At 62.3% G+C, this 57017-nt stretch carries 53 protein-coding genes (2 of these 53 cut by a window edge); 10 read left to right on the forward strand and 43 right to left on the reverse strand.

All coding sequences use genetic code 11. The features are described from left to right. The 8 genes from rbsD to ACQ4WQ_RS26710 all read right to left on the reverse strand — a co-directional run. Positions 1–44: the beginning of a D-ribose pyranase gene (rbsD, locus tag ACQ4WQ_RS26675; protein WP_035823039.1), read on the reverse strand. The gene continues 349 nt to the left of window position 1, outside the view; only the first 44 of its 393 coding nucleotides appear in the window; it begins with the start codon at positions 42–44; its stop codon lies off the left edge, out of view. A gap of 4 nt (positions 45–48) precedes the next feature. Continuing rightward, the gene (gene rbsK, locus ACQ4WQ_RS26680) at positions 49–957 is read right to left on the reverse strand and encodes a ribokinase (protein WP_326457586.1); all 909 of its coding nucleotides are present in this window, start codon (positions 955–957) and stop codon (positions 49–51) included. Next, positions 954–2012 carry a LacI family DNA-binding transcriptional regulator gene (locus tag ACQ4WQ_RS26685; protein ID WP_436501202.1) on the reverse strand — a complete coding sequence of 353 codons (1059 nt, stop codon included), beginning with the start codon at positions 2010–2012 and terminating at the stop codon, positions 954–956. The genes rbsK and ACQ4WQ_RS26685 overlap by 4 nt, the downstream gene beginning before the upstream one ends. 9 nt (positions 2013–2021) lie before the next feature. After that, positions 2022–2993: an ABC transporter permease gene (locus tag ACQ4WQ_RS26690; protein WP_436501204.1), complete on the reverse strand. Its 972-nt coding sequence runs from the start codon at positions 2991–2993 to the stop codon at positions 2022–2024. An 18-nt stretch (positions 2994–3011) separates the two neighbouring features. Next, positions 3012–4565 (reverse strand): sugar ABC transporter ATP-binding protein, encoded by a 1554-nt coding sequence (locus ACQ4WQ_RS26695; RefSeq protein WP_436501206.1) that lies wholly within the window; start codon positions 4563–4565, stop codon positions 3012–3014. An 86-nt stretch (positions 4566–4651) separates the two neighbouring features. After that, positions 4652–5611: a sugar ABC transporter substrate-binding protein gene (locus tag ACQ4WQ_RS26700; RefSeq protein ID WP_070219455.1), complete on the reverse strand. Its 960-nt coding sequence runs from the start codon at positions 5609–5611 to the stop codon at positions 4652–4654. A 208-nt stretch (positions 5612–5819) separates the two neighbouring features. Next, entirely contained in the window at positions 5820–6701 is an 882-nt protein-coding gene (locus ACQ4WQ_RS26705) for an EamA family transporter (RefSeq protein WP_436501208.1), read from the reverse strand. Positions 6702–6839: 138 nt separating this feature from the next. Further along, complete coding sequence (locus ACQ4WQ_RS26710; protein ID WP_436501293.1) at positions 6840–9095, reverse strand: YgiQ family radical SAM protein; 2256 nt, start codon at positions 9093–9095, stop codon at positions 6840–6842. A gap of 316 nt (positions 9096–9411) precedes the next feature. On the opposite strand from ACQ4WQ_RS26710, the gene ACQ4WQ_RS26715 reads away from it, so the two are divergent. Further along, on the forward strand, positions 9412–11520 hold the full coding sequence (locus ACQ4WQ_RS26715; RefSeq protein ID WP_436501210.1) for a hypothetical protein: 2109 nt from the start codon (positions 9412–9414) through the stop codon (positions 11518–11520). Positions 11521–11829: 309 nt separating this feature from the next. Here the strand turns inward: ACQ4WQ_RS26715 and ACQ4WQ_RS26720 are convergent, their stop codons facing one another. The 5 genes from ACQ4WQ_RS26720 to ACQ4WQ_RS26740 form a co-directional block, all read right to left on the reverse strand. After that, positions 11830–12108 (reverse strand): DUF4404 family protein, encoded by a 279-nt coding sequence (locus ACQ4WQ_RS26720; RefSeq protein WP_034753883.1) that lies wholly within the window; start codon positions 12106–12108, stop codon positions 11830–11832. An 11-nt stretch (positions 12109–12119) separates the two neighbouring features. Then, positions 12120–12332 carry a VF530 family protein gene (locus tag ACQ4WQ_RS26725; protein WP_034753881.1) on the reverse strand — a complete coding sequence of 71 codons (213 nt, stop codon included), beginning with the start codon at positions 12330–12332 and terminating at the stop codon, positions 12120–12122. A 109-nt stretch (positions 12333–12441) separates the two neighbouring features. After that, positions 12442–14592, reverse strand: a complete 2151-nt coding sequence (locus tag ACQ4WQ_RS26730; protein WP_436501212.1) for a M3 family metallopeptidase — start codon at positions 14590–14592, stop codon at positions 12442–12444. Between the two features lie 226 nt (positions 14593–14818). Continuing rightward, complete coding sequence (locus tag ACQ4WQ_RS26735; protein ID WP_436501214.1) at positions 14819–16975, reverse strand: M3 family metallopeptidase; 2157 nt, start codon at positions 16973–16975, stop codon at positions 14819–14821. A gap of 154 nt (positions 16976–17129) precedes the next feature. After that, on the reverse strand, positions 17130–17348 hold the full coding sequence (locus ACQ4WQ_RS26740; protein WP_034753936.1) for a SlyX family protein: 219 nt from the start codon (positions 17346–17348) through the stop codon (positions 17130–17132). Between the two features lie 158 nt (positions 17349–17506). Between ACQ4WQ_RS26740 and ACQ4WQ_RS26745 the strand changes: the two genes are divergently transcribed. Both ACQ4WQ_RS26745 and ACQ4WQ_RS26750 read left to right on the forward strand, forming a co-directional pair. Next, a complete protein-coding gene (locus tag ACQ4WQ_RS26745; protein ID WP_436501216.1) occupies positions 17507–17893 on the forward strand; it encodes a type II toxin-antitoxin system RelE/ParE family toxin in 387 nt (128 codons plus the stop codon). Then, complete coding sequence (locus ACQ4WQ_RS26750; protein WP_436501218.1) at positions 17890–18246, forward strand: addiction module antidote protein; 357 nt, start codon at positions 17890–17892, stop codon at positions 18244–18246. The genes ACQ4WQ_RS26745 and ACQ4WQ_RS26750 overlap by 4 nt, the downstream gene beginning before the upstream one ends. Before the next feature lie 11 nt (positions 18247–18257). On the opposite strand, the gene ACQ4WQ_RS26755 is transcribed toward ACQ4WQ_RS26750, so the two are convergent. Continuing rightward, entirely contained in the window at positions 18258–20318 is a 2061-nt protein-coding gene (locus tag ACQ4WQ_RS26755; protein WP_166448575.1) for a UvrD-helicase domain-containing protein, read from the reverse strand. Between the two features lie 209 nt (positions 20319–20527). Between ACQ4WQ_RS26755 and ACQ4WQ_RS26760 the strand changes: the two genes are divergently transcribed. Then, positions 20528–21013, forward strand: coding sequence for an SRPBCC family protein (locus ACQ4WQ_RS26760; RefSeq protein WP_305061105.1), 486 nt, complete (start codon positions 20528–20530; stop codon positions 21011–21013). Position 21014: 1 nt separating this feature from the next. Here ACQ4WQ_RS26760 and ACQ4WQ_RS26765 read toward each other — a convergent pair whose 3' ends face one another. After that, positions 21015–22136: an HD-GYP domain-containing protein gene (locus ACQ4WQ_RS26765; RefSeq protein WP_436501220.1), complete on the reverse strand. Its 1122-nt coding sequence runs from the start codon at positions 22134–22136 to the stop codon at positions 21015–21017. A 165-nt stretch (positions 22137–22301) separates the two neighbouring features. Then, complete coding sequence (locus ACQ4WQ_RS26770) at positions 22302–23750, reverse strand: dihydrolipoyl dehydrogenase (protein WP_436501222.1); 1449 nt, start codon at positions 23748–23750, stop codon at positions 22302–22304. Between the two features lie 130 nt (positions 23751–23880). On the opposite strand from ACQ4WQ_RS26770, the gene ACQ4WQ_RS26775 reads away from it, so the two are divergent. Further along, on the forward strand, positions 23881–24771 hold the full coding sequence (locus ACQ4WQ_RS26775; RefSeq protein WP_436501224.1) for an ArgP/LysG family DNA-binding transcriptional regulator: 891 nt from the start codon (positions 23881–23883) through the stop codon (positions 24769–24771). A gap of 1 nt (position 24772) precedes the next feature. Here ACQ4WQ_RS26775 and ACQ4WQ_RS26780 read toward each other — a convergent pair whose 3' ends face one another. Both ACQ4WQ_RS26780 and hemE read right to left on the reverse strand, forming a co-directional pair. Beyond that, entirely contained in the window at positions 24773–26824 is a 2052-nt protein-coding gene (locus ACQ4WQ_RS26780; protein ID WP_436501226.1) for a primosomal protein N', read from the reverse strand. A gap of 842 nt (positions 26825–27666) precedes the next feature. After that, a complete protein-coding gene (gene hemE, locus ACQ4WQ_RS26785) occupies positions 27667–28752 on the reverse strand; it encodes a uroporphyrinogen decarboxylase (RefSeq protein WP_071075009.1) in 1086 nt (361 codons plus the stop codon). Between the two features lie 200 nt (positions 28753–28952). On the opposite strand from hemE, the gene ACQ4WQ_RS26790 reads away from it, so the two are divergent. The 5 genes from ACQ4WQ_RS26790 to ACQ4WQ_RS26810 all read left to right on the forward strand — a co-directional run bounded on the left by ACQ4WQ_RS26790 (position 28953) and on the right by ACQ4WQ_RS26810 (position 38224). Next, positions 28953–30896, forward strand: coding sequence for a dipeptidyl-peptidase 5 (locus ACQ4WQ_RS26790; RefSeq protein ID WP_436501228.1), 1944 nt, complete (start codon positions 28953–28955; stop codon positions 30894–30896). Then, entirely contained in the window at positions 30893–35074 is a 4182-nt protein-coding gene (locus tag ACQ4WQ_RS26795; RefSeq protein WP_436501230.1) for a DEAD/DEAH box helicase, read from the forward strand. The genes ACQ4WQ_RS26790 and ACQ4WQ_RS26795 overlap by 4 nt, the downstream gene beginning before the upstream one ends. 69 nt (positions 35075–35143) lie before the next feature. Further along, the gene (locus ACQ4WQ_RS26800) at positions 35144–35632 is read left to right on the forward strand and encodes a hypothetical protein (RefSeq protein WP_436501232.1); all 489 of its coding nucleotides are present in this window, start codon (positions 35144–35146) and stop codon (positions 35630–35632) included. Between the two features lie 169 nt (positions 35633–35801). Next, on the forward strand, positions 35802–37652 hold the full coding sequence (locus tag ACQ4WQ_RS26805; RefSeq protein WP_436501295.1) for a DUF885 domain-containing protein: 1851 nt from the start codon (positions 35802–35804) through the stop codon (positions 37650–37652). 170 nt (positions 37653–37822) lie between these two features. Further along, entirely contained in the window at positions 37823–38224 is a 402-nt protein-coding gene (locus ACQ4WQ_RS26810; RefSeq protein ID WP_436501234.1) for a hypothetical protein, read from the forward strand. 83 nt (positions 38225–38307) lie between these two features. Here ACQ4WQ_RS26810 and tatC read toward each other — a convergent pair whose 3' ends face one another. The 25 genes from tatC to ACQ4WQ_RS26935 all read right to left on the reverse strand — a co-directional run. After that, on the reverse strand, positions 38308–39063 hold the full coding sequence (tatC, locus tag ACQ4WQ_RS26815) for a twin-arginine translocase subunit TatC (protein ID WP_035823092.1): 756 nt from the start codon (positions 39061–39063) through the stop codon (positions 38308–38310). Next, positions 39060–39593: a Sec-independent protein translocase protein TatB gene (gene tatB, locus ACQ4WQ_RS26820; protein ID WP_326459564.1), complete on the reverse strand. Its 534-nt coding sequence runs from the start codon at positions 39591–39593 to the stop codon at positions 39060–39062. The genes tatC and tatB overlap by 4 nt, the downstream gene beginning before the upstream one ends. Positions 39594–39641: 48 nt before the next feature. After that, positions 39642–39878, reverse strand: coding sequence for a Sec-independent protein translocase subunit TatA (gene tatA / locus ACQ4WQ_RS26825; RefSeq protein ID WP_071075001.1), 237 nt, complete (start codon positions 39876–39878; stop codon positions 39642–39644). A gap of 80 nt (positions 39879–39958) precedes the next feature. Beyond that, the gene (locus tag ACQ4WQ_RS26830; protein WP_070313395.1) at positions 39959–40330 is read right to left on the reverse strand and encodes a histidine triad nucleotide-binding protein; all 372 of its coding nucleotides are present in this window, start codon (positions 40328–40330) and stop codon (positions 39959–39961) included. Between the two features lie 15 nt (positions 40331–40345). Beyond that, complete coding sequence (locus ACQ4WQ_RS26835) at positions 40346–40717, reverse strand: phosphoribosyl-ATP diphosphatase (RefSeq protein WP_034753849.1); 372 nt, start codon at positions 40715–40717, stop codon at positions 40346–40348. Then, positions 40714–41151: a phosphoribosyl-AMP cyclohydrolase gene (gene hisI, locus ACQ4WQ_RS26840; protein WP_070219635.1), complete on the reverse strand. Its 438-nt coding sequence runs from the start codon at positions 41149–41151 to the stop codon at positions 40714–40716. Before hisI ends, ACQ4WQ_RS26835 begins: the two co-directional genes overlap by 4 nt. A 38-nt stretch (positions 41152–41189) precedes the next feature. Then, entirely contained in the window at positions 41190–41951 is a 762-nt protein-coding gene (hisF, locus tag ACQ4WQ_RS26845) for an imidazole glycerol phosphate synthase subunit HisF (protein WP_436501237.1), read from the reverse strand. A gap of 59 nt (positions 41952–42010) precedes the next feature. Continuing rightward, positions 42011–42784 carry a 1-(5-phosphoribosyl)-5-[(5-phosphoribosylamino)methylideneamino]imidazole-4-carboxamide isomerase gene (hisA, locus tag ACQ4WQ_RS26850; protein WP_070219639.1) on the reverse strand — a complete coding sequence of 258 codons (774 nt, stop codon included), beginning with the start codon at positions 42782–42784 and terminating at the stop codon, positions 42011–42013. 55 nt (positions 42785–42839) lie between these two features. Next, positions 42840–43478 (reverse strand): imidazole glycerol phosphate synthase subunit HisH, encoded by a 639-nt coding sequence (gene hisH, locus ACQ4WQ_RS26855; protein ID WP_121670709.1) that lies wholly within the window; start codon positions 43476–43478, stop codon positions 42840–42842. Positions 43479–43516: 38 nt separating this feature from the next. Then, positions 43517–44107 (reverse strand): imidazoleglycerol-phosphate dehydratase HisB, encoded by a 591-nt coding sequence (gene hisB, locus ACQ4WQ_RS26860; protein ID WP_010402123.1) that lies wholly within the window; start codon positions 44105–44107, stop codon positions 43517–43519. A 19-nt stretch (positions 44108–44126) separates the two neighbouring features. Further along, positions 44127–45221 (reverse strand): histidinol-phosphate transaminase, encoded by a 1095-nt coding sequence (gene hisC / locus ACQ4WQ_RS26865; protein WP_436501239.1) that lies wholly within the window; start codon positions 45219–45221, stop codon positions 44127–44129. Positions 45222–45254: 33 nt separating this feature from the next. Beyond that, positions 45255–46184, reverse strand: coding sequence for a DNA-methyltransferase (locus ACQ4WQ_RS26870; protein ID WP_436501241.1), 930 nt, complete (start codon positions 46182–46184; stop codon positions 45255–45257). Further along, complete coding sequence (hisD, locus tag ACQ4WQ_RS26875; protein WP_436501243.1) at positions 46181–47506, reverse strand: histidinol dehydrogenase; 1326 nt, start codon at positions 47504–47506, stop codon at positions 46181–46183. Before hisD ends, ACQ4WQ_RS26870 begins: the two co-directional genes overlap by 4 nt. Before the next feature lie 26 nt (positions 47507–47532). Beyond that, entirely contained in the window at positions 47533–48201 is a 669-nt protein-coding gene (gene hisG / locus ACQ4WQ_RS26880; RefSeq protein WP_070219646.1) for an ATP phosphoribosyltransferase, read from the reverse strand. 20 nt (positions 48202–48221) lie between these two features. Then, positions 48222–49472, reverse strand: coding sequence for a UDP-N-acetylglucosamine 1-carboxyvinyltransferase (murA, locus tag ACQ4WQ_RS26885; RefSeq protein ID WP_070257789.1), 1251 nt, complete (start codon positions 49470–49472; stop codon positions 48222–48224). A 4-nt stretch (positions 49473–49476) separates the two neighbouring features. Continuing rightward, a complete protein-coding gene (locus ACQ4WQ_RS26890; RefSeq protein ID WP_034753824.1) occupies positions 49477–49713 on the reverse strand; it encodes a BolA family protein in 237 nt (78 codons plus the stop codon). 70 nt (positions 49714–49783) lie between these two features. Further along, positions 49784–50545: an ABC transporter permease gene (locus ACQ4WQ_RS26895; RefSeq protein ID WP_071074993.1), complete on the reverse strand. Its 762-nt coding sequence runs from the start codon at positions 50543–50545 to the stop codon at positions 49784–49786. Beyond that, positions 50542–51459, reverse strand: a complete 918-nt coding sequence (locus ACQ4WQ_RS26900; RefSeq protein WP_326459558.1) for an ABC transporter ATP-binding protein — start codon at positions 51457–51459, stop codon at positions 50542–50544. The genes ACQ4WQ_RS26895 and ACQ4WQ_RS26900 overlap by 4 nt, the downstream gene beginning before the upstream one ends. Positions 51460–51670: 211 nt before the next feature. Beyond that, a complete protein-coding gene (locus ACQ4WQ_RS26905) occupies positions 51671–52018 on the reverse strand; it encodes an STAS domain-containing protein (RefSeq protein WP_034753819.1) in 348 nt (115 codons plus the stop codon). Positions 52019–52070: 52 nt separating this feature from the next. Beyond that, positions 52071–52706, reverse strand: coding sequence for an MlaC/ttg2D family ABC transporter substrate-binding protein (locus ACQ4WQ_RS26910; RefSeq protein WP_326459557.1), 636 nt, complete (start codon positions 52704–52706; stop codon positions 52071–52073). 72 nt (positions 52707–52778) lie between these two features. After that, entirely contained in the window at positions 52779–53660 is an 882-nt protein-coding gene (locus ACQ4WQ_RS26915) for an MlaA family lipoprotein (protein WP_436501246.1), read from the reverse strand. Then, positions 53657–54127 carry an outer membrane lipid asymmetry maintenance protein MlaD gene (mlaD, locus tag ACQ4WQ_RS26920; RefSeq protein WP_436501248.1) on the reverse strand — a complete coding sequence of 157 codons (471 nt, stop codon included), beginning with the start codon at positions 54125–54127 and terminating at the stop codon, positions 53657–53659. Before mlaD ends, ACQ4WQ_RS26915 begins: the two co-directional genes overlap by 4 nt. Before the next feature lie 79 nt (positions 54128–54206). Beyond that, complete coding sequence (gene mlaE, locus ACQ4WQ_RS26925) at positions 54207–54989, reverse strand: lipid asymmetry maintenance ABC transporter permease subunit MlaE (protein WP_034780952.1); 783 nt, start codon at positions 54987–54989, stop codon at positions 54207–54209. Next, positions 54986–55795, reverse strand: a complete 810-nt coding sequence (locus tag ACQ4WQ_RS26930; protein WP_070219703.1) for an ABC transporter ATP-binding protein — start codon at positions 55793–55795, stop codon at positions 54986–54988. Before ACQ4WQ_RS26930 ends, mlaE begins: the two co-directional genes overlap by 4 nt. A 259-nt stretch (positions 55796–56054) precedes the next feature. After that, a protein-coding gene (locus ACQ4WQ_RS26935; protein ID WP_326459555.1) for a glutamate synthase subunit beta crosses the window boundary here: on the reverse strand, positions 56055–57017 show its 3' portion. The gene runs 501 nt beyond the window's last position; 963 of the gene's 1464 nt are visible here — the last part of the coding sequence; the start codon falls outside the window, past its right edge; it ends in the stop codon at positions 56055–56057.

Raw genomic sequence — 57017 nt, forward strand, 5'->3', positions numbered from 1 at the left:
ATCAATTGCGACAGCGCAATATTAAGCAGCGGTGATTTTTTCATGGTCTCAGAACAGCTCATGCAAGTGGGGAATCGAGGTTTGCGCGCCGGGCTTGGTGACGCTCCAGGCAGCCGCGCGCTGGCCTTGTTGAATCGCTTCCGCTTCGTCCATGCCGGACGCCAGGCCCGCCACAAAACCGCCGATAAACGTGTCGCCGGCAGCCGTCGTGTCGACGGCTTGCACCACTTCGGCCGGGAACGTGAAGTCGCCGCCGTACAGGGCCGCGTGCACGCCCTTGGAACCCAGGGTGATGATGACGTTGTCGCTGCCCAGCTTTTGCAGCGCGGCGGCCAGCGCCTGGGCATCCGCGCCTTCCGGGCTGACGCCGGCCAGCATGGCCGCTTCGATTTCATTCGGAATCAGGTAATCGACCAGTTCCAGCACGCCTTCCGGCAGGCTGGCGGCCGGGGCCGGGTTCAGCACCACGGTCTTGCCCAGCGAGCGGGCCAGTTTAATCGCGTGCACGACGGTGGCCATCGGCGTTTCCAGCTGTAGCACGACGATGTCCGCCTGCTCGATCAGCTCTTTGGCCGCGTCGATATGCGCGGGGCTGAGCAGATCGTTGGCGCCGCCGGCAATCACGATGCTGTTCTGGCCGTTGTCGTCGACGAGGATGGAAGCAATGCCGGACGCCACGCCCGGCAAGGTGCTGATATGGCTGTCGATGATGCCGTCGCCCACGAGGGCCGCGCGCAGGGTCGCGCCGAAGGCGTCGTCGCCCACGCAGCCGACCATGGCCACTTGCTGGGCGCCCGCCACCTTGCCGCTCAGGCGCGCGCAGGCCACGGCCTGGTTGGCGCCCTTGCCGCCAGGAATAGTTCTAAACGCGCCGCCCGTCAGGGTTTCGCCGGGGAGGGGCATGCGCGGCACGCGCAAGACCAGGTCCATATTGATGCTGCCGATAACCACGATCATGATGTCATTCCCATCAGTTCAGTTGCAGGTGAAGAAGTAGGTACAGCAGAAGGTACGGTGGCGGCCACGCTGGAGCCGCGCACGTGCAGTTCAGGGGCGATGCTGCGCTGCTGGCGCGGCAAGGCGGGGTCGGCGATGCGCGCCAGCAGGCACGCCGCCGTGATGTGGCCCAGCTCGCGCGTGTTCTGCGCCACGCTGGTCAAGGCCGGATGCACGAAGCTGGCCAGGTCGATATCGTCGAAGCCGACGACGGCCAGTTCGCCGGGCACGGCAATGCCTAGCTCGGCGGCGGCGCGCAAGGCGCCAAAGGCCATCAAATCATTGCAGCAGAATAAGGCGTCGGGACGCTCGCCCTGGGGCAGCGCCAGCAAGTCCAGTGCGGCCGCATAGCCGCCCGCGCTCGTGAAATCGCCATGTACGCACAGGGCGTCGGCCAGGACCACGCCCGCCTCCGCCATGGCGCTGCGCGCGCCGGCGATGCGCTCGTTGGAAATGCTCACTTCGCGGGGACCGGCGATGCAGGCGAGGCGCCGGCGTCCCAGTCCCAGCAAGTGGCGCGCGGCCAAGGCGCCGCCGGCGCGGTTATCGACGGCCACGGCATCGATGGCCAGGTCGCTGGGCGCGCGGTCGAGCAGCACGGCCGGCACCTTCATCTTGCGCAGCAATTCGCCATCGCTGTCGGCCAGCGCGGACAAAATCAGGCCGTCGCAGCGCTTGGTCAAGAGCACGTTCAGGTAGTCGCGCTGCTTGACGGGGTCGTCATCGGAATTGCACAAAATCACGCTGTAGCCGGCCGCGTAGCAGCTGTCCTCGATGCCGCGCGCCACCTCCGAGAAATACGGATTCGTATTGTTCGGAATGATCAGGCCGATGGTGCCCGTGCTGCGGCTGCGCAAGGAGCGCGCCAGCGCGCTGGGCACGTAATGCAGTGCCGCCGCCGCCGCCAGCACGGCGCGGCGCGCCTCGTCGCTGACGGGGCGGGTATTGTTGAGGACGTGCGAGACGGTGGTAAACGATACCCCCGCCGCCTGCGCCACTTGCTTGATGGTTGCCATGGGCCGGTATTATGAACGCTCGCCGCGGCGGCGGTAGGTGTCGAGCACGACGGCCGCGACGATCACCAGGCCCGTGACGATGCGTTTCACGGGTTCCGACACGCCCACCTGCGCCAGGCCCGCTTCCAGCACGGAAATGATCAACACGCCGATGAAGGTGCTGATGACGGAACCGCGTCCGCCCATCAGGCTCGTGCCACCGATCACGACGGCGGCGATCACCTGCAATTCCATGCCCACGCCGCCGTTCGGATCGGCCGCTTCCAGGCGCGACACCTGGAACAGCGCGCCCACGCCGGCCAGAAAGCCCATCAAGGCAAACACCAGCACTTTCGACGGTTTTGTGTTGATGCCGGACAGCCGCACGGCTTCTTCATTCGTGCCGATGCCGATCCAGTGGCGTCCCAGCACCGTGCGCGTGAGCACCAGGTGGCCGATGACGACGATGGCGATCGAGGCGATGAAGGCGGGCGACAGGCCAAACGCGATGGGCGAGCTGATGCCGTCGACGGCGCTGCCGATGTATTCCGTGCGCGAATTGGTCACTTGATACGCGAGTCCCCGCGCCATTTCCAGCACGCCCAGGGACACGATGAACGAGGGGATGCGCCAGCCGACGGAAATGAGGCCCGTCGTGGCGCCGCACAGGGCGGCGACGAACATGCCCAGCAAAGCCGCGCTCCATACGGGCCAGCCCCAGTGCACGACGGCCAGCGACAGCACGGAAGCGGCCAGCGCCATCACGGAACCGACGGACAGATCGATGCCGCCGATGATCAGCACAAACGTCATGCCGACGGCCATCACGACCAGGGTCGGGATGTTATTCGACAGGGTACTCAAGGTCGCCAGGGTAAAGAAGTTTTCGCTGGCAAACGAGAACAGCACGCACATGGCGAGCAAAGCGCCGATCAGGCCCGCATAGTTTTTCAGGTCGGCCAGGCTGCGCTGCAGATACGAAGGAGAGGAGTTGGTGGTCATGGGAATCTTTCCGGCGGATCAGGCCGCAGCAGGAGTGGAAGTAGGAGTCAAATAGCCGGAGAAGGCGGCCGACAGCAGCGCATCCTGGCTCCAGGCGCCGCGTTCGAAGGTCTCGACGATGCTGCCGGCGCTCATGACGGCGATGCGGTCGCAGATCAGCATCAGTTCGCGCAAGTCGCTCGAGACGATGACGAGGCCCTTGCCCTGGCGCGCCTGTTCGGCCAGCACCTGATAAATATCAAACTTGGCGCCGATATCGATGCCGCGCGTGGGTTCGTCGAACAGCATCACGGGGCAGTCGCGGTACAGCCAGCGGGCGATCACCACCTTTTGCTGGTTGCCGCCAGACAGTTCCGCCACCGTTTGCGCGCTGTTGCGCGAGCGGATGCCCAGGCGCTGAATATAGTCGTCGGCCACCGTCGCTTCGGCCGCGTCGTTGAGCCAGCCGGCGCCGCTGACCGTATCGAGCGATGCCAGGGTGGTGTTGACGGCGATGGACTGGCGCAGCAACAGACCTTGTCCCTTGCGGTCTTCCGTGATCATGGCGATGCCGGCCTGCACGGCCGCCTGCGGCGAGTGCAGGGCGGCGGGCGTTGTGCTGTCGCCGAGGAACACGTCACCGGCGTCGGCGCGGTCGGCGCCGAAGATCAGCCGCAGCAATTCCGTGCGGCCCGAGCCGATGAGGCCGGCGATGCCGAGGATTTCGCCCGCGCGCAAGTCGAACGACGTCGGGTTGACCACCTTGCCGCGCGCCAGGCCCCGCACGCGCAGCAACGGCGCGCCTATCGTGCGGCCGCTCAGGTCGACGGCATCGTCGGCCGAGCGGCCCACCATCAGGCTGACCAGGTCGGCGGCGGAGTGGCCCGCGATGTCGTCATCGCACACGAGCTGGCCGTCGCGCAGCACGGCGATGCGGTCGGCCACGCGCTTGAGTTCTTCCAGGCGGTGGGAAATATAGATGATGCACACGCCGTCGGCCTTCAGGCGCTCGATTTGCAGGAACAGCAATTCCACTTCGCGGTGCGTCAGCATGGCCGTCGGCTCGTCGAGCACCAGCAGGCGGCAGGCGCCGATCAGGTTGCGCGCGATTTCGATCATTTGCTGGTGGCCGATGCCCAGTTCGCCCACGAGGGTCCACGGGTCGAGGCCGCCCAGGCCCACTTTCTCCATCTGCTCGCGCGCGTCGCGCTCGAGGCGGGCGCGGTCGATGAAGCCGAAACGCTGCGGCAGGTTTTTCAGGTACAGGTTTTCCGCGATCGACAGCGTGGGAATCAGATTGAGTTCCTGCATCACCATGCGGATGCCCAGCGCCTCGGCGGCGCCGCGCGAAGCGGGCTGGTAGGGTTTGCCGTCGAGCAGCATCGTGCCCGTGGTGGCTTGCTCCAGGCCGCAGATGATCTTCGACAGGGTGCTCTTGCCCGCGCCGTTCTCGCCCGTCAGCGCCAGCACCTGGCCGGGGGCGAAACGCAGGCCCACGCCGCCCAGCACGGGGCCGACATAGGACTTGCCGATGTTGTCCAGGGTCAATAGAGGGGTGGCGGCTGATGGCGCCGGGGGAATGTCGGTAGGCATGATAAAACTCCGCGGAAAAAGGCGGCGGGGCCGGCGCCGCAGCCTCAGGCAGAGACGCGGACGCTGGCCCCGGCGGGATCAGACGATCAGGACTTGGCGCCCTTGGCGACCAGTTCGACCTTGGTTTCGATGACGCCACCGAGATCGGCCTGTTTCTTCTTCTGCGCCAGCGCTTTGAGCACGGTGTCGATGCCGAACACGGCTTGCTGCGAACCGAACTGGTCGGCGGTAGCCAGCACGCGGCCATCAGCCAGCATCGGCTTGATGGCGTTGATGTTGTCGTAGCCGACGACGAGCACTTTGCCCGTCTTGCCGGCCGCCTTGATGGCGGACACGGCGCCGATGGCCATGTTGTCGTTACCGCACAGCAAAGCCTTGATATTCGGGTTGGCGTTCAGCATGGCGGCCGCCACCGTGTTGGCAGGGGCGATTTCCCACTGGCCCGACTGTACGCTGACCACTTTCGCACCGGCCGCGTTCATGGCGTCCTGGAAGCCCAGGGTGCGCTGCTGCGCATTGTAGGTGGTCGACACGCCTTCGATGATGCCGACGGGGTCGCCCTTCTTGATCTGCTTGGCCAGGAAGTCGCCGACGACCTTGGCGCCCTTGCGGTTGTCCGGGCCGACGAACGGCACGGTGATGCCCTTCTCTTTCAGCGCGCCCTCGTCGAGCTTGTTGTCGATATTGACGACGATGATGCCCGCGTCGATGGCTTTTTTCAGCACCGGCACCAGCGCCTTCGAGTCGGCCGGGGCGATCACCAGCGCGTTGACGCGCGAGACGATCATTTGCTCGACCAGCTTGATCTGGCTCGACGTATCCGTTTCATCCTTGATGCCGTTCGACAGCAGGTCGTACTTGGCGGCATTGGCCTTCTGATGCGCCTTGGCGCCATTTTCCATGGTCAGGAAAAATTCATTGGCGAGCGACTTCATCACCAGCGCCACCTTCGGCTTGGCTGGCGTCTGCGCCATCGCCGGCACGGCGGGCAAGGCACATACCAGGACAGCGGCGGCAATCATTTTCAGGCGAATACGGGATGTCATGAGCGTCTCCAGAGTTGTTGGTCAAGCACGTGTACGGCATGCTTTTAAGGAAATTCGTTGCGCGCAAACGTTTGCGCGAAGCGAATAGTGCCTCAATGCCCCATATCAGTGCAAGCAAAACTGTATGTGCGGTGCAGCAAAAGGGATACGTACAGAGGGAGGCAGGCAGGCCGATATGATCAGCCTGCCGAGGGGAAATGCGCGGAAGTCAGGCGTTTGTTGCGGGACGGGCACTGGCCCACTGCACGGCCAGCACGCTGGCCAGCACCAGCAACAAGCCCAGCATCGACCAGCCCGTCATGGCCTGGCCCAGCAAGGCCCAGCCCAGCACGACGGCCATCAGGGGACTGAGCAGTCCCAGCGACGAGACAGCCACGGGCGACAGCCTGGCGATGCCGCGGAACCACAAGGCGTACGCGAGCAAGGCGCCGGCCAGGCACAGGTAGGCGTAGGCCAGCACTTGCTGCAGGGACAGCGACGGCAGGGGCGCGTCGGCCAGCCAGGCGACGGGCGCCAGCATCAGGCCGCCGAGCAGCAATTGCCAGCCCGTCAGCGCCAGCACGGGCAAGTCCGGCTTCCAGCGCCGCGTCAGATAGGTGCCGGCCGCCATGCAGGCCGTGCCGCCCAGCGCGGCGGCGATGCCGACGGGTTCCCACACCGTGCGCGGCGACAACAATAAAACGCCCATGCCGGCCACGCCCAGCACGCTGGCGCCCAGGGCCAGGCGGGCCGGACGGCGCCCTTCCACGCCCCAGGCCAGGCCCATCACCAAGAGCGGCTGGATGGCGCCCACCACGGCCGCCAGGCCGCCGGGCAAGCGGTAGGCGGCCACGAACAGCAGCGCCTGGAACACGCCGATATTGAGCGCGGAGAGGACCAGCACGCGGCCCCAGTCGCGCCGCGCGGGCAGGCGCCGCATGATCAGCAGCAACAGCAGGCCGGCCGGCAGCACGCGGATCAGCGCCGCCGTGAACGGGCGGTCCGGCGGCAGCAGTTCGGACGTGACGATATACGTGGAACCCCAGATCAGGGGCGCCAGCGCCGTGAGCACGATATCGCCCCAGGCGGGGCGGGAAAAAGAAATGGACATACACTATCTCGACGTTAAGATAATTCAGTGTGGACACATACTATCTTGATGTCAAGATAAATACGCCAACATGGGCGATGCTGCCGGGCATAAAAAAACCCGGCGCGCAGGCCGGGTTCTTGTTGCAACGGTGAAAGCTTAGCGGCGCCCGCTGCGGGCAGGCGTGCCGCCCTTGGCAGGCGGCTTGCTGCCACGGCCCACGGGTGCGGCGGCCGGCTTGGCCTTCGTCTTGATAGTCGACAAGATCGATGGTCGCACTTTCGACTCGACGGCCGTGGCCTTCGGCGCCGCGGCCGTGCCGCCCAGGGCGATGCGGTTCTTGCCCGGCGTGACCTTGAACTTGTCCGGCGTGCCGGCGCCATGCGTCTGACGGCTGCGTTCGCCAGCGGCCAGGCCGCCCGACTCGGACGAGGTCCAGGCCGGTATCAAGTGCTTGTCGCCATTGCCGATCAAGTCGCCACGGCCCATGTTGACCAGCGCTTCGCGCAGGATCGGCCAGTTGGCCGGGTCCTGGTAGCGCAGGAAGGCTTTATGGGTGCGACGGATCTTGCCGCTGCGGGCCGTTTCCACCACTTCCGAATCCGCCGTGACCTTGCGCAAAGGATTCTTGCGCGTGTGATACATGGTCGTGGCCATGGCCATCGGCGTGGGCATGAAGGTCTGCACCTGGTCCAACTTGAAATTGTTCTTCTTCAGCCACAGGGCCAGGTTCAGCATGTCCAGGTCCGTCGTGCCCGGATGGGCGGCGATGAAATACGGGATCAGGTATTGCTTCTTGCCTGCTTCCAGCGAGAAACGGTCGAACATTTCCTTGAATTCGTCGTAGGCGCCGATGCCGGGCTTCATCATCTTCGACAAGGTGCCCTCTTCCGTGTGCTCGGGCGCGATCTTCAGCAAGCCGCCCACGTGGTGCGTCACCAGCTCTTTGACGTACTCGGGCGAACGCACGGCCAGGTCGTAGCGCAAGCCCGAGCTGATCAGCACTTTCTTGATGCCGGGAATGGCGCGCGCCTTGCGGTACAGCGAGATGAGCTTGCTGTGGTCCGTGCCCAGGTTCACGCAGATGGACGGGTACACGCACGACAGGCGGCGGCACGACACTTCGATCTCTTTTTCCTTGCAAGCCAGGCGGTACATATTCGCCGTGGGGCCACCCATATCGGAAATGGTACCCGTAAATCCCTTGGTTTTATCGCGGATATGCTCGATTTCGCGCAAAATCGACGGTTCCGAACGGCTCTGGATGATGCGGCCTTCATGCTCCGTGATCGAGCAGAAGGTGCAGCCGCCGAAGCAGCCGCGCATGATGTTGACGGAGAAGCGAATCATTTCCCACGCGGGGATGTGCGCCTTGCCATAGCTCGGGTGCGGGGCGCGCGCGTAGTTCATGTCGTACACGCCATCCATCTCGTCCATGGCCAGCGGCAGCGGCGGCGGGTTGAGCCACACGTCGCGCTCGCCGTGTGCCTGCACCATGGCGCGCGCATTGCCTGGATTCGATTCCAGGTGGAACACGCGCGAAGCGTGCGCATACATGACGGGGTCGTCCTTGACGACGTCGTAGGCGGGCAGGCGCACCACCGTCTTGTCGTGCTTTTCCTTGGCCATGGCCAGGCGCTCTTCGCGGCTCATGATGCGGATGGGCTTGATGACTTCGGCCGATTTCGATGCATTTTCCGTGGCGCAGGCGGTCTTGTCTTCCTGCACCATCTCGTACGGGCTGTAGTGCGGGTCGATCTTGCCGGGCACGTCGACGCGGGTGGAATTGTGCACGCCCCAGTCGTCGCCAGGCAGCCAGCCGGCCGGCACCATGAAGGCCGTGCCGCGCAAGTCGCGGATATCCTTGATGTTTTCGCCGGCGGCCAGGCGGTGGGTCAGGTCGACCAGCGCCCGCTCGGCATTACCGAAGATCAACAAATCAGCCTTGGAATCGGGCAAGACGGAGCGGCGGACCTTGTCCGACCAGTAATCGTAATGGGCGATGCGGCGCAAGGACGCCTCGATGCTGCCGATGACGATGGGCACGTCGGAATACGCTTCGCGCGCGCGCTGGGCGTACACGGTGACGGCGCGGTCCGGGCGTTTGTTCGGTTCGGCATTGGCCGTGTAGGCGTCGTCGGAGCGGATCTTGCGGTCGGCCGTGTACTGGTTGACCATGGAATCCATGTTGCCGGCGGTAATGCCGTAGTACAGGCGCGGCTTGCCGAGGATGCGGAAGGCGTCGGCCGACAGCCAGTCCGGCTGGCTGATGATGCCGACGCGGTAACCCTGCGCTTCGAGCAGGCGGCCGACGAGAGCCATGCCGAAGCTCGGATGGTCGATGTAGGCGTCGCCCGTGACGAGGATGACGTCGCACTGGTCCCAGCCCAGCGCGTCCATCTCGGCACGCGACATCGGCAGGAAAGGCGCCACGGCAGCGCGGGCAGACCGCTTGGGAACGGTCGCAAATAAATTGGTAGGGGAGCTCATAGGGTACGGATTGTACCGGAATTGGCCATTTCCAACCTGACGGCCTGCTTTTGACTGTTGGATTTCAGTACAAAAAACGTTTTCTTTTCAATCACTTGGAGATGTTCGCAAAGAAAATAATCATCAATTCCTATCATACATAAAGAAAATTTAAAAATAACAGTCTAAAGAATCGGCTACATGATGCTGTAACATATATTGATAATTTATATAATCACAGCATCTCCTTTAGGATTTTCATATGAAAATTTTTGGTATTATTCTGAGCGCACTATTTCTGAGTGCGTGCGGTGGTGGTTCAAGCACACCGCCTGTGGTCACTCCCCCAACCACAACCTACGCCATCTCCGGCCAAGTGCAAAAAGGTCCATTTGCGATCGGCTCACAAATCATCGTAAATGAGCTTGACGTAAATCTGAATGCGACGTCTAAATCCTATTCCGCGCAAACGAGCGATAATCTTGGTAACTTCACGGTCTCCTCTGCCGTGACTACCAACATGGTAGAAATCATTGGTTCCGGTTTTTACATGGACGAGATCACTGGCAAGCTGGGCACCTCACAAATACAATTACGAGGAATTGCCGACCTGAGTATTAACACCAAGCCCACCGTCAACGTATTGACCACGCTGCAACAGCCGCGCCTGAAGGCCTTAATAGCACAAGGAAAAACCTATGCAGTGGCCAATACACAGTCGCAGAACGAGGTCTTGGCGGCGTTCGGCATTAATGCAGCGAAGATAACGGCAATATCGCCTTTTTATTCAATGAAAATCAATGGCACCACCGATTCCGATTCGGTGCTGCTGGCCATATCCGTGACGCTGTCACAAATGGCAAGCAACGCGGCAGGAATCAATGGCAGCAATCAGTCAGCGGAGCTATCGAACTATATTAATACTCTTGCGGTTGAGCTGGCAGCCACCGGGACGAGCAGCAATGCGGCATTTGCCGCTGCAAAAAATGCAGCACAGATTGCCGTCAATTTGCCCGGCGTCAGAAGCAATCTGGAAACCTACTATGCGAACCAGACATCGACCATGGCAGCACCCAAATTCGAGGAATGGATAGACAAGAGCGGCTCTGGCAACCTGCCTCAGCGCTTGGTGCCAATTAGCGAACTCAACTTTACAAATACGCTGGACACGGCGCCAGGGCAATTAATTACGAGTAATACCGTTCTGATTTCGGGCTTACCGGAAGGATTCATAGCCCCAGTCAGCGCCAGCGCCGGTAGCACCATCATCAAAAATAATGTTGCATTGGCCGGCTTGCACGCGGATGTCAAGAACGGCGATACCATCGCGCTGCGCTTGAGCACGCCAGGTTACGGATTGAGCACAATGGCCACAATCAGCGTCGGCTCCTCTTCAGCAACATGGAGCGTCACGAGTAAAGCGCTGGGTGGAGGTATTCTCGGACTGACATCAGCAGGCTTGAAGCTGCGTAATAATGGTGGTGAGGAAATTGTCATTCCGTCAGGCGCCACCAGTTTTGCCTTCTCGACGCCTTTGGCAATGGGTGCAAGCTACAACATTATTCTGACCGGCGTGCCATCGCCCTACCTTGCATGTACCGTGATCAACGGTGTGGGGACGGTAAGCGCCACGGCCGCCAGCATCAGCGTTTACTGTGCTCCGGTATTATCTGGCATTACCTTCGATCCCGTTACCAGTCCCGTAGCAGACACCATCGTCACCAGCAATACCGTGACCATCAGCGGCCTGGGATCAGGCGTCAGCGCAGAGTTCAAGGTACGAAACATCAAGGCCAGCATCATCAAGAATGGCGTGGCTAACGGCACTACCTATACTTACGATCCGCCAGGGCCAGCCGTCATCATCGGGTGGAAGACCAGCGTCGTCGATGGCGATACTATCGCATTAACAGTCCCTGCGCCGGCACATGGCGCCAGCGTCAGCCTCGAAATTTCCATCGCGTCGTCGTCGGGTATCTGGGCCGTCAATACCAGCATTCCCTACTATACTGATACGCCATATAACCTGGTCTGGATGCCAACGTCGGCAAGTGCAACATGGGCAGAAGCCAACGCTTTCTGCACCAGTTTCAACGGCCAAGGAAAAACAGGCTGGCGCCAACCGACTTACCTTGAAAGCAACGCCATTGCTGAGCGGATGGGCAGCCTGACACCGACACAAACAATGACAAATGCACAATATTATGGCTGGAAAGAGGGCAGTATCTGGACATCAACAGCTGATGGCGTTGCTTCCCACGATGTCAAATGGATGGGTCGAAGCGGCGGCAGCGCCGGCATGGCCAACAGCGGACCGCGCGCAGACAGCACATCGCAAGTCATCAGTTGTGTGCGTGCCAACACACCATAAATAACAGGTCAATCAGGTAATCCCGGCAGTAAGTATGCTGCCGGGATTAGTTGTACGGGAATCATGCCGAGAGTGTGTGTCATCGTGAAACAGGTGAAAGGCCGGGATTGGAACGAACCTATCCAAGAGAAACAGCGTCTTCCGCGGGAAACTCACCAGGGGCACAGACAAGACATTAGGCAGAGGTATCAAGCTATATAAAATAAGTCTCAAGGCAGCCCCCTGTCTCTGAGGGGCACCGGCAAGGACCTACTCATCCGGTACAGCTCTTAATCCCCGTTGCTGGAACTACGTTCTGGCATGGCTGGGTTAAATTCCCATGTTGGCAAGAATTTCACCCAATTCCCGCAGCGCCGGCTCCAGTTTCGGGTGTTTGACGGCGAACTTGGCCGACAATTCCTGGCTGCGCTCGGCCAGTCCATACGTGGTCGACTCTTCTTCCTGTTCCTGCGCGGCGCGCTTTTCCATCAGCAACTTGATGTCGACATCGAGTTTTTGCAGCAAACCATGCAGTTCTTCATCGACGGGACCGCTGGTTTCCAGTGTCGAATGCAGCTGTTGCAGCGATTCCTTGAGTTTGCTATCCATGTTTTTTCCTGTCAGTCAGTAAATTGCGTGTCCAGGAACAATTGTTCCACCTTGCTCCTGGCCCACGGGGTCTTGCGCAAAAACTTCAGGCTCGACTTGATGCTGGGATCGCTGATGAAGCAATTGATATCGATGTGCTTGGCCAAGCCATCCCAGCCGTAGTGGGCTTGCAGGCGCGTCACGATACCTTCCAGGGTGATGCCATTCAAATCTTGCTGACTCATATACTCTTTCGACTGCCTTCTTGTTTACATCTTACTCAATTCTACGCCGCCGGCACGGAAAGCTTGCGTGCGCCAGGTCAACGCAACGCAAGCTTCTGACGAGGGCGTCTTACTTGGCGTTCAAGCCGCGGCGTTCCAGCAGCGGCTCCACGGTGGCGTCGCGGCCGCGGAAGTCGCGGAACAGTTGCAGCGCATCGACGCTGCCGCCGCGCGACAGCAATTTGCTGCGGAACCAGTCGCCATTCTTGCGCGTCAGGCCGCCGTTTTCCTTGAACCAGTTGACCGATTCCGCGTCCAGCTTTTCCGACCACAGGTAGGCGTAGTAGGCCGCCGAATAGCCGCCCGAGAAGCTGTGCGAGAAATACGTGGTGCGGTAGCGCGGCGGCACCGGCGCGTAGTCGACGCCCGCATCCTTCAAGGATGCCGCTTCAAAGGCCAGCACGTCCGTCGGGATCTGGCTCGGCGCCAGCTGGTGCCAGCGCTGGTCCAGCAGGGCCGCCGACAGGTATTCCGTGGTCATGAAACCCTGGTTGAATTTCTTCGCCGCCGTGACCTTGTCGAGCAATTCCTGCGGCATGGCCGCGCCGCTCTGGTAGTGCTTGGCGTAGTTTTGCAGCACTTCCGGCCAGACGGCCCACATTTCATTGACTTGCGACGGGTACTCGACGAAGTCGCTCGGCACGCTGGTACCGGCAAAGCGCGGGTATTTCACGTTTGAAAACATGCCGTGCAGCGCATGGCCGAATTCGTGGAACATGGTCGTCACTTCATCAAACGTCAAGAGCGTCGGCTGGCCGGCCGGCGGTTTCGGAATGTTCAATTGGTTGGCGACCACGGGATGCGTACCCATCAAGCTGGACTGCGACACGTATTCATTCATCCACGCGCCGCCATGCTTGTTGCCGCGCGCATAGAAATCGGCGATGAACAGGGCCAGCGGCTTGCCGTTGGCATCCAGAACGTCGTAGACGCGCACGTCCGGGTTGTACACCGGCAAGTCCTTGCGTTCCTTGAAGCTGATGCCATACAGTTTATTGGCGGCAAAGAAGACGCCGTTGTTCAGCACGCTGTTCAATTCCAGATACGGTTTCAGCTCGTTTTCATCGAAATTGAAACGCTGCTTGCGCAGCTTGTCCGTGTAGATGGCCCAGTCGGCCGCAGCCACCTGGAAGCCGCCTTTTTCCGTGTCGACCACTTGCTGCAGGTCGGCCGCTTCGCGGCGCGCGTTGGCGACGGCCGGCTTGGCCAGTTCCGACAGCAGGGTGTTGACGGCCGTCGTCGTCTTGGCCGTCTGGTCTTCCAGCGAATACGCGGCGTAGTTGGCGTAACCGAGCAAGGTGGCCCGTTCGGCGCGCAGTTTGGCCAGTTTCAGCACGATGGCGCGGTTGTCGAACTCGCCGCCCTGGCTGCCCCGGTTCAGCGAGGCATCCATCAGGCGCTGGCGTGTCTTGCGGTCCGTCAATACGGCCAGCGGCGGCTGGCCGCTGGTGTTCACCAGGGCGATGACGAACTTGCCCGTCAAACCGCGTTCCTTGGCGGCCGCGGCGGCCGTGTCGATATCGCTGTCCGTCATGCCCGCCAGTTCGGCGCGCGTGTCGACGACGATGCTCTTGGCATTCGTTTCCTTCAGCACGTTTTGCGCGAAGGCCGTTTCCAGGCCCGCCTGCTCGGCGTTATAGGCTTTCAGTTTTTCCTTGTCCGCGTCGGACAGCTTGGCGCCGGCGCGCACGAAATCCGTGTGATAGCGTTCGAGCAGGCGCAGGGATTCGGCATCGAGGCCCAGCTTGTCGCGCTTGGCGTACAGGGTGTCGATGCGGGCAAACAGTTTCGGATTCAGGGTGATGGCGTCGCCATGCGCGGCCAGTTTCGGCGACACATCCACTTCCACCGCTTCGAGCACGCTGTTCGTGTTGGTCGAGGTCATGTTGCTGAAGATGCTCTGCACGCGGTGCAGCAACTGTCCCGTGCGCTCGAGGGCCACGATGGTGTTCTCGAACGTGGCCGGCTGGCGGTTGTTGGCGATCGCATTGACTTCGGCCAGCTGGCGTTTCATGCCTTCGGCAAACGCCGGCGCGTAGTGCTCGTCCTTGATCAGGCCGAACTGCGGCATCTGGAACGGCAGCGGGCTCACTTTGAGCAGGGGGTTCTGGGCGCTGACGGCGGCGGCAGGCGCGGATTTTGCGGCGGCGGCCATGGCGGACGGAGCGGCGTGGGCCAGCATGACGCTGGCGGCGATGACGAGCAGTTGTGGACGGATCATGACATCTTTCAGGAAGCGCGGGAAGAACCGCGATCGCGTCGCGGGCCAGTGGCAGATCATAGCAGCCTGTCACACAGGCGTCATCCAACATGGGCGATCCTGTGGTGCATCCCGCCAAATGCGCGGTTTACCACGGCGAACAATCAAAATCGCCAAATAAAAATGGCCGCCCATTGCCGGGCGGCCATTGATGTTCAGCACAGACGAGGCTAGTGCTGGGGAGGCATTACTTGCCGTTCAAGCCACGGCGTTCCAGCAGCGGCTCGATCTTCGCATCGCGGCCGCGGAAATTGCGGTAGATGTCGAGCGCATCGGCGCTGCCGCCGCGCGACAGCAGTTTATTGCGGAACCAGTCGCCGTTCTTGCGCGTCAGGCCGCCGTTTTCCTTGAACCACTCGACCGTATCGGCATCGAGCTTTTCCGACCACAGATACGCGTAGTAGCCGGCCGAATAGCCGCCCGCGAAAGCGTGCGAGAAATACGTGGTGCGGTAGCGCGGCGGCGCCGGGGCGAAATCGACGCCCGCTTCCGTCAAGGCGGTTTTTTCAAACGCCAGCACATCGGTGGGGATCTGTGCCGGGGTCAGCTGGTGCCAGCGCTGGTCCAGCAGGGCCGATGCCAGGTATTCCGTGGTCTTGTAGCCCTGGTTGAAGTTGTCGGCCGCCGTCACCTTGGCCAGCAGCTCGGCCGGAATGGCCGCGCCCGTCTGGTAGTGCTTGGCGTAGTTTTGCAGTACCTCCGGCCACAGCGCCCACATTTCATTGACTTGCGACGGGTATTCGACGAAGTCGCGCGGCACGCTGGTGCCGGCGAAGCGCGGGTATTTCACGTTCGAAAACATGCCGTGCAGCGCATGACCGAATTCGTGGAACATGGTGTTGACTTCGTCAAACGTCATCAGGGTCGGCTGGCCCGCTTCCGGCTTTGGAATGTTGAGGTTATTCGCGATCACCGGCTTGCGGTTCAGCAAGGTCGACTGGCCCACGTAGGCATTCGCCCAAGCGCCGCCGCGCTTGTTGCTGCGCGCGTAAGGGTCAAGCGTAAAGATGGCCAGCTGCGTGCCGTCTTCATTGAAGACGTCGTACACCAGCATGTCGGACGTGTAAACGGGCAAGTCGGTGCGCTGCTTGAAAGTGAGGCCGTACAACTTGCCAGCGGCAAAGAACACGCCCTTGGTCAGCACGCTGTGCATTTCAAAGTACGGTTTCAACTGATTTTCATCAAAGTTGTAGCGTTCCGCGCGCACCTTGTCGCTGTAGAACGCCCAGTCGGCGGCGCCCACCTTGAAGCCGCCTTTGCCCGCATCGATGACCTTCTGGATATCGTCCGCTTCGCGGCGCGCATTGACGACGGCCGGCTTCGCCAGTTCGCCCAGCAGGGCGTTCACGGCGGTGGTGTCGTGCGCCGTCTGGTCTTCCAGCGAGTAGGCAGCGTAGTTCGGGTAGCCCATCAGCGCGGCACGTTCGGCGCGCAGCTTTGCCAGTGCCAGCACTTCCTCGGTGTTGTCGAACTCGCCGCCACGGCTGCCGCGCGCTTGCGAAGCGGCCATGATGCGTTCGCGCACGGCGCGGTTGGTCAGCAGCGACAGCGGCGCCTGGCCCGTCGTGTTGACGAGGGCGATCACGTATTTGCCATCGAGGCCGCGCTTCTTGGCCAGGCCTGCGGCCACTTCGATGGCGGCCGGCGACAGGCCGTCCAGTTCTTCGCGCGTGTCGACGACGACGGCCGAAGCGTTCAATTCCTTCAGCACGTTCTGCGCGAACTTGGTCGACAGGGCAGCCAGCTGGCCATTGTAGGCGCGCAGCTTTTCCTTATCAAGCGCCGACAGTTTGGCACCGGCGCGGACAAAATCGGTGTGATAGCGTTCCAGCAGGCGTTTCGATTCCGCATCGAGGCCCAGCTTGTCGCGCTTGGCGTACAGGGTGTCGATGCGCTTGAACAACTTGTCGTTGAGCATGATCGCGTCGCTGTGGGCCGCCATCTTCGGCGCCAGTTCGCGTTCCAGGCCCTGGATCGTGTCATTCGTGTTGGAACCGGACATCACGGAGAACACGGTGCGCACGCGGCTCAGCAACTGGCCCGAGCGTTCCATGGCCACGATGGTGTTGTCGAACGTGGCCGGTTTCTTGTTATTCGCAATCGCGTTGATTTCCGCCAGGTTGGCGGCCATGCCTGCCGTAAAGGCGGGCGCGTAGTCGGCGTCCTGCACCTTGTCGAACGGTGGATAGTTGAATGGCAGGCTGCTCGCCTGCGCAAACGGGTTCGAGGCGGGCAAGGCGGCGGTAGCGGCGGGCACGGTGGTAGCGGCGGTGGCGGCAAAAGCGGCGGCGGCTGGCGCCAGCATCAGGCTGGCGGCGATGACGAGCATTGTAGGACGGGTCATGTCTTCTTTCAAGGAACGCAAGAGAGCCGCGATTGTGTCGCGGGCCAGCCTGAAATAATAACAGCCTGACACACTTGCGTCACCAGCAACTACCGGTGGTAGCGCGCCTGCCAGTGATGAACGGTGTTCATGCGCCCCGCACTACGATGCCGATTTAATAATGCGGCGGACGTTCGTTGACCAGCCCGCCATTCGCCTGCTGCGCCCCGTCGCGCACATGCTCGCCCAGCTTGTGCAGCATCGCTTCCAGCTGGTCGATGCGCTTGCCCTGCTGGTACACCATCTGGTTCAGCGACTCGACCAGGTCTTCCTGCTGCGCCAGCTTGATTTCGATATCGACGAAACGTACTTCCATCTGTTCTGCATTGTCCATGGTGCTCTCGGTGATTCCTGACTGAAAGCGGCATTCTACCGCCGCAGCGGCGTGAGCCAGGGCAAACTGCGTCCATTCGCCGCCGGACGGGCCCCGATTTCTGTTTATTCTTCCTGTATGGGCTCAAGCCGCTTGACGAATGAGAACAAACGATTACAATGAACACAGCAACGCCACCCGAACCAATACTGATCGATACGCGCAAGACGGCCGAATACCGGCGCTGGGAAGATTCCCTGCACGATGTGGCGGCGGCCGCCATCGATGCGCGCATCAAGCATTTGCAGCATGGTAAAAAGGGCGACTGGCGGCCAGTGGGCGAAGGCGTGTGCGAGCTGCGTTTTTTACAGACGGGACCCGGCTGGCGCGTGTATTTTCACGAGACCAACCTGGGCAGCCTGATCTTGCTGCTGTTGGGTGGCAACAAATCGAACCAGCAACGCGACATCAAACAGGCGCAAGCGATCCTCAGGGAGCTGAAAGCCCGGCAGGCAGCCATCCGGAAAGCGGCGGCAAGCCCATCGACAGGAGCACGAAAGAAATGAACCACCATATCGACCATGACACCTTCGACCTCGACGACCTGGAAGCCTTAGGCCTTAGCAAATTTGATCCAACGCAACACCTGACCAGCAGGGCCGCCGTGGCCGCCTACATGAGCGAAATCGTCGCCACCGGCAACGCCGAACTGTTCCAGTCCGCCATGAACGACGTGGTGCGCGCCTACGGCATGGGCAAGGTGGCGGCCCGGGCCGACATCACGCGCGAAGGCGCGTATAAAGCCTTGCGCGAAGGCAGCAAGCCGCGCTTTGAAACCATTTTGAAGATGCTCGATGCGCTGGGCATGCAGCTGGCCATCGTGCCGAAAACCACGCCGGACGGCGCCGTGGAAGCGTGAACCTTCCTTAATTACACTTTCGGCGCGGCCAGCAAGGCCTTCATGCGCGCCAGCCGTTCTTTCGGCGAAATCACTTCCGCTTCCGTCGGCACGGCATCGCCCACGTCGAGTTCCATTTCTTTGATGAAACGCGACGGGTCGCAATGGACTTGCTCGCCGGCACGCTTGCGCTTCTTGCACCAGGTAATGTGCAAGGTGCGCTGGGCCCGCGTGATGCCCACATACATCAGCCGGCGCTCTTCCTGGATGCGCGCGGCGATGGTTTCGGCCGGCGCGTCAGGGTCGCCCTTGTGCGGCAAGATCCCCTCTTCCACGCCCACCAGGAATACGTGCGGAAACTCCAGCCCTTTCGACGCGTGCAGGGTGGACATGCGCACGGCATCCTGCTCCTCGTCCTTGCCTTCGAGCATGGTCATCAGGGCCACCATCTGCGTCAGTTCCAGCACATTCTTTTCTTCGCCATCGCGGTCCTTGCCGCCCCGGCCCCGTTCCTTGAGCCAGTTGACGAATTCCAGCACGTTCTGCCACTTGCTTTGCGCTTGCCGTTCCTCGAAGGCATCGTACAGATACGATTCGTAGTGGATTTCCTTCATCATGTCGTCCAGCACTTCGGCCGCGTTGTCGCCGCTGCCGGCCGCACCGGGACGGCTGGCGCGCGACTCGAGGTCGTTGATGAAGTTGCAGAAGTCGCGCAGCGGCCCCAGCTGGCGGTCCGTCAGCTTGGCCTCGATGCCGCCCTTGAACACGGCCTGGAACAGCGAGCACTGCCACTGCCCCGAAAACGCGCCCAGCACTTCCAAGGTCGACTGCCCCACGCCACGGCGCGGTGTCGTCACGGCGCGAATGAAGGCGGGGTCGTCATCCTCGTTGGCCAACAGGCGCAGGTAGCTGATGATGTCCTTGATCTCGGCCTTGTCGAAGAAGCTCTGGCCGCCCGAAATCGTGTACGGAATGCGTTCCTTGCGCAGACACTGCTCGATGATCCGTGCCTGGTGGTTGCCCCGGTACAGAATCGCGTAATCGGAAAATTTGTTCTTGCGCTCGAAATGGTCGGCCGAGATCATGATGGCGACCTGCTCCGCCTCCTGCTCGTCCGTCTGCATGCCCAGCACCTTGATCGGCTCGCCCAGGCCGTGCTCGGACCACAGCGACTTTTCAAACAGTTTGGGGTTGTTGCCGATGACGGCATTGGCCGCATTGAGCACGCGCATGGTGGAGCGGTAATTCTGTTCGAGCTTGATCACCCTCAAATCGGGGAAATCCGTTTCCAGCGTTTTTAAATTTTCCACGGTGGCACCGCGCCACGCATAGATCGCCTGGTCGTCGTCGCCCACGGCCGTAAACATCGGCTTCTTGCCGATGCCCGTCACCATCAATTTGACCAGTTCGTACTGGCAGGTGTTCGTATCCTGGTATTCGTCGACGAGCAGGTAGCGCAAACGGCGCTGCCACTTGTCGCGCACGGGGCCGTTGTTGCGGAACAGTTCCACGGGCAAGCGGATCAGATCGTCGAAATCGACGGCCTGGTAGGCGGAGAGCGTTGCCACATAGCTGCGGTAGATGCGCGCCGCGTTCGCTTCATCTTCATCCTTGGCTTGCGCCAGCGCCATGTCCGGATCGATCAGGCCATTTTTCCACAGGGACATGGCGTTCTGGATGCCGCGGATCACCTGTTTATCGGTGGTAATGGCGAGGTCTTGCACCAGGGAAAAACAATCGTCGCTGTCCATGATGGAAAAGCGGTCCTTCAGCCCCACGCCATTGGCTTCCTGGCGCAGGATTTTCACGCCCAGCGAGTGAAAGGTCGACACCGTCAACTGCTTGGCCTGGCGCGGCTGTTTCAACAGCTTGGCGATGCGTTCCTGCATTTCCAGCGCCGCCTTGTTGGTGAAGGTCAGCGCGGCGATGGTGCGCGGGTCGTAGCCCCGGTCTTCGATCAGGTGGGCGATCTTTTGCGTGATCACGCGCGTCTTGCCCGAACCGGCGCCCGCCAGCACCAGGCAAGGGCCGTCGAGGTAGGTAACCGCTTCGCTTTGGGGCGCATTCAGACCGAACTGTGGTGCTTTGGACATCAGGGTATTTCCGCAGGGAACAGCAGCCCATTGTAACAGCGTCGCGCCCGCCATTTGCACGATGGGGCATGCCTGAAAAACAGGCAATGGCATTGATATATCGCCATATGGCGCCACCTTGACCCATGCAATGCGTGCGGCGCGGCCACGCCTGGAGTACCATTCCGCCTATATCGCCCGCGCGCGCCCACTTACCGAATGGCAGTCCCATGAAATTTGAACACTTGATTGAAATCAACGATCCCTTGAACCCGCTGATCGACACCCTGACCCTGGAACAGGTCTGGCGCGGCCTGGTCTTGCGTGCCGAGTCGCCGAAACTGTTCGTGCCGCACCTGGACGAGTGCCAGATCAGCGAGCGCAGCGATGCCGGTTTCGCGCGCAGCCTGCGCTATGGCGAGCTGGTCATCAACGACAAGGTGGTGCTGGTGCCGCAACTGCAGGTGCGCTACGAAGTGCCGGCGCAACAGGATATCAGCGCCTCCTCGCTGGTCATGACCATCGAGATGCCGGACGAAGCGAGCCTGTGGGTGCGCTTCCAGTACGACGACGGCCACGACGCGGCCACCGATGCGGCCAACGCCCTGTACGACGACTTCCGCCGCTCCGCCTACAAGGAATCCGACATCGACACCGTGCGCATCATGCGCGAGCTGGCGCTCGAGGGACGGCTGGATGCAGGTCTGCTGAACTAAATCAAACGCGCGCGCTGCGGCCCCATAACTGGTCGGGTCTAAATTGCAATCCCGCCTGCTCCGCGCTGAGCACTTCGCGGATGGCGTGCAAGTCCACGCGTGTATCGCGCCGCAGCGGCACGTCCAGGCGCGCGCCGCGGGGGCCGATCAGCGACTGCACGTGGGGCGTGGTGGCATTCAAGCCCTTGCGCGTGACGACGCCGATTTCTCCATTGAGTAATTTGACGAAGGTGCCGACCGGGTAGATGCCCAGCTCGCGCACCAGCAGCGACGCCAGTGGCGCATCCAGCGTGGCCTTGTCGGCCATCAGCATTTCACGCAAGGCCACGTTCGGCAGCAAAGGCTGGCGATAGCTGCGCTTCGAGACGCGCGCGCAATAGCGGTCGGCCAGCATGATCAAGCGGGCGCCGATGCCGATCGCCTCGCCTTGCGTGCCCAGCGGATAGCCGCTGCCATCGATATTTTCATGGTGCTGCAGCACGGCTTGCAGCCAGACGGCGTCCGTCACGCCCGCCGCGCGCAGCAAGTCGACACCCGCTTGCGGATGGGCACGCAAATAGGCGCGCTCCTGCGCGTCCAGCGGACCCGCCTTGTGCTGGAAATCCGCATGGCGCTCCAGCATGCCCACATTCATGCTCAGCGCGGCCAGCACCACGCTGCGGATCACATCGTCATCGAGCTTCAGCGCGCGCGCCAGCAGGGCCGTGATGACGGCCGTATCGACGCTGTGCCGCACGGCAAAGTCGCCCGCGCCCTGGTTGTGCAGGATGCAGGCCAGCGCCACGTCGGCGTCCAGAACAACGGCCTCTTCCACCAGCTGCGCCAGCGGCGCCAGGGATAGGTGGCTGCCCGCCTGTCCTGCGGCGATGGCCGGCAAGACGAGGGCCAGGCCCGCCGTGACGAGGTTCAGCATGCGCAGGGCCGACGGCGCTTCCGTCGCCGTGCGCGGCACGTCGGCGCTGGTATCGGCAATGACGCCGCGCGCCAGCAGCAATGCGATCTGGTTTTCGCTGCTGATGACATGGCCCAGTTTGGCCAGCAAGCTGCCCGTCTCGCCATGCACGTCCCAGGGCAAGGCCACGCCCAGGGCGAGTTCTCCCGCGTAAATGCGCCGAATTTTCACATCGTCTCCATCATCGCCTGCACCCGCTTGTTTTTACCATCCTGGCATCAGCGGCGAGTACCAATTGAAATGTTTTTTGCTTTTAATCAATATTTCAATGTGGCAGCGATGATCGCGCAATCATGTGCGCTTGTCTACAAAATTATGTAAATCATAAAGTTGCATTCAAGGTCCTGGCGTGCAATCGGCGCAGCCGGGCGCATGTTCCGGGTCTTTTTCCAGGTGCAGCGCCAGCTCGCGCAAGGCCGTGCGCACGCCTTCCTCGATGACGGGGTGGTAGAACGGCATGTCGAGCATGGCGGGCACCGTCAGCTGGGCCTGGCATGCCCAAGCCAGCAAGTGGCCCAGGTGTTCCGCCCGTGGACCGATCAGCTCGGCACCAAGAAAGCGCTTGCTGCCGAACTCCGCATACACGCGCAGCAAACCCTGGTTTTGCAGCATCACGCGGCTGCGGCCCTGGTTGCCGAACGACACGGCACCGACGGCGAAGCGGCCCGCGTGGCTGACGCACAATTGCTGGTAGGTGGCGCCCAGGGTGGCGATCTGCGGTTCCGTGAAGGCGATCGCCAGCGGCGTGCGGCGCAAGCCCGGCTTCACCTCGGGGTAGCGGGCCGCGTTCCCGCCCGCGATGCGGCCCTCGTCGGCCGCCTCGGGCAGCAGCGGCAAGGCGTTGTCGGCATCGCCCGCGATGAAGATGGCGCTGTTGCCGCACTGCATGGTGTGCGGATCATGCAGGGGGATGCCGTGGCGGTCGAGCTCGATTTGCGCCGTGTCCAGGCCGATCTTGTCCACGTTCGGGCGGCGGCCGATGGCGGCCAGCACGTACTCGAACTGCTCGGTTTTTTCCACGCCCCCGTCATCGCGGCTGGTGAGCAAAATGCCGCCGCCGTCCGGCGTTTTTGCCATGTGCGCGACCTGGGTCATGAAACGGATATCGAGTTCGCGCGCCAGCACGGCATCGGCCTCCCGCAGCACCAGCGGGTCCGTCAGCTGCGCGACTTTATTGCCGCGCGCAAACAGGGTCACGCGCACGCCCAGCCGCGCCAGCGCCTGGCCCAGTTCCAGGCCGATGACGCCGCTGCCGACCACGGCAACTGACTTTGGCAAGTCCGCCCATTCGAACACGGCGTCGCTGGTGATGACTCTTTCTCCCGCCGCCTGCCACTCGGGCGGCACGATGGGCGTGGAACCGGTGGCGATCACCACGCTGGCAGCTTCCACCAAGGTATGCTCATCCACCTGCAATGTACCGGGGGAAATAAAACGCGCATGGCCGCGCAGTTTTTCTTCCTCGGGGATGGCGTTGACGCCGTCGAGCACGAAGCCGACAAAACGGTCGCGCTCGCTGCGCACCCTGGCCATCACCTGCCGGCCGTCGATGCGCACGGGGCCCGGATGCACGCCGAAAGCGGGTGCGGCAGCCACGGCATGGGCCGCCTCGGCCGCCGCGATCAAGAGTTTGCTGGGCATGCAGCCCACGCGCGCGCAGGTCGTGCCGTACGGCCCGCTTTCGATCATCAGCACGCGCTTGCCCTGCATGCACGCCGCCTTGTGCGCCGTCATGCCGGCCGTGCCGCTGCCGATCACGGCCACATCCACTTGTATCGTCTTCATGCTGCTGTTACTCCCGGTTCAGATTGCTCACAGCGTCCGATACTACCCGTTTGCCGAAAATAAGGTTTTACTTTACTGCAATATATGCATTAGTATAACTAATCATTTTCAAAATTTATAAGCTGAGCTAATGGGATCAATCGATTATCGCGCGCTGGCCGTGCTGGACGCCGTGGCAAGCCATGGCAGTTTCGACAAGGCCGCCCTGGCGCTGGGCATCACCCAGTCGGCCGTCTCGCAGCGCATCAAGGCGCTGGAAGACGCCAGCGGGCGCCTCTTGATCATCCGTGGCCAGCCGGCCGTGCCGACGGGCCTGGGCCAGCGATTGATCGTGCATCACCGCAACGTCAAGCTGATGGAAGCATCGCTCGACATCGACCTGGGCAACAGCGTCAGCATGCCGGAAATCGCCATCGCGATCGATGCCGACAGCCTGGCCACGTGGTTCCCCGACACCTTGTCCGCCTTGCTGGCGCCGCCCCGCTGCCAGCTCGACGTGCGCCTGGCCGACAGCGACAGCGCCCTGCAGATGGTGCGCGACGGCTCCGTGTTCGGCTGCGTGGCGGCCGAATCCGGCACGGCGATCGACGCGGCCGCCGCCACCAGCGTCACCCCGCTGGGCACCTTGCGCTACGTCTGCGTGGCCACGCCCGTGTTTGCGGGCCACTGGTTCGGCGATGGCTTTATTGCCGAGGCGGTACAACTGGCGCCGGCCGTGGTGGGCCAGCACGGCTTGCTGGCGCGTTTCCTCGCTGAACAATTGAGCATGCGCGAACCGTTTCCGCACCACACCTTACCCGTGGAAGCGGCGCGCCGCGGCTGCGTCCAGGATGGCCTGGCCTACGGCCTGATGCCGCAGCGCCTGGCCGCGCAGGCGCTGGCGACGGACCGGCTGGTCGACCTGATGCCGGGCAGCACCCTGGACGTGCCGCTGAGCTGGCACGCGTGGACCCTGGACACGCCGTTTACCAAGCTGTTGTCGGAACAGATCGTCAAATCGGCGCGCGATTACCTGCAGTAATTTAAATATCGAGCGGGTCCACTTCCAGCGACCATTTCACGCGCGTCTTCATGGCGCGCAACTCCGCCAACCATTCCTTCAAAAACGCCTGCAGCGCGGGCCGCGAAGGCGATTCGAGCAGCAGCTGGGCGCGGTCCACGTTGTAGACGCGCGTCATGCTCATGGGAATCGGGTCATTGATGGTCACCTGCGGGTGTTCCATGCACTCTTTCGCCGCCTGCAGGAACTCGATGGCCGTGGCCAGCTCGGGCGCTTCCGCGCGCAGCAGGGCCTGGAACAGATACGGCGGCAGCGCCGCCTGGGCCCGCTCTTCCAGCAGAGTCGTGGCGAAATGGTCGTAGTCGTGGTTGACGACGGCGTCGTACAGCGGATGGCGCGCATAGCGCGTCTGGATCAGCACTTCACTGACGCTGCCTCCTTCCGTCTGCGCGGCCCGCCCGGCCCGGCCCGCCACCTGCATCAATTGCGCGAACAGCCGTTCGCTGGCCCGGTAATCCTGGGAAAACAGGGCCGTGTCCGGATTCAAAATGCCGACCAGGGTCAGCTTTTTGAAATCGTGGCCCTTGGCCACCATTTGCGTGCCGATCAGGATATCGACTTCGCCCCGGTGCACGGTGTCGAACGCTTCCTGCGCACTGCCCTTCTTGCGCGTGGAATCGGCATCGATGCGCAGAATGCGCGCCTCTGGAAACAGTTGCTGCAAGCCCTCTTCCACGCGCTGCGTACCGCGTCCCAGCGGCTGCAGGTCGACGTTGCCGCAGGTGGGGCAATGGCGGGGGATGCGCAATTCCAGGCTGCAATGGTGGCAGCGCAAGCGATGTTCGGGCTTGTGCAGCACCATGAACGAGGTGCAGCGCGTGCAATTGCTGATCCAGCCGCACGATTCGCAGCAGATCACGGGAGAATAGCCGCGCCGGTTCAGGAACAGCAGCGACTGCTCGCCCCGTTCCATACGCAATTTCAAGGCGGCTACCAGATGCGAAGTCAGGCCATCTTTCGGCTTGTCGCGCTCCATGTCCAAAATCTTGACGCGCGGCAACACCGCATTCTTGACGGCCCGTTCGCGCAATTCCAGCTTGCGGTAGCGCCCCGTCTGTGCATGGTGCCAGCTTTCCAGCGACGGCGTGGCCGAACCGAGCACGATGGGAATCTGCAATTGCCAGGCGCGCCACACGGCCAGGTCGCGCGCGGAATAACGCAAGCCTTCCTGCTGCTTGTAGGAAGGATCGTGTTCCTCGTCGATGACGATCAATTTCAATTTCGGCAACGATGCCAGGATGGCCAGCCGCGTGCCGAGCACGATGCGCGCCTGGCCCTGGTGGGCGGCCAGCCAGTGCAGCATGCGCTCGCCTTCGGACAGGCTGCTGTGCAGGGTGGCCAGCATGACGCCGGGAAAGCGCGCGCGGATATTGCCTTCCAGCTGAGGCGTGAGATTGATTTCCGGCACCAGAATCAGGATTTGCGCATCGTCCTCGCGCGCCAGCACCTGGGCGCAGGCTTGCAGATACACTTCCGTCTTGCCGCTGCCCGTCACGCCGTACAGCAGGGTCGGCTTGAAACCCTGGGCGCCGCCGATGGCGTCCGCCGCCTCTTGCTGGGCAGCATTGAGCGCAGGCATGTTCAGCGGCGTGCCGTCATGCGCATCGGCCAGCTTGCCCAGCTTCTTGATGGCGCGGTCGAGCGCCACGGTGGTGAGCACGCGCAAATTCTTCGGTAGACCCGGCAAGGCCACTTCACCGAGCGGGCGCTGGTAGTAATCGGCGGCAAAGGCGGCCAGCGCCAGCCACTGCTCCGACAGCGGCGCCAGCTGGCTGCGCACGGCCAGCACGTCCTTCAATTTCGCGGCGGGCACGTCGGTGCTGTCGGACACGCCGACGATCAGCCCCATCACTTCGCGCCGGCCGAACGGCACCAGCGCCAGCTGTCCCACTTGCGGCAGCGGCGCGTCCGCGCCGGCATCCGCCGCCGCGTTCCAGCGGTAGTCGAACAAGGCGTTCAGGGGCGTGTCGAGCGCGATGTTCAGGATGCACGACGTCAAAATGCACTGCGACATGGAGGTATGGCCTATCTCAATAAAAAAGCGCGCCGCAGGGTCGATGGCGCGGCGGGATGTCCGGCATCAAGCCAGCGGGCCATGATACTTGTTTCGCCCCTCAAACGCCTAACGGCAGGCAGGACAGCGGGTCATCGTGCCAGAAGAAAATTCTGTGGATAACTTTGTGGACAAAGCAAAATTAACTTTCAGGAAAATGTGGATAGAAAATTTCGATCGCCGTCAAGAGCGGCACGCAAGAAAAATTAACCATTAAAAATCAATGACTTAAAAATTGATGCCCAGGAAGCGATAAATCCGTGGGGCATTTCCGCCGCTGTGCATAACTGAACCATTTATGATTTTTTTATACAGCAATCCGCACCGTTTTGATGCGCCCTATGCGGAAAAACTCGGGCCCCATGCGGCAAAATTGACAATTGCCGGGCAAGCGTTCGGTTTTACCTGACGGACGGCGAAACATTGTTCAATTATCATGCACTGCAACATGCACTTCAGGTGAAACCTGAACATCGTCGCTAAGTATCGGTTAACAAAATACTTTTCAATTTTATCCACAGAATCTGTTGATAACTTTGTGGACAATGAAGGAATAAGGCCAGCGAACGAAAGAATAACCTTATCAATAGCAACAAAGTCCGCCGAACAAGCTATTTTTTATCTCTTAATAATCAAGTACTTGCGAGCCATCCCCGGGCATGGCTTTTCGACTGCCTCTTATTTCCGCAGCAAAAAAAATTGTGCATAAGTCGGTATTTCTTGCTAAGGCGCAGCAAAGAAAAAGGCAGGCTTCCACTGGAAAGCCTGCCTTTTTCTTTGCTGCGCCAGGGGAAAACAAATACTTACTGGCCGCTGCGCATGGCACGGCTCATGCTGTGCACGGCTTCCACCATCGCTGCCACGGATTCCGGCGGCGTGAACTGGGAAATGCCATGGCCCAGGTTGAACACGTGGCCCGTGCCGGCCGACGGCGCGCCAAAGGCGTTGAGCACTTTCGCCACTTCGGCGCGGATCTGTTCGGGGCTGGCGAACAGGATGGCCGGGTCGAGATTGCCCTGCAAGCCCACTTTATGTCCCACCAGCTGGCGCGCGCGCGTCAGGTTGACGGTCCAGTCCAGGCCCACGGCATCGGCGCCGATGTCGGCGATCTGCTCGATCCACTGGCCGCCGCCCTTGGTGAACACGATGGCGGGAATCTTGACGCCATCCTTGTCGCGTTTCAGCTGCGCCACCACTTGCTGCATGTAAGCCAGCGAGAATTCCTGGTAGGCGCCGTCGGCCAGCGCACCGCCCCAGGAATCGAAGATCATCACAGCTTGCGCGCCGGCATCGATTTGCGCATTCAGGTATTGCGCCACGGAGGTGGCGTTGATCGCCAGGATGTGATGCATCAGGTCAGGGCGGTTGTACAGCATCTTCTTGATGGTATGGAACTCTTTCGAGCCGCCGCCTTCCACCATATAGCACGCCAGCGTCCACGGGCTGCCGGAAAAACCGATCAGCGGCACGCGGCCATTGAGTTCCGTGCGGATTTGCGTGACGGCCTTGAACACATAGTCGAGCGACTCCAGGTCCGGCACTTGCAGCGCCTTCACGTCCTGCTCCGTGCGCAGCGGGCGCTCGAACTTCGGGCCTTCGCCATCGGCAAAATACAGGCCCAGGCCCATGGCGTCCGGCACCGTCAGGATGTCGGAAAACAGGATGGCCGCGTCGAGCGGGAAACGCTCCAGGGGCTGCAAGGTCACTTCCGTGGCGTAATCGGGATTCTTCGCCAGGCCCAGGAAGGACCCGGCCCGCTCGCGCGTGGCGCGGTATTCGGGCAGGTAGCGGCCCGCCTGGCGCATCAGCCAGACAGGGGTGTGCTCGGTCGGCTGGCGCAACAGGGCGCGCAGGAAAGTATCATTCTGGAGCGGAGCAAATTGTGGCATGGCAGGCAATCGAGCTTGGAGAAGCGGTATTATCGCATCCAATCGCTGCCATTTCATTGATTCCGGTGCCGCTTTGCAGCATTTGCCACGCACAGCGATGACTTTCGTTGTGCCTGCCCTTCCATTATGATGATGCACGCCGCCGCGCTGCCTGACGCCGCCTGGAGGCCCCCCTCTTTCCACCACGACACGGAGCCCGCATGACCTCGACCGCATCCAGCACCCCTTATGGCATCTGGCCATCGCCGATCAGCGCGGCCATCGTCGCCGCCGGCGCCTCGCCGCTGACGCAGCTGGCCCTGGGCGGGGCGGATGGCGCCGACGTATTCTGGCTGGCCGGGCGCGCCAGCGAAGCAGGCCGCAACACCCTGCTGCGCCAGCGCGGCGCGCGGGTCGATGAATTGACTTCGGCGCCGTTCAATGTGCGCACCCGCGTGCATGAATACGGCGGCGGCGCGTATGCCGTTGCCGGCGATACCGTGTATTTCTCGCATTTCGCCGACAATTGCCTGTACCGCGTGAGCGGCGATGGCGCGCCCGAAGCGTTCACCACGGGCGGCAATACGCGCCACGCGGACTTCGTCGTCGATGCGGCCCGATCCCGCCTGATCGCCGTGCGCGAACAGCATCCGGCAGCGGGCCACGCGCATCCGGAAAACTGCCTGGCGGCCGTCGGCTTCGACGGGCGTGAAACGGTGCTGGCGCGCGGCCACGATTTTTATGCGGCGCCACGCCTGTCGCCAGACGGCAGCCAGCTGGCCTGGATCAGCTGGGACCACCCGCGCCTGCCGTGGCAAGGCACGGAACTGTGGCTGGCCGACGTGCATCCGGACGGCAGCCTGGGTTCGCCGCGCCTGATCGCCGGCGGCGCGCGCGAGTCGATTTGCCAGCCGGAATGGTCGCCGAACGGCTTGCTGCACTTCGTTTCCGACAGCAGCGGCTGGTGGAATCTGTACCGCCTGCACGGCGCCGACATCGAAGCGCTGTGTCCGATGGAAGCGGAATTTGCCACGCCGCACTGGACCTTCGGCGGCAGCATGTACGGCTTTCTGTCCGACGACGAGATCGTCTGCACGTATATCCAGGCCGGTATCAGCTATCTGGCGCAATTGAACGTGGCGGCGGCCAAGCTGGAGCCGATCCCGCACCCGTACCAGGAAATCCGCGAACTGCGCGTGGGCCCCGGCTTCGTCGCGCTGCTCGGCGGCAGCCCCACCATCGCGCTGGAACTGGCGCGCATCGACCTGTCGAACCATGAGCTGGAAGTGCTGGCGCAGTCGATCACGGCCTTGCCCCCGCTGGTTTACCTGTCCGTGCCGCGCAGCTTGAGTTTTACCAGCAGCAATGGCCGCGCGGCGCACGCCTTCTTTTATCCGCCGAAAAATGATGACGTGCAGGCGCCGGCCGGCACCTTGCCGCCCGTCATCGTCATCAGCCACGGCGGGCCCACCAGCATGGCCAGCAATACCTTGAAGCTGGCGACGCAGTACTGGACCAGCCGCGGCATCGGCGTGCTCGACGTCAACTACGGCGGCAGCAGCGGTTTCGGCCGCGAATACCGCGACGCGCTGCGCGGGCAATGGGGCATCGTCGACGTGGAAGACTGCATTGCCGGCGCCCGCTACCTGGCGGCCAACGGCCTGGCCGACCCCGAGCGCCTGATCGTGCGCGGCGGCAGCGCGGGCGGCCTGACGACCCTGTGCGCACTGACCTTCCACGACGTCTTCAAGGCCGGTGCCAGTTACTATGGCGTATCCGACCTGAAGGGCCTGGACGACGATTCGCACAAGTTCGAATCGCGCTACACCGATTACCTGATCGCCCCCCAGCCGCAAGCCGAGGCCCTGTACCGCGAGCGCTCGCCCATCCACCATACGGATAAACTGTCGCGCCCGATGATCTTCTTCCAGGGCCTCGATGACAAGGTGGTGCCGCCGCAGCAGTCGCAGCTGATGGTTGACGCCCTGCAGGCGCGCGGCGTGCCTGTCGCGTATGTGCCGCTCGAAGGCGAAGGCCACGGCTTCCGCAAGGCGGAAAACATCGTGCGCACCCTGGAGGCGGAACTGTATTTCTACCAGCGCGTGTTCGGCCTGCCCGTGGCGGCCGGCGAGCCGCCCGTGCACATCGCCAACTTGCCCGCATGAGCGAACAGAATGTAGAGCTACATCTGCTGGACGAGTTCGCCGCCCTGGAGCAGCACGAACAGATGATCCTGGCCTTGCTGGCCATCGCGGGCGAGCCGGTGGGCAAGCATGCCGTGTACGAGCACTTGCAGCGCGCCAACGTCGTCGAGCCGGACGGCACGCCGTTTTCCCTGCTGACGGTGACCAACATGCTGCAACGGCTGACGCGTCTGGCGCTGGCCAGCGAGGTGGTGGGAAGGGGCTTTGCCTGCGAAGCCAGACTGCGCTGGCCCGCCATGCGCGCCGCCATCGAGCACCTGGTATTTCGCGACCTGTGCCAGGCCATCGAGCTGATCAATCCCGTGCGCCGCAACTGGGATGGCTATGTGGAACTGCGCAGCTACCGGCAAGGCGTGGCGCGCCTGCGCATCGCCCTCTTGCGCAACGACGAGGTGCGCCACGTGGCCGCCATCCTGGCCGCCTGCATGGCGTGCTATGAAGCGCAGCAGCTGCATCCGCTGATCGAGATTTTCGGCCGCCCGTTCGAACCGGAAATGTTGTCTTTCGTCATGCCGCAATTGCAGGACGACATCCTTGCGGTGCTGCTGGGCAATGCTCCGCGCGAACCGGCCACGGCGCACGCCATCCACAGCTATGCACGTGCGCATCATGCGCGCCAGGCGGCGGCCGGCGACCACATCGGCGCCGCCCTGCCGCTGGCCTTGGCCGAGGACGCCCTGCTGTGCGGCGAACTCGACGCAGCCGCGCGCTACCTGGCGGGCCAGCAGGGGCCGCAGGCGCTGTTTGTCGACAGCAGCATCGCCCTGTTGCGCGGCGAACATGCGCAGGCCGTGGCGGGCTTCGAAACGGCCTTGAAAGGCCTGCGCAAGGAAACGGGCAAGCGCAAGCTGTGCTTTACGGGCATCGGCGGCCACCTGTACGTGCTCGCCCTGCTGCGCGGCAACGATGCCAAGCTGCTGAAAAGCGCGGAAACCTACCTCGATATCGCCCTGCACGCGCAGCCGAACCACGACAGCATCGTCTACCAGCAGTTGAACACCTTGCGCCTGGTGCGCGCCGGCGTGCAGCAGGCGGACAGCATCCCCACGCGCAGCTGGGAAACAGGCTTGCAGGCGCAGCTGTTCCAGGCCTTGCTGTACTACTGGCTGGCGCTGCCGCAATTGAGCGAACGCAAGGACCAGCTGCGGTCGCTGGTGCAGCAGGCCGATGCGGCCGGCTACGACCTGATCGCCGCGCAGGCGGCCGGCTTGCTGGGCTTGCTGGGCGAGCCGCAGCAGGAGCGCTATGCCACGGCCAAGCGCGCGCAACACGGTCTGACGGACATGGCGCCGTGGTTCGAGCGCCAGGAAGCGTGGCAGCGCCAGCTGAGTGCCCTCATCAACCTGCAGCAGAACGCGCCCGCCGAAGCCGCCGGCGGCGTCTCGCGCCTCGTGTGGCTGGTGGCGTTCGACCCGCGCTTCGGCTTGACGGCCGTGGAAGTGCGCGAGCAGAAGCGCGACGCGCGGGGCGGCTGGAGCAAGGGCCGCGCCATGGGCCTCAAACGCCTGGCCGAAGAGGCGGGCGACATCGATTTCCTCACGCCGCAAGACGCGCGCGCGGCGGGCAGCATCGCGCCGTTCAAACAATATTATTCGTCGGCGCCGCGCTATGAGGTGGAGCTGGACAAGGCCGCCGTGCTGCTGGTGGGCCACCCGCTCGTCTTCTGGCTCGACCACCCCGAGACGCGCGTGGAACTGATCGCCGGCGCGCCCGAGCTCCTCATCAAGTCGCACGAGGGGCAGCTGTGGCTGGGCATGCAGCCGCCGCTGCCCGACAGCGGCAGCAATGTCGTGGTGCAGAGGGAAACGCCGACGCGCCTGCGCGTGGTGCACATCCTCGACGAGCACCGCCGCATCGGCGCCATCGTGGGCCTGGGCCTGTCCGTGCCCCTGCATGCGGAAAAACAGGTGATGCAGGCGATCGGCGCCATCTCGTCCATGGTCACCGTGCAATCGGACATTGGCGGCGGCGCGGGCGACGCGGAAGCGATCACGGCCGACCACCGCCTGCACGTGCACCTGCTGCCTTACCAGCAGGGACTCAAGATGCAGATTCTGGTCCGCCCGCTGCTCGACAATGGCGCCTATTACGCGCCGGGCAGCGGCGCCGAGAGCGTGTTTGCCGACGTGGCGGGCCGGGCCGTGCAGGCGCGGCGCGACCTGAATGCCGAACGCGAAGCGCAGCGCCAGCTGATCGGACGTTGCCTGGTGCTGGAAGAGGCGGAAGAAGAACATGGCGAATGGCTGCTGGGCCAGCCCGCGCTGGGCTTGCAATTGCTGGTGGATTTGCAGGCGCTGGACCCCGCCGGCATGGTATTGGCCTGGCCCGAGGGCGAAACCATGCGCGTGTCGAAACGCATCGACAGCGGCCAGATGCGCCTGAACATCAAGAGCGAAAAAGACTGGTTTGCCGCCAGCGGTGAAGTGCAGATCGACGAAGACAAGGTGATGGATTTGCGCGCCCTGCTCGACTTGATGCAGAACAATAAGAGCCGCTTCGTGGCCCTGGGCGACAACCAGTTTCTGGCCCTCAGCGACGAATTGCACCGCCGGCTGTCGGAACTGGCCGCGTATGGCGAATCGCATGCCGATGGCGTGCACATCCACCCGCTGGCCGCGTTTGCGCTGGAAGAGCTGGCCAACGATGCGGGCGGCGTCAAAGCCGACAAACTGTGGCGCGAACACCTGCTGCGCCTGCGCGCCCTCGACGATTATCAGCCGCAGCTGCCCAGCACCCTGCAAGCGGACTTGCGTGACTACCAGCTGGCCGGCTACGAGTGGCTGGCGCGCTTGGCGCACTGGGGCGTGGGCGCCTGCCTGGCCGACGATATGGGGCTAGGCAAGACCTTGCAGGCGCTGGCGCTGATCCTGGCACGCGCACCGAACGGCCCCACCCTCGTCGTCGCGCCCACGTCCGTCTGCATGAACTGGATCAGCGAAGCGCAGCGTTTTGCCCCGACGTTGAACATCAAACTGTTCGGCAGCGGTGACCGGGCCGACATGCTCGACACCTTGCAGCCGTTCGACGTGGTGGTGGCCAGCTATGGCTTGCTGCAGCAGGAAGCCACCATGTTTGCCGGCGTGCGCTGGCATACGATCGTGCTCGACGAAGCGCAGGCGATCAAGAATGGCGCCACCAAGCGTTCGCAAGCCGTGATGGCCCTGCAAGGCGATTTCCGCATGGTGGCCAGCGGCACGCCGCTGGAAAACCACCTGGGCGAACTGTGGAATCTGTTCCGTTTTATTAACCCGGGCTTGCTGGGCACCCTGGACCAGTTCAACCTGCGCTTTGCGGGACCGATCGAAAAGGATCAGGACAAGCGGGCGGCGGCCGGCGCGCGCCTGCGGCTGCGCCGCCTGATCGCGCCGTTCATCCTGCGCCGGACAAAAACGCAAGTGCTGTCGGAATTGCCGTCGCGCACGGAAATCGTGCTGGAAGTGGCATTGTCGCCGCAGGAAACGGCGCTGTACGAATCCCTGCGCCGCGAAGCGCTGGAAAAGCTGGCCATGGTGGAAGGGCCGGCGTCGAAAAAGGCCATCCAGATCCTGGCCGAGATCATGAAGCTGCGCCGCGCCTGCTGCAATCCGCAACTGGTGGCGCCGGAGCTGGGCCTGGCCAGCAGCAAGCTGGCCGCGTTCGCCGACCTGCTGTCGGGTTTGCTGGAAAACCGCCACAAGGTGCTCGTCTTCAGCCAGTTCGTCGACCATTTGACCCTGATCCGCCGGCACCTGGAGCAGCATGGCGTCAGCTACCAATATCTCGACGGCAGCACGCCCATGCAGGAGCGCAAGCGCCGCGTGGATGCCTTCCAGGCGGGAGACGGCGATGTCTTCCTCATCAGCCTGAAGGCGGGCGGCATGGGTATCAATTTGACGGCGGCCGATTACGTGATCCACATGGACCCGTGGTGGAACCCGGCCGTGGAAGACCAGGCCTCGGACCGCGCCCACCGCATGGGACAATTGCGCCCCGTCACCATTTACCGTCTGGTGGCGAAACACACGATCGAGGAAGGCATCGTCGAATTGCACCAGCACAAGCGCGACCTGGCCGACAGTCTGTTGGAAGGCAGCGATGCGGCCGCGCGCATGTCGGCCAATGACATGCTGGGCATGCTGCAAGAGGGGTTGAAGCGATGAGCTTGAAAAAATGAACGGGGAAGCCGCGTTCCATGCGATGATCGTTTTTCCCTGTTCTTATGCCACGCCATGACCGACTATATCGCCACCAGCGCCGGCCAGCGCGCCACCTTTTTGTGCGGCAAATCCTGGACCGCCTACGTCAGCACCTTCATCATCGCCGTGCTGCTGTTCTTTGCCGCCCTGCCGCTGGCCTTCAAGTACAACGCGCGCGCCGCCTTCGTGGTGCTGATCGGCTCGGCGCTGATCGTCGGCTATCGCCTGCTGACCATCCGCAGCTATCAGCTGTACATTGATGAGGCGGGCGTGTGGCTGGCGTCCGGTATCTTGCCGTGGAAAAAGAAACTCACGGGCGTCAAATGGCGCGACATGGATGAAGCCGTCTATGAAACCAACTTCTGGAGCTGGCTGTTCCAGTCCTACACGGTGCGCGTCAGCCAGCGCTACACGCAGGAAACGGAAATCCACGCCACCGGCATGGCGCGCGGCAAGGATGCCGTGGCGGCCATCAATGCACGCCACCAGGAGCTGCTGCGCGGCAGCGCCATCGTCGTCTAGCGGCACGCGCTTGCGGCGCAAAAAACTGCGCAGCGGCGGCAATTAATGCTAATCTTTGGGCCGCCCAGGCAAGCAAGGCCAACCTTTCAATAGTTGTTTGTTACTTATATTATCAGTTTATTATTTTCTGATACTGACAGACAGCAAAATATTCAAGAGATAAACTATGCTGATCAAAAATAAAGTTGCGCTCGCCGCATTGATGATGGCTTTTACCCTGAACCCGGCCAGCGCCGCCAAGAAACCGCATGGCAAGGCCAGCACCAGCAGCAAGAAAAAAACCGTCGCCAAGAAGACGGCCGTCGTCACGGCGGCCACGGCAGCCACGGTCGCGGCCGTCGCCAGCGAGAACAGCAGCGACCGCTCCATGAATAACCTCAGCGGCCAATTCCTAACGGCCCTGTGGCGCCTGGACCCGGAAAGCGCGATTTCGGTCGGCAAGTACGATGGCGCCGCCAACCTGAGCATTCCCGACGCGGCCAGCCGCCAGAAGCAGCTGGCCTTCATCGAAGAATGGCTGGGCAAGTTCGGCAAGCTCAATGCGAGCAAGATGTCGGAAAAGCAACGCACCGACCTGGCCTTGCTGACGAATAAACTGCAATCGGACCGCTGGTACCTGACCACCTTCCGCGAATTCGAATGGAATCCTGCCCTGTACAACGTGGCCGGCTCCATCGATTTCATCCTGAACACGGAATACGCCTCGCAGCCGCAGCGCCTGCGCACCTTGCTCAAGCGCATCGCCACGGTGCCGCAATATTATGCGGCCGCGCGCGCCAGTATCCATCAGCCCACGCGCGAACACACGCAGCTGGCCATCGCCCAGAGCGCCGGCGTGCTCAGCGTGCTTGACGACCTGAACAAGACGGCACAGGGCTCCATCCTGACGCCGATGGAAAAACAGCTGTACAACGTGCGCATCGCCGCGGCCCGCACGGCCGTGCAGGGCTATGCGGCCTGGCTGACGGAACAGGATGCCGCGCTGGCGCAGAACGGCAATGCGCGCTCCTTCCGCATCGGCAAGGAGCTATATGAACAGAAATTCGCCTACGATATCCAGGCCAGCGTGAGCGCCGAGCAGATGTACCAGAAAGCCCTCGCCGCGCGCGAAAAGCTGCTCGAGCATATGGATAGCCTGTCCGACGAGCTGTGGGTAAAAACCATGGGCAGCACGGCCAAGCCGGCGGACCGCACGGCGAAGATCGGCATGGTGATCGACAAGCTGTCCAGCAACCATGTGGCCGCTGCCGATTTCGTGCCGGAAATCCGCCGTCAGATCCCCGAATTGCAGGAATGGGTGACCAGCCACAACCTGCTGACGATGGACCCGAAAAAGCCCCTCGTCGTGCGTGAAACGCCCGCCTACCAGCGCGGCGTGGCCGGCGCCAGCATCGAGGCGCCCGGCCCCTACCGCCCGCAGGACCGCACCTATTACAACGTGACGCCGCTCGACGGCGAAACGCCGGAACAGGCGGAAAGCAGCTTGCGCGAGTACAACCACTGGATCTTGCAGATCCTGAACATCCACGAAGCCATCCCCGGCCACTACACGCAGCTCGTGTACGCCAACAAGTCGCCGTCGCTGGTCAAGTCGATCTTCGGCAATGGCGCCATGATCGAAGGCTGGGCCGTGTATGGCGAGCGCATGATGCTCGAATCGGGCTACGGCAACAACGCGCCGGAAATGTGGCTGATGTATTCGAAATGGAACTTGCGCAGCGTCACCAACACCATCCTCGACTACAGCGTACACGTGCTGGGCATGACGGAAGCGCAAGCGCTCGACCTGCTGACGCGCCAGGCCTTCCAGACCAAGCGTGAAGCGACGGAAAAATGGCGCCGCGTGCAGCTGAGCTCGGTACAACTGACCAGCTATTTCAGCGGCTACAGCGAAATCATGGACTTGCGCGAACAGCGCAAGCAAGCGCTGGGCAGCAAGTTCGTGCTGAAGGATTTCCACGAGCAATTCCTCAGCTATGGCAGCGCGCCCGTGAAGGTCATCAAGGAATTGATGAACTAAGCGGTATCCATCTCACCTTGCAAAGGGCGCCGCGGCGCCCTTTTTGCATGCGTTTGCGCCGTCGCAAATCATCAGCGTCCCTGTCGATTACGCTGACCGGAAGGCAGGCGCCACCGCACTCCTCACTGGCAATTGCCGATTTTCCTGCTAGGCTGGATATAGGAGCGTCCATGCATATGCCCATCCAGTTCGACACCCTCGATGACGCCAAACGCCTCGCCTCGGCGGGCGTGCCCACGCAGCAGGCGGAAGCCCATGCCACGGCCCTGGGCGAGGTACTCGGCTCAGCCGTCGTCGTGCATGGCGAACTGGCGGCGCTGGAACGCAATCTGCTGGGGGAAATCAAGCTGGTGTCGCAGAACGTCGATACCAAGGTAGGCGCCCTGGAGGTGAAGATCGATGCGCTGGAGCTCAGGCTCGACACCAAAATAGACGCCCTGGAGCAAAAATTCGACGCCCGCCTGGAACGCATGGATTTACGCCATGGCGCGGACATGAAGCACGTCTACTGGATGATGAGCACCTTGATCCTGCTCAACCTGGGCATCCTCAGCAAGCTGATGCTGCAGTAAGCGCACACCAACTTTCTCGACAATGAAAAAGCCGCTGCTCCCGGGGGAGGTCAGCGGCTTTTGCCTGTGTGGCTTGCTTACGCCTAGGACGCTTCTTCCGGCGCCTGGGTGGCCTTGACGAAGATGGGTGCCACCAGCAGGCCCAGTTCGAACAGCAGGCACATCGGGATGGCCAGCGAGAACTGGCTGACGACGTCCGGCGGCGTGACGATGGCGGCAATCACGAAGGCGCCGACGATGATGTAGGGACGCACTTCCTTGAGTTTCGCAATAGAAACGAGGCCCATGCGCACGAGGATCACCACCACCACGGGCACTTCGAACGTGGCACCAAAGGCCAGGCACATCGACATGACGAAATCGAGGTAGTTTTCGATATCAGGGGTCACCGCGATCGACGACGGGGAAAAGTCGCTGATGAAGTGAAACACGCGGCCAAACACAAAGAAATAGCAGAAGGCCACGCCGGCCATGAACAGCAGGGAAGAAGAGATGACCAGCGGCGCGATCAAACGCTTTTCATGCGTGTACAGGCCGGGCGCGATAAAGGCCCACATCTGGTACAGCACCCAGGGCAAGGCGACGATGAAGGCGATCACCAAGGTCACTTTCATCGGCACCAGGAAGGGCGAGATGACGCCGGTGGCGATCATTTTCGAGCCGGCCGGCAGCGAGGCGATCATCGGCGCGGCGATGAAATCGTAGATATGCGAGGGACCGGGCCAATAGAACAGCACGGCGCAGACGACAGCGATGCCGATCGAGGCCTTGACCAGGCGGTTGCGCAGCTCGACCAGATGCGAGATAAAGGTTTCTTCCACCGGAGATTTGCTGCTCATGAGTAAAAGGAGGAGGAACTGGCGCGCGGACGGAAACGCGCCACGCGGGCGGCGGCCGATTGCACGTGCAGCTTGCCGCCATGGCGCTGCTTGTACCAGCCAGGGATGGCGGAATTGCGCACCAGTTTCTTGCGGCGGAATTCGCGCGCCTTGCGAGCCAGGTCATCGTTGGTGGCGCGCAGCATGGCTTCGTGGGCGTCGTGATGCCCCTCATACGCACTGGAATCGCCGCGCCAGGCGTTTTCCACCTCGGCCAGGTTGCCGGAGATCGAATTTTCCACGCCATGCATGGATTTCTCCACACTTTGTTTGACGGAATGGGCCGCCTCCTGCACTTCCTTCTGCAGGTTTTTCAGCTCTTCCATTTCAATTTCGCGCGAGACTTCGGATTTCACCTGGTTCAGGTAGCGTTGCGCGCGGCCGTACAGGGTACCGGCCATGCGCGCCACTCTCGGCAACTTTTCAGGGCCGATGACTATCAACGCAACCACGCCGATGATGGCGATTTTAGAGAGACCGAGATCGATCATAAGCGGACAAGGGCTGTTACCGGACGAGGCAAGCGCCCCGCCACGCTATCAGAACTTGCTTTTCTCTTTCGTCTCGACGTCGATGGTGCTTTTGTCGGCCACTTGCGATGGCGCAGCAGGAGGGGTATTGGCTGCCGGCGCATCGTCGTCGCCCTTGACGCCATCCTTGAAGCCTTTGACGGCCTTGCCGATATCACCGCCGATATTGCCCAGTTTCTTGGTGCCGAAGACCAGCATCACAATGACCAGAACGATCACCCAGTGCCAAATACTCAATGAACCCATCACATTCTCCTTGCGGGACGGTGCCCGAATAGCGTCAACCAATGCCGGTAGTATACACGCGAACCCGGCGCACGGCGAAATCAGTGCTGGCCGCGCCAGGGACGGGGACCGCCGTACACATGCATGTGCAAGTGATACACCTCTTGCCCGCCGTTCGGGCCGCTGTTGATCATGGTCTTGAAGCCGCCGGCAGGCGTGCCATCGGCGTCATAGCTGACGGCGCAGCCGAACTCGGCGGCGAGTTTCGGCGCCAGGCGCAGCAGCTTGCCCAGTATTTCCGTATGGCTATCGTCGCAATCGGACAGGCTGGCCACGTGGCGCTTCGGGATCAGCAGCAGATGCACGGGGGCGGCCGGATTGATGTCCTTGAAGGCCAGCAAGTCGTCATCCTCATACACGATGGTCGAGGGAATTTGTTTTGCAGCAATCTTGCAGAAAATACAGTTATCCACGCACGCTCCAGTAGGTCAGTGTTTGTCTGTTTCGCCGGCGTCGCGCAGCTCGTCCTTGCGCGCCGCCTTTTCCTCGAGGCCGGACAGGCCTTCGCGGCGCGCCAGCTCGTCGAGCACCTGCTGCGGCGTCAGGTCGAACTGCGCCAGCATCACCAGCGAGTGAAACCACAGGTCGGCGCATTCGTACAGGACCTTCGACGGGTCGTTGTCGCGGCGCGCATCCTTGGCGGCCATCACCGTTTCCGTCGCCTCTTCGCCGATTTTTTTCAAGATGGCATCATCGCCCTTGGCAAACAGGCGCGCGACATACGAGGTGGCGGGGTCGCCGCCATTGGCCAGCTTGCGCGATTCGATCACGGCGGCCAGGCGTTTTAACGTTTCACTCATTTGCTCTTGCTTTCCGCGTAAATCGTCTCAGGGTCTTTCAGGACGGGGTCGGTGATCTGCCATTCGCCCGTTTTCTCGTCGCCTTCGAACTTCTGGAAGAAGCACGAATGGCGGCCCGTATGGCAGGCGATGCCGCCGGCTTGCTCGATTTTCAGCAAGACCACGTCCTCGTCGCAATCGAGGCGGATTTCCAGCACCTTTTGCGTGTGGCCCGATTCTTCGCCCTTGTGCCACAGTTTCTTGCGCGAACGGCTCCAGTACACGGCTTCGCCCAGCTCCACCGTGCGCGCCAGCGCGTCGCGGTTCATCCAGGCGAACATCAGCACGTCATTGCTGCCCGCTTCCTGGGCGATCACGGGCACAAGGCCGTGCTCGTCCCATTTGACCTTTTTCAGCCACTTGGCATTGCTTGCTACGATGGTTCCGTTCTGCATGTTCTTCTATCCGCTTAGCTTATATGGACTGCTTGTCTTTACGCCAGGCGCATGGGGATGCCCTGCTGCGCCATGAACTGCTTGGCTTCCTGCACCGTGTGCTGGCCATAGTGGAAGATGCTGGCGGCCAGCACGGCGTCCGCGCGGCCCACCTTGATGCCATCGACCAGGTCTTGCAAGCCGCCCACGCCGCCCGAGGCGATCACGGGAATGCTGACGGCGTCGGACACGCCGCGCGTCAGGCCCAGGTCGAAGCCCACCTTGGTGCCGTCGCGATCCATGCTGGTAAGCAAGATTTCACCGGCGCCCAGGCTTTCCATTTTACGCGCCCATGCGAACGCGTCCAGGCCCGTGGCCGTGCGTCCGCCATGGGTAAACACTTCCCACTTGCCGGGCGACACCTGCTTGGCGTCAATGGCGACGACGATGCATTGCGAGCCGTGCTTTTGCGATGCCTCGTACACCAGCTGGGGGTTCGTCACGGCCGAGGTGTTGATGCTGACCTTGTCGGCGCCCGCATTGAGCAGACGGCGCACGTCTTCCACCACGCGCACGCCGCCGCCCACGGTCAGCGGAATGAATACTTGCGACGCCACCGCTTCGATGATGTCGAAGATCAGGCCGCGGTTGTCGCTCGAGGCGGTAATGTCGAGGAAAGTGATTTCGTCGGCGCCCTGCTCGTCATAACGGCGGGCGATTTCCACGGGATCGCCCGCGTCGCGCAATTCCGTGAAATTGACGCCTTTGACGACGCGGCCATTGGTCACGTCGAGGCAGGGGATGATACGTTTTGCAAGCATGATGGTATCCAGATTGTCGCTAGGCCAGGACACGCGCAGGCGTGCCCGGCCGGGCAGGCTTAAACGGCGGCGTCGGTCAGTTCGTCGGCGCGTTCTTGCGCCTGCGCCAGGTCGATCGTGCCTTCATAGATGGAACGGCCGCAGATCACGCCTTCGATGCCTTCGGCCTGGACCGCGCACAGCGCTTCCACGTCGCCGATATTGTGCAGGCCGCCCGAGGCGATGACGGGGATCTTGACGGCTTGCGCCAGCTTGACGGTGGCTTCGATATTGATGCCGCCCATCATGCCGTCGCGGCCGATGTCCGTGTAGATGATCGATTCGACGCCGTAGGCTTCGAATTTTTTCGCCAGATCGATCACTTCGTGGCCCGACATCTTGCTCCAGCCATCCGTTGCCACTTTGCCATCTTTGGCATCGAGGCCGACGATGATGTGGCCCGGGAAGGCGCCGCAGGCGTCGTGCAGGAAGCCGGGACTTTTCACGGCCGCCGTGCCGATGATGATGTAGGTGATGCCGGCGTCGAGGTAGCGCTCGATGGTGTCGAGGTCGCGGATGCCGCCGCCCAGCTGCACGGGGATTTCCTCGATATCATTTTCCACGGCGAAATCTTGCACGGCCTTCAGGATGGCTTTCACGGCGCCTTCGTTCTTCGGCTTGCCGGCAAAGGCGCCGTTCAGGTCGACCAGGTGCAGCCGGCGCGCGCCTTGCATCAGCCAATGGCGGGCCATCTCGGCCGGGTCTTCGGAAAATACGGTGGCAAGTTCCATATCGCCTTGTTTCAGGCGTACGCAGTGACCGTCTTTCAGGTCGATGGCGGGAATGAGCAGCATGGTCAGTGTGATTTAAAAGTGAGTGAGAGGCGGAAAAAAAGCCGGAAAGCCAACGTTAAGGTTGCCAGTGAACGAAGTTCTTGTACAGCTGCAAGCCAGCGGCAGCACTTTTTTCAGGGTGGAACTGTGTCGCGAAAATATTATCACGGGCGACGGCGCAAGCGAACGGCGCGCCATAGACAGTCTCGCCCACCGTGTGCGCTGCCTCTTGAGGTTGAGCAAAATAGCTGTGCACAAAGTAAAAATACGCGTTATCGGCGATGCCATCCCACATGACATGGGACGCCGTTTGCCGCACTTGGTTCCAGCCCATTTGCGGCACCTTGAAGCGCGAGCCGTCTTCCTGTACCTGGCCGTCGAGCTGGAAGCGCACGACTTTGCCTGGCAGCAAGCCCAAGCCGGCCGCGTCGCCCTCTTCGCTGCCGTCGAACAGCATTTGCTCGCCGATGCACACGCCCAGCACGGGCTTGCTGTCGGCGGCGCGCAGCAGCGCCTCCAATACGCCCGATTCGCGCAGGCTGCGCATGCAGTCGGGCATGGCGCCCTGGCCCGGCAAGACGATGCGGTCGGCGCTGTCGATGTCGGCAGCGACACCGGAAATGCGCACGTCGGCTTCTGGCGCCACGGCACGCAGCGCTTGCGCCACCGAGCGCAAATTGCCCATGCCGTAATCCACCACCACAATTTTATTCATGTTTGATCCCGGAATCTACAATATAGCGAGAGCGGCGCTTACAGGCTGCCCTTGGTCGATGGAATGATGCCGGCCGCGCGCTCGTCGAGCTCGGCAGCCATGCGCAGCGCGCGGCCAAAGGCCTTGAACACGGTTTCGCACTGATGGTGGGCATTCGTGCCGCGCAAGTTGTCGATATGCAATGTCACGCCCGCATGGTTGACGAAGCCGCGGAAAAATTCCAGGGTCAGGTCAACGTCGAAGCCGGCGATCATGGCGCGCGTAAACGGGATGTGGTATTCGATGCCCGGGCGGCCCGAGAAATCGAGCACCACGCGCGACAGCGCCTCGTCCAGCGGCACGTACGCGTGGCCGTAGCGGCGGATGCCCTTCTTGTCGCCGATGGCCTTGGCCACGGCCATGCCCAGCGTGATGCCCACGTCTTCCACCGTATGATGGTTGTCGATATGCACGTCGCCCGTCGCTTCGATATCGAGGTCGATCAAGCCGTGACGGGCGATCTGGTCCAGCATATGGTCGAGGAAGGGCACGCCGGTATTGAGCTTTTGCTGGCCCGTGCCGTCCAGGTTGAGGGCGACGCGAACTTGCGTCTCATTGGTGTTGCGCGTGATTTCTGCGGTGCGGTTCATGGGAGGCTCTGGCGATAGGCTAAACGAGGGATGCCTTGAAGGCATCGTAAAAAAGGGAATTTTCTTCCGGGGTGCTGACGCTGATGCGCAGGCAATTGGCCAGCGCAGCATGCATTTTACTCATATTTTTAATTAAAACCCTGCGGGCAAGCAGTTTTGCGCAAACATCGTCGGAATCCGCCACACGAATCAAAAGAAAATTTGCCTTCGAGGGGAATACGGTCACGCCGGGCAATTCCGCCAGGCGTCGTGCCAGGTCGTCGCGCGCGCTGTTGAGCAGGGCCGCCTGGGCGTTGAGCACGTCGAGATGCTCGAGCGCGAATTCGGCCGCCGCCTGCGTCAGCACATTCACATTGTAGGGCGGGCGCACTTTCTCGAACTGCGCCAGCAGGGCCGGCGCGGCCGACATGTAGCCGAGGCGGATGCCGGCCAGGCCCAGTTTCGACACGGTGCGCATCACCACCAGGTTCTCGAATTCGGGCAGGCGGCCCATGAAGCTGTGCTGCGCGAACGGCTCGTAGGCTTCGTCGACGACGGCGATGCCCGTGTCGCCCAGGGCGGCGAGGAGGCGTTCGATATCGGCGCTGGCAAACAGGTTGCCCGTCGGGTTGTTCGGATACGCGAGGAAGACCAGCGCCGGGCGGTGCTCTTCGATGGCCGCCAGCATGGCCGGCATGTCCAGGCTGAAGTCCGGGTTCAACGGCACGCCGACGAAATCCATGCCCGCAAACTGCGCCGAGCGCGCATACATGACGAAGGCCGGCACAGGCGCCAGCAGCACGGCGCGCTGGCCCGGCTCCTGGCGGGCGCACGCCATGGCCAGGATGGAAATCAGTTCATCGGAGCCGTTGCCCAGCATGACGTCGTAGCCGGCGGGCACGCCCAGATTGGCGCAGATGGCTTGCTGCAGGCTGGCGTACGATGGCGGATAGCGGTTCAGCGCCACGCCGGCCAGGCGCGCGCCCAGTTCCTCGCGCAGCTGCTGCGGCAGCGGATACGGGTTTTCCATCGCATCGAGCTTGATGTAACCGCTGGCATCGGCGACCTGGTAGCTTTTGACGGCCCGCACATCGGCGCGCACGGTGTTGCTGATTAACTGATCGAGGAAAGACATGCTGCAAACACTCCTGATGAAATGAAATGGAGACTAAATGACGACGTCTTCCGGCACGCTAGCGCTGCGCGCCTTGCGGGCCGGCGCTTTTTTCACGGCGGGCGGCTTTTTCACGGCAGCCGTTTTTCTGACCGCCGCCGGCTTTTTCACCGCCTTGGCGGACTTGGTCGCCGGCGGTGCTGCCAGTTCCTGCGTCAACGCCGCCAATCGCTGTTCGATGATGGCGCAGTAATCGGGATTCAATTCAAAGCCGACGAAATCGCGCCCGCAGCGCTTGGCCGCCAGGGCCGTGGTGCCGCTGCCCATGAACAGGTCGAGCACCACGCCGCCGGGCGGGCACGACGCCTTCACCATGCGCTCGATGATTTCGAGCGGCTTTTGCGTCGGGTGGTCGGCCCGTTCCGGGTGCTCCTTGTGCAGGCGCGACACGCTCCACAAGTCTTTCGGGTTGTAGCCCACTTCCAGCCATTTGGCGCCGATGAAGATCGAGCGCGAGCGGGCTTTCTTGGTGGCCGCGTCGTAGGCGATGCGCACCGCGTCAAGGTCGAAGTAGTAATCCTTGCGCTTGACGAAGAAGCCGATGGTGTCGTGCACCGATGAAAAGCTGCGCACGCTGCCGCCCATGGACGGCACGCGGCGGTCCCAGATGATTTCATTCATCATCGCCATGCGCTGTTTCAGCATGACGAAGATTTCCGGCGAATAGCGCCAGGTCAGAAAGATATACAGGCTGCCGTTGGCTTTGAGCTTGGGCAGCGCCGCATCGATCCACTGTTCCGTCCAGCGCAGGTAGTCGGCCACCGACTGCTGGTCCGACGCGTTACCGTAATCCTTGCCCAGGTTGTACGGCGGATCCGTCAGGATCAGGTCCACCGAGCCATCGGGAATGCGCGCCAGTCCTGCCAGCGCGTCTTCGCAATAGACCCGGTTGACCCAGTCCGGCTGGTCCGCCATCGTCGTCATGGCTGCGGCTTCAGACGCAGTTCGGCGCTGCGCGCGTGCGCCTGCAAGCCTTCGCCATACGCCAGGGTGGCGGCGACACGGCCCAGGGTTTGCGCGCCCGCTTCACTGACGTGAATGATGGACGAGCGCTTCTGGAAGTCGTACACGCCCAGCGGCGACGAGAAGCGCGCCGTGCGCGAGGTCGGCAGCACGTGATTGGGACCGCAGCAATAGTCGCCCAGCGATTCGGACGAAAAACGGCCCAGGAACATGGCGCCCGCGTGGCGGATTTTATCTGCCCACTGCTGCGGATGCTCCGCCGAGATTTCCAGGTGCTCGGCGGCGATGGCATTGGCGATTGCGCACGCCTCGTCCATGCTGCGCACCTTGATCAGCGCGCCCCGGTCGGCCAGCGAGGTGCTGATGGTGGCCTGGCGCGGCATCGTCGGCAGCAGCTTGGCGATGCTCTCTTCGACTTGCGCGATGTACTCCGCGTCGGGGCACAGCAGGATCGCCTGCGCCAGCTCGTCGTGCTCGGCCTGCGAAAACAGGTCCATCGCGACCCAGTCCGGGTCCGTCGTGCCGTCGCACAGCACGAGGATTTCCGACGGTCCGGCGATCATGTCGATGCCGACGATGCCGAACACGCGGCGCTTGGCGGCCGCCACATAGGCGTTGCCGGGGCCGACGATTTTATCGACGGCGGCGATCGTCTGCGTGCCGTAGGCCAGCGCGCCGACGGCTTGCGCGCCGCCGATGGTGATCACGCGCGTCACGCCCGCGATCGCGGCGGCGGCCAGCACCATCTGGTTTTTCACGCCATCGGGCGTCGGCACCACCATGATGATTTCGCCCACGCCCGCCACATGCGCGGGAATGGCGTTCATCAGCACGGACGACGGATACGCAGCCTTGCCGCCCGGGACGTAGATGCCGACCCGGTCCAGCGGCGTGATCTTTTGCCCCAGCACCGTGCCATCGGGCTCGGTGTAGCTAAAACCGCGCAATTCCTCGCGCTGGCGTTCGTGGAAGGCGCGGATGCGCTGGGCGGCGATCTGCAGCGCTTCGCGCTGGGCCGACGGCAAGCCGTTCAGGGCCGCCTGCAGTTCGGCTTGCGAAATATCAAACGCCGCCATTTCCGCCGCGCCGCCATGCGGGATGCGGTCGAAACGGTTGGTGTATTCCAGGACGGCGGCGTCGCCGCGCGTTTTCACGTCGGCCAGGATTTTTGCGACCGACGTTTCAATCGCCGCATCGGTGCCCGCCTCGAACGCCAGCAGCGTGTCGAGCGATTGTTGGAAACCTTCCTGGCTTGAATCGAGCTTGCGTATCTGTATCGGCATAATCGGCTTTCTGCTACTGAATGTGTCTAGGCTTGCGAGGCGCGTTCAAACGCCTCGATAATCGGCTGCAAGCGCTCGCGCTTGAGCTTTAATGCCGCCTGGTTGACCACCAGGCGCGACGAAATTTCCATGATGTGCTCGACCTCGACAAGGTTGTTCGCGCGCAGGGTGCTGCCCGTGCTGACCAGGTCGACGATGGCGTCGGACAGGCCGACCAACGGTGCCAGCTCCATCGAGCCATACAGCTTGATCAGGTCGACGTGCACGCCCTTGGCGGCGAAATGCTCGCGCGCCGTGTGCACGAACTTGGTGGCCACGCGCAAACGCGCGCCCTGGTGCACGGCCTTTTCGTAGTCGAAGCCGGCCTGCACCGCCACCGACATGCGGCAGGAAGCGATATTCAGGTCGATCGGCTGGTACAGGCCTTCGCCGCCGTGTTCGAGCAGGACATCCTTGCCCGCCACGCCGAAATCGGCCGCGCCGTACTGCACGTAGGTCGGCACGTCGCTGGCGCGCACGATGATGACGCGCACGTTCGGATCGTTGGTGGCCAAAATCAGCTTGCGCGAAGTCTCCGGGTTTTCCAGCACCTTGATGCCGGCCGCTTCCAGCAGCGGCATGGTGTCCTCAAAAATGCGGCCCTTCGAGAGCGCCAGGATCAGCTGGGAGCTGTCGCCGTTGTTCGATCCGTTCATGCTCGTTCCTTTTCTTGTTTTTACTTGATGCGCACGATGTTCGCGCCGACGGCCGACAACTTCACTTCCATGCGGTCGTAGCCGCGGTCGAGGTGATAGATGCGGTCGATCAGGGTTTCGCCGTCGGCGGCCAGGGCCGCGATCACCAGCGAGGCCGAGGCGCGCAGGTCGGTCGCCATCACGGGCGCGCCGCGCAGCTGCTTGACGCCGGCGATGATGGCCGTGTTGCCCTCGATGGTGATGTCGGCGCCCAGGCGGTTCATTTCCTGCACATGCATGAAGCGGTTCTCGAAAATCGTCTCGGTGACGCGGCTGGCGCCGTTGGCGATCGTGTTGACGGCCATGAACTGCGCCTGCATGTCGGTCGGGAAGCCCGGGTATTCCGTCGTGCGGAAGCTGACGGGGTTCGGACGGGCCGACATCTCGGCGCGGATCCAGTCGGCGCCGAAGGTCATCGTCAGGCCCATGGCGCGCAGCTTGTCGAGCGCCGCGTCGAGGATGTCCGTGCGCACGTTGCGCAGGGTGATGTCGCCGCCGGTGGCCGCCACGGCGCACAGGAAGGTACCCGTTTCAATACGGTCGGCGATCACCGCGTGCGAGGCGCCGTGCAGGGCGTCCACACCCTGGATCACCAGGCGGCTGGTGCCGATGCCGTCGATCTTCGCGCCCATGGCCACCAGCAGGTGGGCCAGGTCGGTCACTTCCGGTTCGCAGGCGGCGTTTTCCAGGATGGTCTCGCCTTCGGCCAGGGTCGCGGCCATCAGCAGGTTCTCGGTGCCGGTGACGGTGATCATGTCGGTGACGATGCGCGCGCCTTTCAGCTTGGCGCACTTGGCGTAGATGTAGCCCGCTTCGATGCGGATCTCGGCGCCCAGCGCTTCCAGGCCCTTGATGTGCTGGTCGACGGGGCGCGAACCGATGGCGCAGCCGCCCGGCAGCGAGACCTTGGCTTCGCCGAAGCGCGCCAGCATGGGGCCCAGCACGAGGATCGAGGCGCGCATGGTTTTCACCAGTTCATACGGCGCTTCCAGGGTGTCGATGGCGCTGCCGTTGAGAACGACGCGGTCGCCGTCCTGCTGCACTTTCAGGCCCGTCTGGCCCAGCAATTTGAGCATGGTGGCCACGTCGTGCAAATGCGGCACGTTCGTCAGGTCCAGGTCGCCCGCGGTCAGCAGGCCCGCGCACAGGATGGGCAGGGCGGCGTTTTTCGCGCCGGAGATGGCGATGTCGCCGTTCAGGCGGTTGCCGCCGTTGATGAGGAGCTTGTCCATGTGCTTATCCTTGGAATTCTTCAGGTGTCAGGGTTTTCATCGACAGCGCGTGGATTTCCTCGCGCATGCGGTCGCCCAGCGCCGCGTAGACGATCTGGTGGCGCTGGATCAGGCGCTTGCCGGCGAATGCGGGCGAGACGATCACGGCCTGGAAGTGCTGGCCGTCGCCCTCCACTTCGAGGTGCGTGCATTCGAGGCCGGCCGACAGATAGCCGTGGATCAGTTCTGGAGTGGTGGTCACGATAAGTCCTTGATATTGAATAATGTAGTGATGTGATGTGCCGCAGTCAATGGCGCAATGAGTGTCGCAATCAGTGACGCAAACGATAGCCGCTTTTCAGCAGGCGGATCGACGCCAGCGCCAGGATCACGAGGAAGCCGGCGACGATGGAAAGACTGATCCAGGGGCTGACGTCGGACACGCCGAAGAAGCCGTAGCGGAAACCGTCGATCATGTAGAAGAAGGGGTTCAGGTGCGATACCGTCTGCCAGAACGGCGGCAGCGAGTGGATCGAATAGAACACGCCCGACAAAAAGGTGGCCGGCATGATCAAAAAGTTCTGGAAGGCGGCCAGCTGGTCGAATTTCTCGGCCCAGATGCCGGCGATCAGGCCCATGGTGCCCAGCATGGCGGCGCCGAGAAACGCGAAGATGACGATCCACAGCGGCGCGACAAACGACAGGTCGGCGAACCAGCAAGTGATGGCAAACACGCCAAAGCCCACGGCCAGGCCGCGCGCGACGGAAGCGAGTACATACGCCGAGAAGATTTCCCAATGCGACAGGGGCGTGAGCAGCACGAACACCAGGTTGCCCGTGATCTTCGACTGGATCAGCGAGGACGAGGAATTGGCGAACGCGTTTTGCAGCACGCTCATCATCACCAGACCGGGAATCAGAAAGGCCGTGTAGCTGACGCCGGGGCTCGGCTCGACGCGGCCGTCGAGCACATGGCCGAACACCAGCAGGTACAGCATCGACGTGAGCACGGGTGCGGCCACGGTTTGCGTCGCCACTTTCCAGAAGCGCAGCGTCTCTTTGTAGACGAGGGTGCGAAATCCTGTCGAAATCATACGGTACCTTTATCCATGATCTGCAAGAAGATATCTTCCAGGTCGGCTTGTTGCAATTGCATTTCATCGATCTCGACGCCCGCTTCGCGCAGGCGGGCGAGGATTTTCTCGACTTCGCTGTATTCGTTGACGCGCAGGCTGAACTTGTTCGGCGCCTGCTGTTCTTCCGGGTGCAGCACCAGGTGCTGCAGGTCGGCCGGCAAGGCGCCGTGTTTCAGGTGCACCTGCAGCTGCGAGCCAGCGATGCGCCGGATCAGGGCCGACATCGTGTCGAGCGCCACCACCTTGCCGGTCTTCAGCATGGCGACGCGCTGGCACATGGCTTGCGCCTCTTCCAGGTAGTGGGTGGTCAGCACGACCGTGTGGCCGCCTTCGCGGTTCAGGCGCGAGATGAACTTCCACAGGGTCTGGCGCAGTTCCACGTCGACGCCGGCCGTCGGCTCATCGAGCACGATGACGGGCGGCTTATGCACCAGCGCCTGGGCGACGAGCACGCGGCGCTTCATGCCGCCGGACAGCGCGCGCATGTTGGTGTCAGCCTTGCCGGTCAGGTCGAGGTTTTCCATGACCTCGTCGATCCACTTGTCGTTGTTCGGCAGGCCGAAATAGCCGGACTGCAGGCGCAGGGTTTCGCGCACGGTGAAAAACGGGTCGAACACGAGTTCCTGCGGCACCACGCCCAGGTTGCGGCGCGCATTGCGGAAGTCCTTGACCACGTCGTGGCCATGGATCTTGACGGTGCCCGCGTCGGGACGTATCAGGCCGGCGATGATGGAAATGAGGGTGGTCTTGCCGGCGCCGTTGGGGCCGAGCAGGCCAAAGAACTCGCCTTCTTCGATGGCCAGCGACACGCCGCCCAGCGCCTTGAGCGATTTATAGCTCTTTTCTACGTTCGTTATTTGAATTGCGGTCATGTGCTTGTTTCAAGTGTAATGCGTCTGGTGTGATGCGCCAGTTGCCGGAGACATCCAGGCCGGCAGGCCGGTGCAGGGCGCCACCTTCAGGCGAGGACGGCGCAACAGTCAATTATAGTTGGAAACTTCGTGGAACACTTGGAGATCAATCCGGCGGCGCTGCTGGCCTGCCGGCTTGAAAGCTACTGCTGATGCGGGGAGTGGGACAGGATCAATGATGATGCAGGTCGGACGGGCTGCGTTCGGCGTGGCCGCCGGCGCTGGCGCAGTCGTCGGCCGTCAGCGTGCTCGAGACGAGCGAGCAGACGCCATACAGCTTGGTCAGGTTTTTCAGGTTGTTCGGCAGGTTTTTCAGCTCCAGCACGGCGCCCGCATCCTGGGCCGCGCGCTGCCACGTCAGCATGACGGACACGGCGGCCGAATCGACGGCCTTGACGTTGCGCAAGTCGAACTTCGTCTGACCCGAGCGGATGGCGTCCAGACCCTGCTCCAATGCCGAAGTGGCATTGTGCACGGTCAGGGAAGTCAGGGACTGCAAGGTGTCGAGAGAGTCGGGCATGGCGTCGGGCTGCGCTGGTCTGGAGCTGGGTCAGGAGCTATATGATAGCCGATTATTTGGCTTTGGCAGCGGGACGGCTGGCCAGGGCCTTGTTTTTTGCCTGCAAGGTCTTGATCAGGCCATCGATGCCGCCCTTGCTGATCTCGCTGGCAAAGCTGCTTTTGTACGTTTCCACCAGCCACGCGCCCAGCACGTTGATGTCATAGATCTTCCAGCCGGCCGGGGTTTTCGCCACGCGGTAGTTCAGGGGCACGGGTTCGCCGCGCGCCACGTTGACCTGCGAACGCACTTCCACTTCCGTGTCGCTCGGGTCGGCGCGCAGCGGCTTGAATTCCACGGTTTCGTTCTTGATCTGCGACAGGGCGCCCGAGTACGTGTAGATCAGCAGGGTGCGGAATTCCGCGGCCAGCTGCTTTTGCTGGTCAGGCGTGGCGTCGCGCCAGAAGCGGCCGGCGGCCAGGGCCGTCATGCGCTGGAAATCCACGTACGGCAGGATCTTGCTTTCCACCAATTCGGTGACGCGCTTGATATCGCCAGCCTGGATGGCCTTGTCGTTCTTGGCCGTGTCGATCACGTCCTGGCTGATGCGTTTGACCAATACGTCCGGCGCTTCGACAGCAGGAGCGGCCTGGGCGGCGGTGGCAAAGGCGATAGTGGCCATCGCCAGCAGTTGTTTCATCAATTTCATGGTTCTACCTTTCATGGTGTTGCTATGCACCGGCTGGCGTTGATCGCAGCCGTGGTGTTTCTGTACCGGAGTTTACTCCTGGGGCCTGGCCTCGGAAGCAACGGTATTGCTACCAGATGTTACGAGGTCCGCTGGCGCCACCACGGCGGCGGCCGTGGCCGCAGGCACGTCATTGGCAGGTTGCGGTTTTGCCTCGTACTCCGGCTCGTAATCGCTGGTGTCGTTTTTTGGCACTTTGCGGTCGCGGCGGTCCGTATCGCCATCGAAAACCTTGCTTTCGCGCGCCTGCAGGAAGCCGTCGCGGATGAATTCATAACGGTCCAGCGCGGCCGCTTCCATCAGGTTGGTCGCGTCGAGCAGCGCGGCGCGCTTGTCGACCACGCGCGTCACCGTGCCGATATTGCGTACATTGACCGGATCCTTGTAGCGCCATGGGTCGCCCGTGATATCGAGCGGCAGGGCTACCGTGTCGCGCACGGTCGATGGGCCCAGCAGCGGCAGCATCAGGTACGGACCCGACTGGACGCCATACCAGCCCAGGGTCTGGCCAAAGTCTTCGTTATGCTTGGGAATGCCGGCCTGCGACGCGATGTCGATCAGGCCGAGGATGCCGAAGGTCGAGTTCATGCTGACGCGCACGACGTCCTGCAGGCCCGCTTCACCCTTGCCTTGCAGCAAATTGTTCACGGCGCTCCACACATCGGACAAGTTGCCGAAGAAGTTGCCCACGCCCGTTTGCACGAACGACGGCGTCACCGTCTTGTAGGCCGTGGCGACCGGTTTCAGGGCCACCTGGTCGACGGTGTCGTTGAACTTGAACATCGCGCGGTTATACCCTTCCAGCGGGTCGCGCGGGTTGGTGCCGGTGGCGCAGGCGCTCACGCTGGCGGCGATGGCCAGGGCCAGGCCGATACGCGCCAGGCTGCCTTGGGATTGCTTGGTCGACTCGCTCATTTGCTGTCCTTTCCTTCCGCTGCCTTGCTGTAGATGAACTGATTGATCAGGTCTTCCAGCACTGTGGCCGATTGAGTACGGACGATCTTGTCGCCCTCTGCCAGGTTCGCCAAATCGCCGCCTGCTTCCAGGCCGATATATTGCTCACCCAACAAACCGGCCGTCAAAATCTTGGCCGAGCTATCTTTCGGAAATTTGTAGCCATCTTCGATGTCGAGTTTCACCAGCGCCTGATACGTCTTGTCGTCAAAGCGGATCTCCGCCACGCGCCCCACCACCACGCCAGCGCCCTTGACGGGCGCCTGCGGCTTGAGGCCGCCAATATTGTCGAACTTGGCCGTAATGGTATACGTCTTGCTGAAAGACAGCGAGCTCATATTGCCGGCCTTGAGCGCCAGAAACATCAATGCCGCCACACCCAACAAGACGAACAAGCCGACCCAGACATCCAAAGATTTACGTTGCATAAACAATCCTAAATAATTTTTACTTGCTGCCGCCTGCGCAACATCCTGCCCAGGCCCGCTGTTTGTCGCTGAACGGCAATTACTTGCTAAACATCAACGCCGTCATCATGAAATCGAGCCACCACACCATCAACGACGAAATCACCACCGTGCGCGTGGTGGCGCCGGACACGTCTTCCGGCGTCGGCTGCGCCTGGTAACCTTGGAACAGCGCGATGAAGGTCACCGCGATGCCGAACACCAGGCTCTTGATGGTGCCGTTGCCCACTTCCTTCCAGACATCCACGCCGCCTTGCATCTGCGACCAGAACGAGCCTTCATCGACGCCGATCAGCACCACGCCGACCAGATAGCTGCCGATGATGCCGACGGCCGTGAAGATGGCGCCCAGGATCGGCATGGCGATCACGCCGGCCCAGAAACGGGGCGCCAGCACGCGCTGGATCGGATTGACCGCCATCATTTCCATGGCCGACAATTGCTCGCCCGCCTTCATCAGGCCGATTTCCGCCGTCAGCGACGTGCCGGCACGGCCCGCGAACAGCAGCGCCGTGACGACGGGGCCCAGTTCGCGCGTCAAGGACAGCGCCACCAGCAAGCCCAGCGACTGCTCGGCGCCATACGTGGTCAAGGTGTAATAGCCTTGCAAACCCAGCACCATGCCGACAAACAGGCCGGAGACGGCGGTAATCACCAGCGAGCGGTTACCGATAAAAAACAGTTGCTCGATCACCAGGCGCGGACGGCGCCACAGGCCGCCTGACGAGGCGATGATGATAAAGAACGAACGCACGGCAAAGCCGAGGTCTTGTACCGAATTGCGCAACCATGCTCCGATCGCCGCCAGGAAACGCGCGATCATCGGCCCGCTCCCGCGTGCAAGCCCAGGTCGTCGGCCAGCGACTTGCCCGGATAGTGGAACGGTACGGGGCCATCGGCCTCGGCATTGACGAACTGCTTGACGTACGGATGCGTCGACACGGCCATCTCGGCCGGCGTGCCGTGCGCCACGATCTTGCCCGATGACAGAAAATAGACGTAATCAGCGATGGCGAAACACTCCTTCACATCGTGCGATACCAAGATAGACGTGGAGCCCAGCGCATCGTTCAGATTGCGGATCAAATTGGCCGTCACGCCCATGGAAATCGGGTCCAGGCCGGCGAACGGCTCGTCGTACATGATCAGTTCGGGGTCGAGCGCGATGGCGCGCGCCAGCGCGACGCGGCGGCCCATGCCGCCGGAAATCTCGGCCGGCTTCAATTGCGCCGCATTGCGCAAGCCCACGGCGTGCAGCTTCATCAGCACCAGGGTGCGGATCAGCTCTTCATTCAAGTCCGTGTGTTCGCGCAGGGGGAAGGCCACGTTCTCGAACGCCGTCAAATCCGTAAACAGGGCGCCGTGCTGGAACAGCATGCCCATCTTGCGGCGCAGCTGATACAGCTCGTCGGTTCCCAGCGTATGCACGATCTGGCCGTCCACATTCACGGAACCGGAACTGGGGCGCAACTGCCCGCCGATCAGGCGCAGTACGGTCGTCTTGCCACTGCCGGAGCCACCCATGACGGCCACAACTTTTCCACGTGGGAAATCCATTTGAAGGCCCGATAAAATCGAACGTTCTCCATAGGCAAAGTGTAAATCACGGATCTCAACAAGATTTGGCACGACGAAGCTCACTATTTTAATGGCGTATTGTAGTGCAGAAACGCCAACCTCTGCTGAGACACCCCTTGGGACAGCCCCGTAATGGGGAAGAATACAACACTAATGAATCGAAAGTCAGATATTGTAGTGGAAATTTGACCTGCGCATCGCGCCCTCATCCGATGGGGCTCATGGCTGTCCACTTGATAACTAAAAATAACAAGGGCCACGCCGCAATGCGCGCCGTGGCCCTGTCAAAAAACGAACAATTGCTCGTTAATTAGCGTGGCAGCAGGGATGCCCCCATCAGGAACTCATCGACGGCGCGCGCGCACTGGCGTCCTTCGCGGATGGCCCACACCACCAGCGACTGGCCACGGCGCATGTCGCCAGCCGCAAACACCTTGGCCACCGAGGTCTGGTAGCAGCCGGCACCATCCGTTGTCGCCTTGACATTGCCGCGCGCATCCGTATCGACGCCGAACGCTTGCAGCACTTGTTGTACTGGTGAAACAAAGCCCATGGCCAGGAAGACCAGGTCGGCCTTCATCTCGAATTCCGAGTTCGGCACTTCGCTCATCTTGCCGTCTTTCCATTCGACGCGGCAGGCGATCAGCTTTTCCACCTTGCCGCCCTTGCCTTCGAAACGCTTGGTGGCCACGGCCCAGTCGCGCTCGCAGCCTTCCTCGTGCGACGACGAGGTGCGCAGCTTGGTCGGCCAGTACGGCCAGACCAGCGGCTTGTTTTCCTGTTCCGGCGGCTGCGGCATCAGTTCGAACTGGGCCACGGAAGCGGCGCCATGGCGGTTCGAGGTGCCGACGCAGTCGGAACCCGTGTCACCGCCGCCGATCACCACCACGTGCTTGCCCGTCGCCTTGATCTGGTCCTTGAGCTTGTCGCCCGCGTTGACCTTGTTTTGCAGCGGCAGGAAATCCATGGCGAAGTGCACGCCTTTCAAGTCGCGGCCCGGCACGGGCAAGTCGCGCGGCTGCTCGGCGCCGCCGGCCATGATGACGGCGTCGAATTCTTTTTCCAGGTCTTCCGGGAAAATCGTTTCCTTGGCCCAATTGTTGACGTTGGCAGGGAAGTCCTTGCCGACCAGCACGCTGGTGCGGAACACCACGCCTTCGGCTTCCATCTGTTTCACGCGCAGGTCGATGTGCGACTTTTCCATCTTGAAGTCGGGGATGCCGTAGCGCAGCAAGCCACCGACCCGGTCGCTCTTTTCAAACACGGTGACGGC

It is taken from the genome of Janthinobacterium goodfellowi, from assembly GCF_051380695.1.
Classification (GTDB): Bacteria; Pseudomonadota; Gammaproteobacteria; order Burkholderiales; family Burkholderiaceae_D; genus Janthinobacterium.

Coding starts and splice junctions, on each gene's coding strand:
- hisA (WP_070219639.1), bottom strand. CDS start 42,784: ATGCTGCTCATTCCCGCCATCGACCTGAAAGACGGTCACTGCGTACGC.
- ACQ4WQ_RS26700 (WP_070219455.1), bottom strand. CDS start 5,611: ATGACATCCCGTATTCGCCTGAAAATGATTGCCGCCGCTGTCCTGGTA.
- ACQ4WQ_RS26800 (WP_436501232.1), top strand. CDS start 35,144: ATGACCGACTATATCGCCACCAGCGCCGGCCAGCGCGCCACCTTTTTG.
- ACQ4WQ_RS26760 (WP_305061105.1), top strand. CDS start 20,528: ATGAAATTTGAACACTTGATTGAAATCAACGATCCCTTGAACCCGCTG.
- mlaD (WP_436501248.1), bottom strand. CDS start 54,127: ATGCAACGTAAATCTTTGGATGTCTGGGTCGGCTTGTTCGTCTTGTTG.
- hisC (WP_436501239.1), bottom strand. CDS start 45,221: ATGTCTTTCCTCGATCAGTTAATCAGCAACACCGTGCGCGCCGATGTG.
- ACQ4WQ_RS26705 (WP_436501208.1), bottom strand. CDS start 6,701: ATGTCCATTTCTTTTTCCCGCCCCGCCTGGGGCGATATCGTGCTCACG.
- tatA (WP_071075001.1), bottom strand. CDS start 39,878: ATGGGTTCATTGAGTATTTGGCACTGGGTGATCGTTCTGGTCATTGTG.
- ACQ4WQ_RS26895 (WP_071074993.1), bottom strand. CDS start 50,545: ATGATTTCGACAGGATTTCGCACCCTCGTCTACAAAGAGACGCTGCGC.
- ACQ4WQ_RS26750 (WP_436501218.1), top strand. CDS start 17,890: ATGAACCACCATATCGACCATGACACCTTCGACCTCGACGACCTGGAA.
- ACQ4WQ_RS26910 (WP_326459557.1), bottom strand. CDS start 52,706: ATGAAATTGATGAAACAACTGCTGGCGATGGCCACTATCGCCTTTGCC.
- ACQ4WQ_RS26915 (WP_436501246.1), bottom strand. CDS start 53,660: ATGAGCGAGTCGACCAAGCAATCCCAAGGCAGCCTGGCGCGTATCGGC.
- tatC (WP_035823092.1), bottom strand. CDS start 39,063: ATGAGCAGCAAATCTCCGGTGGAAGAAACCTTTATCTCGCATCTGGTC.
- ACQ4WQ_RS26870 (WP_436501241.1), bottom strand. CDS start 46,184: ATGACGACGATGGCGGACCAGCCGGACTGGGTCAACCGGGTCTATTGC.
- ACQ4WQ_RS26725 (WP_034753881.1), bottom strand. CDS start 12,332: ATGAGTCAGCAAGATTTGAATGGCATCACCCTGGAAGGTATCGTGACG.
- ACQ4WQ_RS26735 (WP_436501214.1), bottom strand. CDS start 16,975: ATGACCCGTCCTACAATGCTCGTCATCGCCGCCAGCCTGATGCTGGCG.
- ACQ4WQ_RS26685 (WP_436501202.1), bottom strand. CDS start 2,012: ATGGCAACCATCAAGCAAGTGGCGCAGGCGGCGGGGGTATCGTTTACC.
- hisI (WP_070219635.1), bottom strand. CDS start 41,151: ATGCAGAACGGAACCATCGTAGCAAGCAATGCCAAGTGGCTGAAAAAG.
- ACQ4WQ_RS26745 (WP_436501216.1), top strand. CDS start 17,507: ATGAACACAGCAACGCCACCCGAACCAATACTGATCGATACGCGCAAG.
- ACQ4WQ_RS26695 (WP_436501206.1), bottom strand. CDS start 4,565: ATGCCTACCGACATTCCCCCGGCGCCATCAGCCGCCACCCCTCTATTG.
- ACQ4WQ_RS26810 (WP_436501234.1), top strand. CDS start 37,823: ATGCATATGCCCATCCAGTTCGACACCCTCGATGACGCCAAACGCCTC.
- ACQ4WQ_RS26905 (WP_034753819.1), bottom strand. CDS start 52,018: ATGCCCGACTCTCTCGACACCTTGCAGTCCCTGACTTCCCTGACCGTG.
- ACQ4WQ_RS26690 (WP_436501204.1), bottom strand. CDS start 2,993: ATGACCACCAACTCCTCTCCTTCGTATCTGCAGCGCAGCCTGGCCGAC.
- mlaE (WP_034780952.1), bottom strand. CDS start 54,989: ATGATCGCGCGTTTCCTGGCGGCGATCGGAGCATGGTTGCGCAATTCG.
- ACQ4WQ_RS26715 (WP_436501210.1), top strand. CDS start 9,412: ATGAAAATTTTTGGTATTATTCTGAGCGCACTATTTCTGAGTGCGTGC.
- hisH (WP_121670709.1), bottom strand. CDS start 43,478: ATGAATAAAATTGTGGTGGTGGATTACGGCATGGGCAATTTGCGCTCG.
- hisF (WP_436501237.1), bottom strand. CDS start 41,951: ATGCTTGCAAAACGTATCATCCCCTGCCTCGACGTGACCAATGGCCGC.
- rbsK (WP_326457586.1), bottom strand. CDS start 957: ATGATCGTGGTTATCGGCAGCATCAATATGGACCTGGTCTTGCGCGTG.
- ACQ4WQ_RS26790 (WP_436501228.1), top strand. CDS start 28,953: ATGACCTCGACCGCATCCAGCACCCCTTATGGCATCTGGCCATCGCCG.
- ACQ4WQ_RS26755 (WP_166448575.1), bottom strand. CDS start 20,318: ATGTCCAAAGCACCACAGTTCGGTCTGAATGCGCCCCAAAGCGAAGCG.
- tatB (WP_326459564.1), bottom strand. CDS start 39,593: ATGATCGATCTCGGTCTCTCTAAAATCGCCATCATCGGCGTGGTTGCG.
- ACQ4WQ_RS26835 (WP_034753849.1), bottom strand. CDS start 40,717: ATGAGTGAAACGTTAAAACGCCTGGCCGCCGTGATCGAATCGCGCAAG.
- ACQ4WQ_RS26900 (WP_326459558.1), bottom strand. CDS start 51,459: ATGACCGCAATTCAAATAACGAACGTAGAAAAGAGCTATAAATCGCTC.
- ACQ4WQ_RS26775 (WP_436501224.1), top strand. CDS start 23,881: ATGGGATCAATCGATTATCGCGCGCTGGCCGTGCTGGACGCCGTGGCA.
- murA (WP_070257789.1), bottom strand. CDS start 49,472: ATGGACAAGCTCCTCATCAACGGCGGCAACCGCCTGAACGGCGACATC.
- hisD (WP_436501243.1), bottom strand. CDS start 47,506: ATGCCGATACAGATACGCAAGCTCGATTCAAGCCAGGAAGGTTTCCAA.
- ACQ4WQ_RS26720 (WP_034753883.1), bottom strand. CDS start 12,108: ATGGATAGCAAACTCAAGGAATCGCTGCAACAGCTGCATTCGACACTG.
- ACQ4WQ_RS26795 (WP_436501230.1), top strand. CDS start 30,893: ATGAGCGAACAGAATGTAGAGCTACATCTGCTGGACGAGTTCGCCGCC.
- hisG (WP_070219646.1), bottom strand. CDS start 48,201: ATGAACGGATCGAACAACGGCGACAGCTCCCAGCTGATCCTGGCGCTC.
- ACQ4WQ_RS26780 (WP_436501226.1), bottom strand. CDS start 26,824: ATGTCGCAGTGCATTTTGACGTCGTGCATCCTGAACATCGCGCTCGAC.
- hemE (WP_071075009.1), bottom strand. CDS start 28,752: ATGCCACAATTTGCTCCGCTCCAGAATGATACTTTCCTGCGCGCCCTG.
- hisB (WP_010402123.1), bottom strand. CDS start 44,107: ATGAACCGCACCGCAGAAATCACGCGCAACACCAATGAGACGCAAGTT.
- ACQ4WQ_RS26770 (WP_436501222.1), bottom strand. CDS start 23,750: ATGAAGACGATACAAGTGGATGTGGCCGTGATCGGCAGCGGCACGGCC.
- ACQ4WQ_RS26730 (WP_436501212.1), bottom strand. CDS start 14,592: ATGATCCGTCCACAACTGCTCGTCATCGCCGCCAGCGTCATGCTGGCC.
- ACQ4WQ_RS26710 (WP_436501293.1), bottom strand. CDS start 9,095: ATGTCGCGTGCCGAGATGGACGCGCTGGGCTGGGACCAGTGCGACGTC.
- ACQ4WQ_RS26740 (WP_034753936.1), bottom strand. CDS start 17,348: ATGGACAATGCAGAACAGATGGAAGTACGTTTCGTCGATATCGAAATC.